53 protein-coding genes and 5 pseudogenes are annotated in these 57,671 nt (G+C 60.2%); 13 read left to right on the top strand and 45 right to left on the bottom strand.

The features are described 5' to 3' along the window. Positions 1-431 precede the first annotated feature (431 nt). The gene (locus IVB12_RS08315; RefSeq protein WP_247297566.1) at positions 432-629 is read left to right on the top strand and encodes an RMD1 family protein; all 198 of its coding nucleotides are present in this window, start codon (positions 432-434) and stop codon (positions 627-629) included. Between the two features lie 59 nt (positions 630-688). After that, a complete protein-coding gene (locus IVB12_RS38360) occupies positions 689-901 on the top strand; it encodes an RMD1 family protein (protein WP_247297565.1) in 213 nt (70 codons plus the stop codon). Positions 902-1,906: 1,005 nt separating this feature from the next. Here IVB12_RS38360 and IVB12_RS08305 read toward each other — a convergent pair. The 8 genes and pseudogenes from IVB12_RS08305 to nifH all read right to left on the bottom strand — a co-directional run bounded on the left by IVB12_RS08305 (position 1,907) and on the right by nifH (position 9,531). Continuing rightward, a complete protein-coding gene (locus IVB12_RS08305; RefSeq protein WP_247297563.1) occupies positions 1,907-2,434 on the bottom strand; it encodes a hypothetical protein in 528 nt (175 codons plus the stop codon). Between the two features lie 560 nt (positions 2,435-2,994). Then, positions 2,995-3,291 (bottom strand): ferredoxin family protein, encoded by a 297-nt coding sequence (locus IVB12_RS08300; RefSeq protein WP_247297561.1) that lies wholly within the window; start codon positions 3,289-3,291, stop codon positions 2,995-2,997. Positions 3,292-3,332: 41 nt separating this feature from the next. After that, positions 3,333-4,640, bottom strand: a complete 1,308-nt coding sequence (locus IVB12_RS08295) for an FAD-dependent monooxygenase (protein ID WP_247297559.1) — start codon at positions 4,638-4,640, stop codon at positions 3,333-3,335. Positions 4,641-4,651: 11 nt separating this feature from the next. Continuing rightward, positions 4,652-5,764, bottom strand: a complete 1,113-nt coding sequence (locus IVB12_RS08290) for an electron transfer flavoprotein subunit alpha/FixB family protein (protein WP_247297555.1) — start codon at positions 5,762-5,764, stop codon at positions 4,652-4,654. 1,148 nt (positions 5,765-6,912) lie between these two features. After that, positions 6,913-7,245: a nitrogenase stabilizing/protective protein NifW gene (gene nifW / locus IVB12_RS08285; RefSeq protein WP_247297554.1), complete on the bottom strand. Its 333-nt coding sequence runs from the start codon at positions 7,243-7,245 to the stop codon at positions 6,913-6,915. A 118-nt stretch (positions 7,246-7,363) separates the two neighbouring features. Next, positions 7,364-7,805 (bottom strand): annotated as a pseudogene (locus tag IVB12_RS08280) (homocitrate synthase); the annotation flags it as partial. 40 nt (positions 7,806-7,845) lie between these two features. Beyond that, positions 7,846-8,574, bottom strand: a complete 729-nt coding sequence (locus tag IVB12_RS08275; protein ID WP_247297553.1) for a nitrogen fixation protein NifQ — start codon at positions 8,572-8,574, stop codon at positions 7,846-7,848. Between the two features lie 66 nt (positions 8,575-8,640). After that, entirely contained in the window at positions 8,641-9,531 is an 891-nt protein-coding gene (gene nifH, locus IVB12_RS08270; protein ID WP_026233535.1) for a nitrogenase iron protein, read from the bottom strand. A 520-nt stretch (positions 9,532-10,051) separates the two neighbouring features. Here nifH and IVB12_RS08265 point away from each other — a divergent pair. Next, a complete protein-coding gene (locus IVB12_RS08265) occupies positions 10,052-10,606 on the top strand; it encodes a peroxiredoxin (protein ID WP_247297592.1) in 555 nt (184 codons plus the stop codon). A 761-nt stretch (positions 10,607-11,367) separates the two neighbouring features. Here IVB12_RS08265 and IVB12_RS08260 read toward each other — a convergent pair. The 12 genes from IVB12_RS08260 to IVB12_RS08205 all read right to left on the bottom strand — a co-directional run bounded on the left by IVB12_RS08260 (position 11,368) and on the right by IVB12_RS08205 (position 21,756). Then, positions 11,368-11,631, bottom strand: a complete 264-nt coding sequence (locus IVB12_RS08260) for a hypothetical protein (protein WP_247297552.1) — start codon at positions 11,629-11,631, stop codon at positions 11,368-11,370. 984 nt (positions 11,632-12,615) lie between these two features. Beyond that, positions 12,616-12,975, bottom strand: coding sequence for a hypothetical protein (locus IVB12_RS08255; RefSeq protein ID WP_247297550.1), 360 nt, complete (start codon positions 12,973-12,975; stop codon positions 12,616-12,618). An 11-nt stretch (positions 12,976-12,986) separates the two neighbouring features. Further along, positions 12,987-13,226, bottom strand: coding sequence for a nitrogen fixation protein NifZ (locus IVB12_RS08250; RefSeq protein WP_247279054.1), 240 nt, complete (start codon positions 13,224-13,226; stop codon positions 12,987-12,989). After that, positions 13,223-13,543 carry a nitrogen fixation protein NifZ gene (locus tag IVB12_RS08245; protein WP_247297548.1) on the bottom strand — a complete coding sequence of 107 codons (321 nt, stop codon included), beginning with the start codon at positions 13,541-13,543 and terminating at the stop codon, positions 13,223-13,225. Before IVB12_RS08245 ends, IVB12_RS08250 begins: the two co-directional genes overlap by 4 nt. After that, a complete protein-coding gene (locus tag IVB12_RS08240) occupies positions 13,524-13,916 on the bottom strand; it encodes a 4Fe4S-binding leucine-rich repeat protein (protein WP_247297546.1) in 393 nt (130 codons plus the stop codon). Before IVB12_RS08240 ends, IVB12_RS08245 begins: the two co-directional genes overlap by 20 nt. Positions 13,917-14,652: 736 nt before the next feature. Further along, positions 14,653-14,877, bottom strand: coding sequence for a 4Fe-4S binding protein (locus IVB12_RS08235; protein ID WP_247297545.1), 225 nt, complete (start codon positions 14,875-14,877; stop codon positions 14,653-14,655). A 15-nt stretch (positions 14,878-14,892) separates the two neighbouring features. Then, complete coding sequence (gene nifB, locus IVB12_RS08230) at positions 14,893-16,449, bottom strand: nitrogenase cofactor biosynthesis protein NifB (RefSeq protein WP_247297543.1); 1,557 nt, start codon at positions 16,447-16,449, stop codon at positions 14,893-14,895. Between the two features lie 631 nt (positions 16,450-17,080). Further along, positions 17,081-19,192 (bottom strand): prolyl oligopeptidase family serine peptidase, encoded by a 2,112-nt coding sequence (locus IVB12_RS08225; RefSeq protein ID WP_247297540.1) that lies wholly within the window; start codon positions 19,190-19,192, stop codon positions 17,081-17,083. 480 nt (positions 19,193-19,672) lie between these two features. Then, the gene (gene nifT / locus IVB12_RS08220; RefSeq protein WP_247279050.1) at positions 19,673-19,894 is read right to left on the bottom strand and encodes a putative nitrogen fixation protein NifT; all 222 of its coding nucleotides are present in this window, start codon (positions 19,892-19,894) and stop codon (positions 19,673-19,675) included. Further along, entirely contained in the window at positions 19,891-21,084 is a 1,194-nt protein-coding gene (gene nifS / locus IVB12_RS08215) for a cysteine desulfurase NifS (RefSeq protein WP_247297529.1), read from the bottom strand. Before nifS ends, nifT begins: the two co-directional genes overlap by 4 nt. Positions 21,085-21,102: 18 nt before the next feature. Further along, positions 21,103-21,396, bottom strand: a complete 294-nt coding sequence (locus IVB12_RS08210) for a NifU family protein (protein WP_247297528.1) — start codon at positions 21,394-21,396, stop codon at positions 21,103-21,105. Positions 21,397-21,435: 39 nt separating this feature from the next. After that, entirely contained in the window at positions 21,436-21,756 is a 321-nt protein-coding gene (locus tag IVB12_RS08205; RefSeq protein WP_247279072.1) for an iron-sulfur cluster assembly accessory protein, read from the bottom strand. Between the two features lie 327 nt (positions 21,757-22,083). Between IVB12_RS08205 and IVB12_RS08200 the strand changes: the two genes are divergently transcribed. Further along, on the top strand, positions 22,084-22,674 hold the full coding sequence (locus IVB12_RS08200) for a hypothetical protein (protein WP_247279047.1): 591 nt from the start codon (positions 22,084-22,086) through the stop codon (positions 22,672-22,674). A gap of 271 nt (positions 22,675-22,945) precedes the next feature. Here the strand turns inward: IVB12_RS08200 and IVB12_RS08195 are convergent, their stop codons facing one another. Then, positions 22,946-23,176, bottom strand: coding sequence for a hypothetical protein (locus IVB12_RS08195; protein WP_247297526.1), 231 nt, complete (start codon positions 23,174-23,176; stop codon positions 22,946-22,948). Between the two features lie 193 nt (positions 23,177-23,369). Here IVB12_RS08195 and IVB12_RS08190 point away from each other — a divergent pair. Continuing rightward, positions 23,370-24,128 (top strand): annotated as a pseudogene (locus IVB12_RS08190) (IS5 family transposase). 165 nt (positions 24,129-24,293) lie between these two features. Here IVB12_RS08190 and IVB12_RS08185 read toward each other — a convergent pair. The 19 genes and pseudogenes from IVB12_RS08185 to IVB12_RS08090 all read right to left on the bottom strand — a co-directional run. Beyond that, entirely contained in the window at positions 24,294-24,578 is a 285-nt protein-coding gene (locus IVB12_RS08185; RefSeq protein WP_247297524.1) for a hypothetical protein, read from the bottom strand. A gap of 417 nt (positions 24,579-24,995) precedes the next feature. Then, positions 24,996-26,045: a type 2 isopentenyl-diphosphate Delta-isomerase gene (fni, locus tag IVB12_RS08180; protein ID WP_247297522.1), complete on the bottom strand. Its 1,050-nt coding sequence runs from the start codon at positions 26,043-26,045 to the stop codon at positions 24,996-24,998. An 85-nt stretch (positions 26,046-26,130) separates the two neighbouring features. Further along, positions 26,131-27,033, bottom strand: a complete 903-nt coding sequence (locus IVB12_RS08175) for a hypothetical protein (RefSeq protein WP_247297521.1) — start codon at positions 27,031-27,033, stop codon at positions 26,131-26,133. After that, the gene (locus IVB12_RS08170) at positions 27,030-28,580 is read right to left on the bottom strand and encodes a hypothetical protein (protein ID WP_247297589.1); all 1,551 of its coding nucleotides are present in this window, start codon (positions 28,578-28,580) and stop codon (positions 27,030-27,032) included. Before IVB12_RS08170 ends, IVB12_RS08175 begins: the two co-directional genes overlap by 4 nt. A gap of 281 nt (positions 28,581-28,861) precedes the next feature. Then, positions 28,862-29,860: a polyprenyl synthetase family protein gene (locus IVB12_RS08165; RefSeq protein ID WP_247297587.1), complete on the bottom strand. Its 999-nt coding sequence runs from the start codon at positions 29,858-29,860 to the stop codon at positions 28,862-28,864. A gap of 148 nt (positions 29,861-30,008) precedes the next feature. After that, complete coding sequence (locus tag IVB12_RS08160) at positions 30,009-31,352, bottom strand: cytochrome P450 (protein WP_247297519.1); 1,344 nt, start codon at positions 31,350-31,352, stop codon at positions 30,009-30,011. Positions 31,353-31,606: 254 nt separating this feature from the next. Next, positions 31,607-32,149, bottom strand: a pseudogene (locus tag IVB12_RS08155) (SDR family NAD(P)-dependent oxidoreductase); the annotation flags it as partial. A 16-nt stretch (positions 32,150-32,165) separates the two neighbouring features. Then, entirely contained in the window at positions 32,166-32,474 is a 309-nt protein-coding gene (locus IVB12_RS08150) for a ferredoxin (protein WP_247297517.1), read from the bottom strand. 1 nt (position 32,475) lies between these two features. Then, entirely contained in the window at positions 32,476-33,765 is a 1,290-nt protein-coding gene (locus IVB12_RS08145; RefSeq protein WP_247297515.1) for a cytochrome P450, read from the bottom strand. A 94-nt stretch (positions 33,766-33,859) separates the two neighbouring features. Next, positions 33,860-34,027: pseudogene (locus tag IVB12_RS08140) on the bottom strand (cytochrome); the annotation flags it as partial. A 1,065-nt stretch (positions 34,028-35,092) separates the two neighbouring features. Next, a complete protein-coding gene (gene fdxB / locus IVB12_RS08130; RefSeq protein WP_247279041.1) occupies positions 35,093-35,377 on the bottom strand; it encodes a ferredoxin III, nif-specific in 285 nt (94 codons plus the stop codon). A gap of 13 nt (positions 35,378-35,390) precedes the next feature. Further along, a complete protein-coding gene (locus IVB12_RS08125) occupies positions 35,391-35,591 on the bottom strand; it encodes a CCE_0567 family metalloprotein (RefSeq protein ID WP_247297512.1) in 201 nt (66 codons plus the stop codon). A gap of 7 nt (positions 35,592-35,598) precedes the next feature. Further along, positions 35,599-36,069 (bottom strand): NifX-associated nitrogen fixation protein, encoded by a 471-nt coding sequence (locus tag IVB12_RS08120; RefSeq protein WP_247279039.1) that lies wholly within the window; start codon positions 36,067-36,069, stop codon positions 35,599-35,601. 10 nt (positions 36,070-36,079) lie between these two features. Continuing rightward, positions 36,080-36,475 (bottom strand): nitrogen fixation protein NifX, encoded by a 396-nt coding sequence (nifX, locus tag IVB12_RS08115; RefSeq protein ID WP_247279038.1) that lies wholly within the window; start codon positions 36,473-36,475, stop codon positions 36,080-36,082. Positions 36,476-36,497: 22 nt separating this feature from the next. Further along, complete coding sequence (nifN, locus tag IVB12_RS08110; RefSeq protein ID WP_247297510.1) at positions 36,498-37,880, bottom strand: nitrogenase iron-molybdenum cofactor biosynthesis protein NifN; 1,383 nt, start codon at positions 37,878-37,880, stop codon at positions 36,498-36,500. 9 nt (positions 37,881-37,889) lie between these two features. Beyond that, positions 37,890-39,539, bottom strand: coding sequence for a nitrogenase iron-molybdenum cofactor biosynthesis protein NifE (nifE, locus tag IVB12_RS08105; protein WP_247297585.1), 1,650 nt, complete (start codon positions 39,537-39,539; stop codon positions 37,890-37,892). Positions 39,540-39,658: 119 nt separating this feature from the next. Beyond that, positions 39,659-41,218 carry a nitrogenase molybdenum-iron protein subunit beta gene (gene nifK, locus IVB12_RS08100; RefSeq protein WP_247297583.1) on the bottom strand — a complete coding sequence of 520 codons (1,560 nt, stop codon included), beginning with the start codon at positions 41,216-41,218 and terminating at the stop codon, positions 39,659-39,661. Positions 41,219-41,298: 80 nt separating this feature from the next. Further along, positions 41,299-42,801, bottom strand: coding sequence for a nitrogenase molybdenum-iron protein alpha chain (gene nifD, locus IVB12_RS08095; protein WP_247297508.1), 1,503 nt, complete (start codon positions 42,799-42,801; stop codon positions 41,299-41,301). 1,396 nt (positions 42,802-44,197) lie between these two features. Next, positions 44,198-44,523, bottom strand: a pseudogene (locus tag IVB12_RS08090) (ISNCY family transposase); the annotation flags it as partial. A 62-nt stretch (positions 44,524-44,585) separates the two neighbouring features. On the opposite strand from IVB12_RS08090, the gene IVB12_RS08085 reads away from it, so the two are divergent. Together IVB12_RS08085 and IVB12_RS08080 are read left to right on the top strand one after the other, a co-directional pair. Next, the gene (locus IVB12_RS08085; protein WP_247297506.1) at positions 44,586-44,774 is read left to right on the top strand and encodes a hypothetical protein; all 189 of its coding nucleotides are present in this window, start codon (positions 44,586-44,588) and stop codon (positions 44,772-44,774) included. Next, positions 44,767-45,063, top strand: coding sequence for a hypothetical protein (locus tag IVB12_RS08080; RefSeq protein WP_247297504.1), 297 nt, complete (start codon positions 44,767-44,769; stop codon positions 45,061-45,063). Before IVB12_RS08085 ends, IVB12_RS08080 begins: the two co-directional genes overlap by 8 nt. A 281-nt stretch (positions 45,064-45,344) precedes the next feature. On the opposite strand, the gene IVB12_RS08075 is transcribed toward IVB12_RS08080, so the two are convergent. Continuing rightward, positions 45,345-45,638 (bottom strand): hypothetical protein, encoded by a 294-nt coding sequence (locus IVB12_RS08075; RefSeq protein ID WP_247297502.1) that lies wholly within the window; start codon positions 45,636-45,638, stop codon positions 45,345-45,347. A 2,008-nt stretch (positions 45,639-47,646) separates the two neighbouring features. Here IVB12_RS08075 and IVB12_RS08070 point away from each other — a divergent pair. Further along, entirely contained in the window at positions 47,647-48,714 is a 1,068-nt protein-coding gene (locus tag IVB12_RS08070) for a cytochrome-c peroxidase (RefSeq protein ID WP_247297500.1), read from the top strand. A 248-nt stretch (positions 48,715-48,962) separates the two neighbouring features. Here the strand turns inward: IVB12_RS08070 and IVB12_RS08065 are convergent, their stop codons facing one another. Continuing rightward, positions 48,963-49,148: a hypothetical protein gene (locus IVB12_RS08065; protein ID WP_247297498.1), complete on the bottom strand. Its 186-nt coding sequence runs from the start codon at positions 49,146-49,148 to the stop codon at positions 48,963-48,965. Positions 49,149-49,256: 108 nt separating this feature from the next. After that, positions 49,257-49,667, bottom strand: a complete 411-nt coding sequence (locus IVB12_RS08060) for an IS110 family transposase (protein ID WP_346658490.1) — start codon at positions 49,665-49,667, stop codon at positions 49,257-49,259. Positions 49,668-50,040: 373 nt separating this feature from the next. On the opposite strand from IVB12_RS08060, the gene IVB12_RS08055 reads away from it, so the two are divergent. Next, positions 50,041-50,799 (top strand): hypothetical protein, encoded by a 759-nt coding sequence (locus IVB12_RS08055; RefSeq protein ID WP_247297495.1) that lies wholly within the window; start codon positions 50,041-50,043, stop codon positions 50,797-50,799. 935 nt (positions 50,800-51,734) lie between these two features. Here the strand turns inward: IVB12_RS08055 and IVB12_RS08050 are convergent. Then, the gene (locus IVB12_RS08050; protein ID WP_247297492.1) at positions 51,735-52,085 is read right to left on the bottom strand and encodes a hypothetical protein; all 351 of its coding nucleotides are present in this window, start codon (positions 52,083-52,085) and stop codon (positions 51,735-51,737) included. A 17-nt stretch (positions 52,086-52,102) separates the two neighbouring features. Further along, a complete protein-coding gene (locus IVB12_RS08045) occupies positions 52,103-52,891 on the bottom strand; it encodes a hypothetical protein (RefSeq protein ID WP_247297490.1) in 789 nt (262 codons plus the stop codon). Positions 52,892-53,780: 889 nt separating this feature from the next. On the opposite strand from IVB12_RS08045, the gene IVB12_RS08040 reads away from it, so the two are divergent. The 4 genes from IVB12_RS08040 (at position 53,781) to IVB12_RS08025 (ending at position 56,407) form a co-directional block, all read left to right on the top strand. Then, positions 53,781-54,413: a hypothetical protein gene (locus tag IVB12_RS08040; protein WP_247297488.1), complete on the top strand. Its 633-nt coding sequence runs from the start codon at positions 53,781-53,783 to the stop codon at positions 54,411-54,413. Positions 54,414-54,463: 50 nt separating this feature from the next. Further along, complete coding sequence (locus IVB12_RS08035; RefSeq protein WP_247297487.1) at positions 54,464-54,883, top strand: hypothetical protein; 420 nt, start codon at positions 54,464-54,466, stop codon at positions 54,881-54,883. Between the two features lie 3 nt (positions 54,884-54,886). After that, on the top strand, positions 54,887-55,456 hold the full coding sequence (locus tag IVB12_RS08030; protein ID WP_247297485.1) for a hypothetical protein: 570 nt from the start codon (positions 54,887-54,889) through the stop codon (positions 55,454-55,456). Positions 55,457-55,672: 216 nt separating this feature from the next. Then, positions 55,673-56,407 (top strand): hypothetical protein, encoded by a 735-nt coding sequence (locus tag IVB12_RS08025; protein ID WP_247297482.1) that lies wholly within the window; start codon positions 55,673-55,675, stop codon positions 56,405-56,407. Positions 56,408-57,671: the final 1,264 nt, after the last annotated feature.

The raw sequence follows: 57,671 nt of genomic DNA, 5'->3' as shown, positions 1-57,671 counted from the left end.
AAATGTTTGGCGGCCCGGGTCGTCGAAATCCTCCAAGAGCTTGCTGGGTCGTTCGATTGACCTTGCGGCCAAGCATGCACGAACATGGAAATGGCGACGCACCCATCCAAACTTGGAGCCGGAATTTTCTAGATCGCAGCATCATCTCTCAGCGACGCGCCCGGCAAATTCCGCTGCACCATCTGCGACGAAGTTCTGGACGTGTTTGAAGGTCCCGGGAGACGCTATCGTGTCGCAGTCAAACCGGATGCTAAAGTGAACATGGATCAACTTACGCCCGGTAAGCCTGCCGTCTCCGAGCAGACGGCGGCTGCCTCGATGCTGAGCATTCGCGCAGTCATGCTGGGCGATCGCATCAGCCCGTCGGCTCTCGAAATCGGGAGCTAGTGTCCTCGACGCCGATCGCTTTCCGCATTCATGCGGGCCTTGTCGTGATCTTCCGCTATGGCGTTGTAGTGCTCATCGGATTGTCGCCCTCGGAAGGAACCGCTCTGATCGAAACCCTGATATCGCGGGTCATCGGTGAACTCAGCTCCTATGAGGAGGAGAGCGCGCAGGCGCAGCTCTGCAACGACCAGAGCGCCGAGGTCATCCTGCCGGGCGGGCGGATTTTGTCTCAGAGAATTTAGCGACGATCGGCTGCCGATCGCCGATAGCTAGCCAAGAGCACGGCGCTGGAGCGAGATAAGTGCCGTGTCGCCGCGGTGTTCGACCTGGTCGTACCCTTTGCACGCGAACTAGCCGAGCGCGGCCGGACGCCGCGGGCCGCAAGGGCATTGTCCAACTGATCGGCAATGCGCTCCTGGTCCAGCAGCACGTCGCGGGCCGCGTCGCCATTGCCGAAAAGCCCGACGCACTCTGGGAGAAGTCGGAACTCGAGCGGCTCTATTCGCGTCTGTAAGACGAATACGAACTGAAGGAGCGTCTTGAGATGCTTAAGCGCTAGCTGCCGGCCATATCCGGAACGGCTAACGCACTGACGGACATCATCGACACACGGCGCTCGCTGCGTCTTGAATGCGTTATAGTCGTGCTGATCGTGATGGAAGTTGCGATCGGATGCTTTCAGATTATTACAGCAGCTCACTGAGTGCGGCTGGCCGTAGCGCGTGAAGGCGCCTTCGTGGGGTTTGAGCGGGCCTACTGACCGACCTGACCAAGCGTTGACGTGGGACGCGCCGTTCGGCCGCACTCAGCTGCGGATTTCGGCTATGTCTTCGCCGTGCTCGTGGACGCGAGGTTCGGCGAAATCCCGGTGCGCTCGCGAACACAGCAAATAGCCGGGGCGAGTTCGTTTCCCCGAGGATCGAGCAAGGATAGGGGGTGTATGGCAGACGCGCGGCGAAGCGTTCATGTCGACGATCCAGCGCCACCCAAGAAGGCCCTTTTGCCCAATTTGCAGCGGGCCGCCACTCAGCTTCTCTGCTATTCTCGGCTTCGCGGCATACTTGCCAGGCCTTCCCCCGTTGCCCCCAGGGCGCAGCCAGCGACTACCGAAACAAGGACGGTCGATTTCACCAGGACGCCCCACTCCTTTCGCCGCTTTGCCACATCGCCGCGGCTCGGTCGACGTGTCCTGCCGTGATTTCCCTTGCGTGGCTCTTAGCGAACGGTTGCATGATCCGCCAGCGCGAAAACGCGCGCTGCAACTGGACATGAGAGCTCAGAACTGCGGATCTCGCCCTCGCTAACGCGAAGGTCGCCGAGCTTGACGCGGCCGGGGACTGCGACCGGGCGTGCATAGCGGCTCCGCGTCAGCGATAAATACTAAACGGATGACAAAGGAACTACGCCGCGAATTTCGATGCGGTTTTGAGCTCGCAAGCATGCGCCGAGATTTTCTGACGTCCCCATCCGCTCTGGACATTCCATCTTGCAGGACTGTCCCTCAAAGCCCCCTGGACACTCACGCACGCTCGGCAGCTCCTCTCAAATCCGCTTCCGAACCGATCCAGGCATGGCGATCCTTCGCTGGCTGGTTCAGGAGCCCGGCGAGCCTGAGGCCTTCAAGGACTCCTTCGAGCCGCTGTTCGCGAATGATTGCGGCTAGCAGCGAAACGGCCTCCTCCCGATCCACGGTGAAGCAGACGTCAGGCGCTCGCTCAACCAGGTCCAGCAAGGTCGGAAGGTCAGCGACGTGGTGGCGTAAGGTCGAAACCACATCATTCGCGAGATAGCTCGCCAAATCAGCATTCGGCAGCGGATCAAAGTCCAAGTCGACCTCGGCGGGCTTCTCGATCGCATGTCGTATCAACTCGCGCTGCCGTCTTGCATTCATGGAGAGCATGAACACCGCATCCGCGAGGTTCTCGCGCGGCAAGCTTCTCAGTTCGGCTATGCGGGCCTGGATGTCGCCGACCGAACTCTCATGGCGTGCTTCTGCTCGCCGCGCGTTAGCGGCTGCCCTGCTCGTTTGTAGTCGAACCATCGTCATGCTCTCCGGCCGATCATATATCCCGGCGATACAGGCGAATGAAAGTGCAAAATTGTGTGCTGCGTGCGCAGCCCGCCTGACGAACGCGCAGCCGGCGGTCGCGCGAAGGAGTCACAAAGCGCTAATTTCGTGATCCGCTCGTGCCTGTCTGTCTACAAGGCGCTCGATGGCACGTTCGTGGGGCCGGCGGCTATGGCGAAGCGAAGTCCTGATTCCAGCGTTCCGTTTGTAGGTGATAGGCAGCGTCGCGAGGCAGTGGCGGCAGGCGGATCGCCGCGAACTCCAAGAAGGACGAAACCGGCCAGATATTGGGGAAGAGAACCAGGATTGGTCGACAGATCCGAGGTGGACGAGCTAATGCCGCCAATGCGTTGCGCCCTGTTTCGGATCCGCTCGCTTTGCCTATCTCCGGGGCATATTATAGCGGAACCTGGCAAGGGCCCGCCCGGTAGATGGAAAGATCGGGACTCGATTGAATCAGATGAAATCTCAATTTCGCGCGTGATCTCGTTGTATCGCGAGAACGCCGCAGCCTGCCAATCAGCCGCTACCCCGAAGCTTTAACCAAATTTGAATAGCACACCGTAACCGCCACGTGGGTAGCTCCACTCGATATCGCCACTTTCTTCGCAGATCACCCGGCAGGTACCGCACTCGATACATCCGTCGACTGTCACCTCAACATGACCTTTATCGCTGAGCTCGTAGCACCGTGCAGGGCAGGCCTTCAGCATCGATAAGAGCCGCGAGGATGGTGTGGTGTGCGGTCGCACCTTGATATGGGCGCGGCCGGAATCAACGAGATAGCGGTTGTAGTACAGTTTGTCCTCGACACGTCGGGATGGCTCGCTCGGCATTGTTTCTGGCTCCGTCGTTCGTCGTTGTCTTTGGTTTGTGATCACCGCCAGGCCCGGGCTATGCGCAGGGCATCGCTGAACAGTCCACTCCACGACCGCGCCTTGATGAACGAGCTCAGCATCAGCTTCTCTTTCTCAAGCTTTGGTGTGCCGTCGACGCGCACGTAATCCTGCATCGCCTTGGAGAAGAGCTGCGGATATGTGAGAAAGAAGTTCTGCGAGTGGGTATGCATCAGTGCCGGCATATCCTTGTACTTCTTTAGGTCCTTGATCACGAACGAATCATTCAGCAGCTTTTTGTAAAGCGAAAGATTTTTGGCCGTCATCGGATCATTTCGCGATTTGATAAGGCAGATCGCTTCCGCGGCGATACGGCCCGACGTCATCGCCAGATTGGACCCCTCGCGATGGATGGCGTTGTTGAGCTGGGCGGCGTCTCCGACAACGACCCAGCCCTCACCACAAAGCTGCGGGATCGCCTTGTATCCACCTTCGGGGATCAAATGCGCGGAATATTCCTTTACTTCCGAACCCTCGATCAACGGCGCGACGGACGGGTGACGCTTGAACCCCTCGAGCAGGCCGTAAGGCGTCTCGCCGGTTCGCTGGAAGTCGGCAACAAGACAGCCTATACCGAGCGATATGCATTCCTTGTTGGAATAGATGAAGCCCATACCGGTCATGCCGCGGGAGATGCTTCCGGCGGCTTCGATGACGAGCCCCTCGTCGCCTTTTAGATTGAAGCGGGCATCGATTGTCTCGCGCGATAGGAAATGCATCTCCTTGACCGCGAGTGCGACCTTGTCCGGTTTCGGCCGCGTTCTTAAGCCCGCACCCGTTCCCAGCACTCCGTTCACCCCCTCGGCCAGCACGACGACATCTGCATGGATTTCACCCCCATCTCGATCTGTGCGCACCCCGACGACCCTCCCATCGGAATCCTGGAGGAGCTCGGTCACCGTGGTCTCGCACAGCACCGTGGCGCCGGCCTCGCGGACCTTCTGCGAGAACCATTTATCGAACTGGGCGCGGATGATGGTGTAGCGGTTCGGCTTTTCCTCGTTGAAGTCATCGGAGCGATAGTGAATCCCGGTGTGCGAACGCTCGTCCACGATCCAGAAGCGTTGCTCGACGAGATGCCGCTCAAGCGGTGCATCTTCTCGGAAATTCGGGATCAGCTTCTCCAGCATATCGGCATAGAGGATGGCGCCTTGCACGTTCTTCGACCCTGAATACTCGCCGCGCTCCAGCTGCAGCACTTTTAGGCCCCGTTCGGCCATGATCAGCGCTGCCGCATTCCCGCCCATGCCAGCACCGACGACGATCGCGTCGAATCTTTCCTCGATCATACAAGCTCCCCCTATCCAGCGATGCGGTCGTGCGAGTGCGGCGACAGCTGCGCGCGGAATGCAGAGGTCAATGCGGGCAACAGTCGAATGGCATCGGTGACGATGCCGATGTGGGCGAAGTCGAAGATCGGAGCGTTCTTGTCGGTGTTGATGGCAACGATGAGGTCGCCCCCCTCCACGCCAACGCGATGCTGGATCGCGCCGGAAATACCGGCCGCGATATAGAGCTTTGGCCGAATGGTTTTCCCGGTCTGGCCGATTTGTCGGTCCGAGGTGACCCAGCCCTTCTGGACCAGCGGCCGCGAGCAGCCATATTCGGCGCAAAGCACGTCCGCGAGCTGCTGTACCAGTTGGAAGTTCTCAGGCGACCCCAGACCGAGCCCTCCAGCGACGACCACGTCGGCATATGCAAGGTTGGACTTTTTAGAATCGCGGTCTGGCAGGAACGACAGCACCTTTGTGACGATATCTTCTTCTACAAGCCCGAGCGGATGCGAGATGACGCGCCAGACCACGCCGGTCACGCGCTCGGGCATCGGCATCACGCGCGGACGGACGGTTGCCATCTGTGGTCGGTAGTTCAGTGTGTAGATCGTGCACAATAGTGAGCCGCCAAACGTCGGCCGGGTCGCTGCAAGCGAGCCGTCGGCATCGACATCGAGTTCGGTGCAGTCGGCAGTTAGGCCGGTGAGCAGTGTGGTGGCCACTGAACCGGCGAGATCGCGGCCGAGTGTAGTTGCCCCTAGGAGTAGGATTTCCGGCTTGTACGTATTGACCAGCTCTGACAGGGCCTTGGTGTAGGATTCATTGCGATAATCGGCCAATAGATCATCCGCGACGATATAGGCGAGATCGGCGCCGTAGCAGAAGGATTCGGCGACCGCCTGCTGCGTTGACTCCCCGACTGGGCCGATGACAACCGCGGCGAGGTCAACGTTGAGCTTGTCGGCAAGCCGTCGGCCGGCACCCATCAGCTCCCAGGAGACGGGGTGTACTATCCCGCGTTCCTGCTCGATGAAGACCCAGACGTGCTTATACGCTTTGAATCGTTCGGGCAGCTCCCTCTTGGTCGCCGCGCGACCACCACCCGCGGCCGGAGCTGCGCTTTTGGGTGCGGTGCTCATCATCTGTACTCCCATCCGTGTTCAGTAGCGGCTCGCCAGCGAAGCGTGCTCCGCCTCCAGCTTTGACTTCGCGGGTGAAGATTGCTTCAGTTAACGTTCGGCCGCGTGCACGCCCTCATTTTGTCAACACCGCCTGGCAGCAGCGCGGGGCCGAGACACCCATTGCTGGACTTTTGTCGACGAGCCCGGAAGCACGCGCTTCGGGTTCTTTCCGGGTTCGGCATTCTGGGGCCACCATTTGGCAGCTAGTGAGGCGCGCAACCGCGCGGTCACGCGAGCCGATCGATTGCTCCCCCTCATCTTGGAGATGCAACCGAGCTGGAACAGATCGAGGACCTACGTGAGGCTCGGCTGGTGCCATTGTCGGCCGCGAGCTTGCCGGTGAAAACGCGATCCTTTACTCTGAATGCCCTCGCAATCTTGCCGATTGCAGCGACACGCCCGCAACTCTTGGCGAGGGCACGAGGGCCGGCGGTGAAGTCGCCCGTCAACGGCGCCGCGCGGCCGGCGCTGGAGAGCAAGGGGTCCCCGCGGGAAGTCTCGGCCATAGATCGGCCAACGGGAGTGATTTCGTCGACGAATCTTTGGCGCGGATCAAGCGCAGCTTTCAGCTCAGCCAAGCCGGAATATGCAACCATCGCTTTGGCGTCGTGACGCATCATGATGCCGACAGGCAGCGCGCGCGACACTGCGTGGCGTCCAAAACAAACTCGATGCGGACCAAGATGTGCATTCGCTTCTCCAGACTAGCTGAGCATATGTCAGCAATTGTCGTACCAATTGCGCAGACGATGAAAATTGACCGCCAATACAGAATCATACTGAAGGAAATCGGATTGGCAGCCTCTCACGAGGATCGGAAGATTCGAAACCGTGCTGACCCTTGTCCGGAATGCGACAGAAGACATTAATCCGAACCTTGCTGCGCTTTCCTCGCCAAATATGCGCTCCCCGCTGCCGGCGTACCATTGCAGGAGATAGCTGCACCATGAGACCAGCTTGAAACGACGGAAATATCCGGGCTGAGCCGTGATTACCTTAAGGAGCCGAGTGTCCAAGCTGCGGATCCGCGAGGCCGTAACTGCAACTTGGGTCGTTGGCAGGTTCTCTGAACCTTCACGCTCCAGAGCACGAGATATAAACTCAATTCACTCCAAAGAACCGAGCTGCACCAATGCTGGATGCTTGTTCGGTTGTGGTGCGGCCGCATCCTTCAGGACCTTGAACACGCGCTGTTCGATCGGGGAGGACGTGACGAAGTCGGCATAGGCGCGCTCAAGCGTGGCCTTGCAACGCGAGGCGATGTCAGGATCTGATGCACCGGTAAACTCCTCGCCGGCGAGATATTGACCCATGCGACGCAGGATATGAAGCCGCGCCACGTCGATGATTTTCGCATCGTACTCGACGCCGAGCAGTGCAAAAAACTCCTCTGCCGCCGAGGCCTTGTTCAATTGCGAAAGGATCCCGTCCGTCGTCATTTTCAACCTCCATTAGATCCGCGCCGAGAAACCATCCTGGCTCGAATGTTCCAACCTGATCGCGCGATGCGCATGGCTGACCACCCGATCGCCCTCGGTTGACGAGCGATCTCTCGTGAATGTCGCGCCAGATCGCCACCACCGTTTTCTGCGAAACCGGACCTTTGTGCTCGATGGCATGCTTGCTGACGCGCGCGAGAATGGTTTCGGTTTGCTCGGCGGTGACCGAAAGCTGCAACTCGGACAAGAGCGAAGTGATAGCGGCAAGGCCTGAATGCTTGCCCATCACAATGCGGTGGGAGCGGCCGAGTAACCCCGGGTCCAGCGCTTGGTAGGTGGGCCGGTCTTTTTGAGAGCCCACTGTGGATGCCGGGTTTATGGGTAACGACATGCTCGCCGACAACCGCCGTGTTGAGCGCAATCGTGCGGCACGCTGCGGCTACAACGGCGGCCGCGAGCTTTTCCAGTTCAGATACCAGCACGCCGGTATCACGGCCGTAGAGCTGCCTAACTGCGACGGCAGCTTCCTCCAGCGGCGCATTGCCGGCTCGCTCGCCCAGCACACCGGGACTCGAGCAGGAGGGGGCATCCATTATGAGCTCAGTCTTGCGAACTTGGGATGGGTTGGACTGAGTCATCGAGACGACGCAGATGATCCCGCCGGCGTCCGGCCATCCGGCTCTCCCCGCTCTCCTCGCCGAAGCAAAGATCAAAATCATTACATTCCGTGCAGACTGGCGTGGTACAGATCACCAGACCGTCATCTTCGCATAGCGTGCGATAGAAGAAGCGCTTCCAGCGCATGTTCTTGGTGTTGCGAGCCGCCAGCGGCCCGAAATGGCGCATCAGGAGGCGGGACAATTCGTGCCGCTCCCGCAGACCGAGATCTTCCCACAGGTGATTAGGCTCCATGGCGCGCCGCGCGATCATCGTCGCGAGCCAACCGCCGACCTCGCCATGAGTGGAACGTTGCGCAAGCAGGAGGTCGCGCACCATAATCGTCTCGTCAGGAGCCGGTAACGCGGACTGTTCGCGCCAGGTACAACTCCTGACTGGGGTGGATGGGAAGTATTGCACCAAGAGCGCATCGAGCTCCTGGGTAGTCAAGCCAGCCCGTTCGGGAAGTTGGCCGCCATCCATAGCGGATGCGGCGAGAACGCAAGCGAGCACATGGCGATCGAAATCGGCATCGTCGCTGATGTCGACTTCTGTTGGACGGCGCCCGGTCAGAAGCCCGTAGAGCTCACTTGCATCGCGCTGCTCGGCGATGTGAGCTGCTGATACAGGAGATGACGTCGTATCGGCCAATTTGCTTTGTGTGCCAATCATGAAGGTCCCCCAGCTTCTGAGTGGACGATGTCGGCCTTCCCCGGTCGAGAAGGCCGAAAACATCAACTATGCCGAAACAGCGGCGAGCTCGGCGGCGGTCTTGCCGACCAGGCTCTCGTCGACAGGCTTGATGATGCCGTGCTCCATGAGCATATCCTCGAGCTCGTCCATGCTGATTGGCGTCGGGATGGCGCCTTGTCCCGCATTATTGTGGATCTTGGTCGCGAGATTGCGATAGTGATCCGCCTGTTTGGACTCTGGCGCGTATTCCAGCACAGTCATGCGGCGCAGCTCCGCGTGCTGCACGACATTGTCTCGTGGCACGAAGTAGATCAGCCGGCTGCCGAGCTTCTTGGCAAGAGCATCTGCCAGCTCCAGCTCCTTGTCAGTCTGCCGCTCGTTGCAGATCAGGCCGCCGAGGCGCACGCCGCCGGAATTCGCATACTTCAGAATACCCTTGGAGATGTTGTTGGCGGCATACATCGCCATCATCTCTCCGGACATCACGATGTAGATTTCCTGTGCCTTGTTCTCGCGGATAGGCATCGCGAAGCCACCGCAGACAACGTCGCCGAGCACGTCGTAAGAGACATAGTCGATGTCCTCATAGGCGCCATTCTCCTCCAGAAAGTTGATCGAAGTGATCACGCCTCTTCCGGCGCACCCCACCCCCGGCTCTGGACCGCCGGACTCGACGCATCGAATGTCCTTGTAGCCGAGCTTGATGACGTCCTCGATTTCGAGGTCCTCAACGCTGCCGGCATTCGCCGCCAGACTCAGAATGGTGTCCTGCGCTTTGGCGTGCAGGATGAGGCGAGTCGAGTCCGCTTTCGGATCGCAGCCGACGATGAGAATCCTTTGGCCCAGCTCAGCAAGAGCCGCCAGCGTATTTTGCGACGTTGTCGATTTACCGATGCCACCCTTGCCATAAAATGCGATTTGTCTCAGCGAAGACATGTTGCTCTCCATCAACCGATTGCCAATTTTTCGCGCGGAACGCGCGAGGCTGTTTCTCTCTCAGAAACGTGGGCACACGGGTTTCGGGAAGGAGGCCACCGCTCGCCCTCGGCGTCGGCGTGCCCTCAGCCCTCACTCGTTGCTGCATCCAGTTAGCAACTGGCGTGCCATTCGTTCGCACGCGCGTTAAGCATCTGACTAGGCTCGGCTAATAGCGCAATGTCCGAGACTGGATGCTGTGGCGGACCCGACAGCGGCAGGAGCTCTGAGACAAACCCGACAAAGCCCGGCGCGTGGATTCCACTACGAGTGCCGGGCGAAAGAGCGCGGACAGGAAATGCTGGGCCGAGTCAATTCAGGAGACCACACGGTGCAGATGAGGTTCAAGGACACCGGCATCATAAAAGGCGAATGTTCCACGATCGGCATGATGGGTACTTGCCGTCAGATGGGTGGCATATCGCTTGCTTTGCCAATCGCGGAACGCTGTTTCCGTGTGACGCGATGTTGTGAGGACAATATGCCTGGAATTGGAAGTAAGTTGCCGCCGTTCGACATCACAGGCGTGAAGCCCGGCTTTCACCTGCAAGAGGAGAACGGGCTGAGCGCCTTCGAGGCGCTGACTGAGAGGAGTTTCCCCGGAAAATGGAAAGTCATCTTCTTTTACCCGAAGGATTTCACATTCGTCTGCCCAACCGAAATTGCTGAGTTTGCTCGCCTGTCCAAGCAGTTCGCCGATCGCAATGCAATCGTGCTTGGTGGCTCGACCGATAACGAGTTCTGCAAGCTCGCCTGGCGGCGTGAGCACAAGGATCTGCACCGTCTATCGATCTGGCAGTTTGCCGACACCAAGGGCGCACTGGTCGATGGCCTTGGAGTGCGATCGCGTGATGGCATCGCGCATCGCTACACCTTCATCGTCGATCCTGAGAACACGATCCAGCATGTCTATGCGACAAGCCTCAATGTCGGCCGCAGCCCGACTGACACGTTACGCGTCCTGGATGCGATACAGACTGATGAGCTCTGCCCTTGCAACCGCGAAATCGGCGGCGACACGCTTAAAATTGCCTGAGGCAACATATCGAAAGTGCAGCAAGGAGCAGCTCCCGCATTCGAAGGACGTCAGATTCAATCGTTTGTCGGATACCAGATGAGACGATCTTACCGCAAATGCGGCGGCCTGCTGCTAGCGAGTGCGGCCCGCAATTCAATTCTCATTACCGACATGGAGTCTGCCGCGGCCGCCGCGCTGTCCGCGCGCGGCACTCGCGGCGGCGAAATCGACGGTCTCGATGATAACGATGAACAATGTTCACCATTGCTTTGCTCACCTCACAACAAATCCCGCATACAAGAGGATGCCGGCGCGGTTCCGCATGAACATACAAAATGCTTGTACGCTTCTGCGCCTGCTGTCTGCACATCTCCTGCCGGACTACCTATGTTGTCGCCGTAGGCCGGATCGCGGCTATTCCCTTCTTTCTGCCGACGAGTCGGCCCCCGCGCTGGGAAAAATGGTGCCAAGCTCCCTCTTAGGGCAACCATTTTAGGTTCCAGTCGCCGCGCCTCGAGAGGCAGAGGGAGATGGCTCAGCGCCGAATGACGTCTACCGGCCGAGATGATGATCCGCCGGCACGCTCGCGGACCGTATTTTCCCAGCTCAGTAAATCTATATTCACGGTGTAAGCCGCTCAGCAAACCGGTCAGCTCGTTCATCGCGCGAACTGCCCCTCGGGCGCAGGGACCTGAAAAGATCAGGTGGCCCGGCGGTCGTAAGCCGCCTGGCCCGCCTCGATCATCACGCCGGTCAATTTCCGAACATTCACGCGTATCTCAGCGCTGGTGACCCAAGCCAATCCCCAAGGTACGTGCTTTCTGTCTTAGAGAGCCCTCGGATCGCTTCATAAGCTTTGAAACCCTAGCTACAGGGGTGCGGGCCTTTGAGTGCGCTTTGAGCAGCTTGACGTCATCCTTAGTATACTCTTTGCGCTTGGTGCTTTTTGCCACGTGTTCTCCGATTTCGCTTTGCACATTTGCCTGCAGCGTCTTGTTCTTGGCGAAGACGCAACTGCTTCCCATTACCATATCAATGGTCATCGAGAACTATTCAAGCGGATTTTTCTCTTCGAGATAAGAACTGGAACTACACGCGAATTTGTCCTCTGTCCTCTGGATCTTTATCCGCGTGACAAACCCGATTTTCGACGTGCACGTCAGCCCCTTCAACATGGAAGCAAGCCATAGAGAAGGGAAGCTCGATGCGTCTTCGAAAAACAATTCGAAAAGCGCTTCTTGCTTGAATGCGCCGACTTCACTCACCAATTTTGTAGTATGATATTTCCAGGCGCCAATACTATTGATGGAGTAGCGCGGATCGGCCGGGACAGTCGCACTGCCTCACTTTGCGCGCGCATCAACGGGCCTTCACGGCAAGTGCACGGCGTTACCGCGCGAAGAGCAAACGTCTTCTCCTATTTTCTCAAGTCCTGCGGACTTAAGGGCGAGTACTCACAAAGCCAAATCTTGCAATGCCTGACCGTTACTCCTCGTCAGCTGATCGAGCACGGTTCGCTCATCCCCATTTGATCTACCGCAGTATCCTTGGATTAATAAGCCACGTTGAGATACCCAGGCAATTCCGCCCTCAGCGAACACTTCTGCGAGACCATCGCCTGCCCCCGTCACATGGACCCGATGAACGAGCGAGCGACCTGATCGTGATATTTCCCGGGCCGGGCACTACGGCATGGCAAGCAACCCGCGGGCCTAGCCGTCCTGTGTGAGCTTGGCACCGGAAGGCGATTGCTTGATCATGACTTGCCAGAGCGCTTGGCCAGCACAATGCCGGCGGCGCGGTGTGGATCATTCGTGATCTTTACACAGTGATCTCCACTGTCGAGCAGATGCAGGTGGAACTCCAAGCCGGCGGAACGGACTCTGCGTCATGTCGGACGCCTCGCAAGAAGGCAAGATGTGGAACTTTCTGCCGGAGCGTCAGGCAGGGCTCAGAGGCTGTATCTATAGCGGCGAGCGTCTGCTCGATCTCCGTCAGGTCGCCTTCGAGCACCATCTCCACAATCCTTATTGCCAGAACAAACGTTCAGGGTCGGCGTTCAGAACCGCTGTCGCCAAGCCAAGCCGTTGATGGGTCGAATGCCACTCCCAGACGCCCTTGCGGTGATCTTTGCGGAGCAGCTGCCATGCCGACCCAGTCCTATCGTGGTGCAGCAGCGCGACGTCGACGAGGCCGCCCTCCGCATTGATATTGCCTGAGCAGCACGGGCTCTCGACCAGATAGCCGCCAGCAACCGCTGTCACCTTTGGCGAGACATATCGGTAGTGCTGGCGCTTCGTCAGCGCGCGCACGATCCGCCACCGATCGAGCTCGTTGGGATGCGCAGGCAATCCGGAATGATGTCGTCTGATGATTGCAGCGTTCATTGCGCGATATCCTAGACTGCAGAGATTTCTGCCTCGAGGCAGCCAACCACCAAGTGCTTGCCAAAGTCGACCATATAAATGGGTAGGTTCGCTTCCGTATGGCGACCGACCTGGACGATCTCACCAATGTACCCGACGCTGACCAGACACTCTTCCGCCGACGCGCCGGGAAAGGAACCGTCGTTGAGCAGATCGATTGCCGCCTTGACACGTTGGCCTGACCGGTATTTTGGCGATCTTGGTTCGATCATCGGGGTGCCGCTCCTGGCAAGAACGGCTCCTCGCCTTCGTGGCTTGGCGTGACTAGATCGAGCTCCTTGCATTTCATGCCGACGCGATTGCCGGAGCCGAGGAATTCGACTCCATAGATATAAAATTGTTGCAGGAACGTGCCGATGGAGATGACATAGCCAAGCTCGCCTTTCTTGACCAGAACCTCACCGATGTCCTTGCCCACATAGGTGCCGTCGTTACGGATGGTGCGGTTGGCCCGCACGTTGTCACCATAATCAAAGAAGGGGGCGTCCGTCAGCTCGACGATGTCACTGTCACGGGCGATGTTGCTCATGCTGCGTCCCTGTTCCATAGTTCAATTGTACCGCGCCTTGCAGGCGCCCGGCCTTACGGACCACCCTATCATGATGCTCGATCAACCCCCTCCATTCCCGCACGGCGGCGCTTGCGATCACGGATTGCATGAGCCTGTCGGGATCCCGGTGCAGCAACATCAACGCCCGCAACCTAAACTCCAGATGCTCGAGACTGTCGTGAGCCCATGAGTTGATGTTGAAGAAGCCATCGACGCGGCACGCGCGTCTGCCATCGAGGGAGGCGTGCTTGAGCCGGCGGCGAGGCGCGTGCTTCAGCGCGGGATGCGCACAGCCGACAGAGTCGACCTGATTACCCCGGCAACCGATGGCATGGTGGACGTCATCACTCACGGTCCCGCCCATACGCTCGAGCGTGCCCAACAACACCTTGGCGCCAGCCTTGTCCGCGGGGCAAAGCCCCAGCAGTCTCCCGACAGCTGCCGTTCTTCCCCAGTTGCCCGAGACGCATCTGCAAGTCGACAATATGCGTCGAGCGAGAACGGAAGACCCACACGAGGTGCTCTCATAGCAGCCGAATTCCGGCTTGGTGGCGCCCAGCGCACCAGTGGCAAGAAATTCGTTTCCGCATCACGTGATCCGGTGCGAACGCCTTGGCGTGCCGCAGGTGTACTTTCTGCACTTTCATCGAGGTGATAGGATAGCCCTGTCGCCCTGGGATGATGCTCGGCCGACTCGACACCGTGCGACCAAGACAGGACTCGGCGAGGACGCCCTCTTTCGGATGACCAACTGAAGAAGGCCTCGGGCATGAATGTCGCCTGATCAACAATGGCCGCAGGTGCCTGGATTGATGTCGCGGAAGACGCGTCCGCTCTTCGTGGGCCCATCGGCGAAATCGATCCTCCACGCTCAAGACGGCGGCCTTCGGGCCGACAGGAATAGCTCGACGCGCTCCCGCCGACGTGCTCGTCGCCAGAATATGACTTGGCAACTTGCGAGAAACGTTTGGGACCAGGGCGAGCCGTCCACCTGGTCAGAGAAGGCGAAAGCCGCGGCCGGCGCCTCGTCAAGGCGGAGCATCATCCGCCCGAGTTTCTGAATCTTTAGTTGACATCCATCGTAGCTCTCAAGCAGGCTCCTGGTGACGCGGCAGTGCCGTGTCTAGCACGCATGTATTGTCAACCGGGCAAACCGCCACGCATTGCGGCTCATCAAAGTAGGCGGCGCACTCGGTGCATTTCTCAGGATCGATCAGGAAAACGCCGGCTCGCTCGGAAATAGCAAAGTTCGGGCACTGCGTTTCGCACGCCGAACAGCCCGTGCATTGCGAGGCGATGATCTTGAACGGCATTGTCTGAACCCATCCTCAGGCGGCGGAAATCAGCGCATTGCGGCAGGCCGCCGGATCGACCCGCTCAACGTGCTTGATCTTCCCCTCATTGACTTTATCGAGATAGAATTTGAACCAGGCGATCGCCGAGCCATCAATGAACTCGTAGGCGTACTGATCGACCGGTTCGATTCCGGCCTTGATCAATTCGGCCTTAGGGCAGCCGCCGATCTTTGACACGAACACGGCATGACAATCGTTGATGGCGCCGATGGCGATTTCGAGCTTGCTGTCCTCGCCATGGCCGCCCTGGCAATAGGGATGAATAGGACGACGGCCAACGAATTTTGCGCCTGAAGTCGAGAGCTCGTAGATCTGGAACTCCTTGGCATGACCGAAGTGCTGGTTGATCAATCCCGAGCCCTTGGTTGCAACCGCCACCAGCACCTTGATTTGGCTGGACGCGCTGGCGAGCCCCGCAAGCTGCTCCTGCTTGGCCGCAAGCTTTGCAACGCGCGCCTTCTCGACTTTGGCCTGATACTCCTTTCGGGCCTGCTCATCATATTTGATGTCCATGGCCATAATCTTTTCCATGGTGAACTCCGCGCCGCGGTCCTCCCCAAGCAGTCCGACGGCGTCGGCGCGGCACTGGCGACAGTGACGCATCATGTTCATCTCGCTTTCGCAGCTATCCTGCAATGCTGTCACTTCCTGTGCGGTCGGGCCGCGTTGCCCGCTGAGACCGAACACGGTGCCATGCTCGGGCGACGATATCAGCGGCATCACGTTATGCAGGAAGGCGCCGCGCGACTTCACGGCCTTGTTAACCTCAACCAAATGCTGATCGTTAATCCCGGGAATCATCACCGAGTTGACTTTGCAAAGGATGCCGCGCGCGGTGAGCATCTCCAGGCCCTGGAGCTGCCGATTGCTGAGGATGCTTGCAGCTTCAATGCCTGTGTAGCGCTTGTGGCGGTAAAAGATCCAGGGATAGATCTTTGCGCCAATATCGGGATCGATCATGTTGATCGTGATCGTCACGTGATCGACCTTGAGTCTTGCGATCGTGTCGACATGATCAGCTAGCGCCAGACCGTTCGTCGAGAGGCACAGCTTGAGATCTGGCGCGAGTTTATTGACGAGCTCGAACGTCTTGAATGTCTTGTCCGGATTCGCCAGGGGGTCGCCAGGGCCAGCAACGCCGACCACGCTCATCTGAGGGATCGCGGAAGCGACCGCCAGCACCTTCTCGGCGGCCTGCTCCGGCGTCAACTTCTCGCTGACAATGCCGGGGCGCGATTCGTTGGCGCAATCGTATTTACGATTGCAGTAATTGCACTGGATATTGCAGGCGGGCGCGACCGCGACATGCATGCGGGCATAATGGTGGTGCGCCTCCTCGCTGTAGCAGGGATGGTCCTTCACCTTTTCCCAGACCTCATTTGGCACATTGCCGATGCCGGCCTGAGATCCGCAGCTCGCCTTGCCGCTTCCACCGACCGTACCGCAGCTCTTGTGCTTAGCCATGACTTGCATGGTCTCGCTGATCTCGCCGCCGCCGCAGGATACCTGGTGTTGCGCTGAAGTACTCATTTTTCCAATTCTCTTCGCAAGTCGAATCCTTCCAGGCAAGCATCCCCAGAATCGTTTCTGAAAAGCCAAGAGCAACTGGCGTGCCATACCTGCCACAAACGAATTTTTTGGTTCGCTTCAAGCAGTTAGATAACGCCTGCTCGAATGTCCGTTTTATCAACTCATGTTGGAAAGTTGACAAAAATTGCGATCACAAGAGCGCTGGCCGCGCTATGATGACGGCGGGTACGCTGCTTCATCTATGCCCTTGGGCCAAGAGCATGGCGGCTGGTGAGTTGATCTTGTCGCCGAAATGTGACGCGTATGCAAAGCACAATCCGCAAAAGACGTTTCCGGACGCTTTGAAGGACAACTTGAACCGGCGATCCTACGTAGATGCAGACAAGAAGCAGCCCCTGTTACCGACCTATGTCGTGAAGATCACGCGGGCCCCTGCCCTGACACTCCGGAAGGCATTGTCGGGGTGAAGAGAAACGCCGGGTGGCCAGGGTGCCGACGGCCACGAATTGGACCGTGCGTCCAAATGTTGGTTGGCATCTCGAATAGGTCGTGCGGGTTTGGACGCCGATCAGATTCGTAAGGCTGCAGCCGCCTCGGTCGACATCGCACGAACTGCCGTCCAACAACTACACTACGTCGCTGACGTCTCGGTATCCAGCCAGCCGATCCTGCTCTTCAGGAAACGCAGGCCCAGCACCAACAAGCTGGCGTGCTCCCTGTTGTCCTTGCCATTTCCGTGGCCGCCGGCGGCATGCTCGTAGAAATAAGCCTCATAGCCCATCGCCTGCAGCTTCGCTGCCATTTTGCGCGCATGTCCGGGATGGACGCGATCGTCCCGCCGCCTGGTGGCCATCAGGATCGGTGGATAGGACTGCCCGGGTCTTGCGGCATGATAGGCAGAATAGGTCTTCAGCCACTCCCACTCCTCAGCGTTGTCGGGATCGCCATATTCGGCGAGCCAGTTCGCCCCGGCGAGCAGTTTGGTGTAGCGGCGCATGTCGATCAGCGGGACGGTGCAGAACAGTGCGCCAAAGAGCCCGGGATATCGCGTGAGCATGTTGGTAATGAGGATGCCGCCGTTCGATCCACTCTCGGCCCCGATCCGCTTGGCCTGTGTCACGCCGCGCTTAACGAGATCGGCGGCAACGGCTGCGAAATCGTCATGCGACAATCTCTTGCCGGCCAGCCGGCCGGCGTCGTGCCAGCGCGTGCCGAACTCACCGCCGCCGCGCAAATTTGCCTGAACCGTGGTGCCGCCGCATTGAAGCCAAAGCTTACCGAGCGCGGAATTGTAATACGGTTTCACGGAGATCCCAAACCCGCCATATCCGCTCAGATGGACCGGCGCGTTGCCGGTCTGTCTGACCGGGCCGGTCTGTAGGTAGGGAATTCGCTCACCGTCGATCGAGATGGCCTCGTGCCGCGTGACCACGCAGTGCTCCGCGGCAAACGTCTTCGGCGCCTGCTTCAGCACGGCGGGACTGCCAACGCCCCGCTCCATCAGGATGAGGGACGGCGGGGTGAGCGGATCCTCGACGTGAGCCAGCAAGTCGCCATTGCTCTCGGACGGATTGCGATCGAGAGACCAGATGTCGACCACGCCAAGATCAGGAAGCCCGCCCAATTGCTCGCAGTTCCAGCCATGCTCGGATGGCGTGCAGCTCTCGAAGACTGGCCGGAGTTCGTCGAGAATACAAAGCACAACTTTGCCCGCACTCCAAAAGAAGCTCTGCAGCGCACGGCGCGGCCCCGGCTCGAAGAGAATCTCGAACTGGCGGCTGCCCGCCAGGAATGCCGGCAGCGGGATGACGAGCACCGTATCCGCGGCATAGGTCTGCCCTGCCACAGACCAGGATTCGCGCGGCTTCAGGGCAAGCCAGTTGCGATGCGACCGCATCCAGATGTTACTTGGCAAGTCGAGCCTCGTCTTGGCGCCCGTTTCATCGCCCAGCCAGACCACGCAGTTGGAGACGTCTGTCGCATCGAGGAACCAGATCCTGGGCGGCACGACAGTGTCGTCAACACTGCAACCGACGGACACATGAGCGGCCTTGGCCTCAAAGATCACTGCCGCTTCGTCAACATGCGTACCACGCCGCCACAGCCTCACCGTGCGCGCATAGCCGGTGGTCGCGGCCATGCCGTCGCCATGGGAGCTTAACAACACCAGCGTATCGGAATCGAGCCATACGCCGCTGCCTTTGGCTTCCGGCAAGATAAAGCCATCGTGGATGAAGAGCTTCGTGTCTGAATCGAATTCACGCAAAGTGACGGCATCGCTTCCGCCGCGCGATAGACTCAAGATCCATCGCGAGTGATTTCCAGGCGGTGCGGCCGTGGCATTCAGAAGCCAGTCTTTGCCTTCGCTGACGGCAAGTTGATCGAGGTCGAGCAGAATGTCCCATGACGGCTTCAGCGTGCGATACTCTTTCAGAGTGGTTCGCCGCCAGAGGCCGCGTGGATTAGTGGCGTCCCTCCACAGATTATAGAGATACCCGCCGCGCCGGCTGACATAAGGGATATTGTCAGGTCGGTCGTAAATCGCTGTCAGCGCATCTCCGTCTCGTTCGGCTGCGGGTCCGCCAAACACCTCCAGGGTTCTGCTATTCTGCCGCTCGACGAAGTTCAGCGCCCGCGCGCCTTCGATCTGTTCCAACCATAGATAGGGATCATCGTCAGGAGCGGAGGGCGTTGGCCTTCCAGTTCGCGCGCCATCGACGCTCCTTGTCTGACCATGCTTCATTTACAACCTTAGTCTTGACGCGTAGTTCGACTGATTCAAGGATTTGCATCGCGAACGTTGCATCAAGATTTGCAAGCTACGAGCTGGCCCGAGATTCAATCCTCTCGAAACTGAATCTTGCGGAGTTGCAGCAATTGGCCTGACGCTGTGAAGATGTGCGGAATGCAACGACCGGGCTGGCGATGTCAGCACAAAGGTCCCTCGCGAGGGCCTTCCCATCAACGCCATCTCGCTGGCCCAACGCCTCAGTGCTGGCCTAGGCCGAGATATTGCGTGTGGCACCGCGCGTCGGCGCCTTCTTGGTTCCCAAGAATGCTTCGAGCGCTTCCGGAGTCATCGGCACGCTCGGCTGGAACCTTCGGTCACGCCAAGCCAAAGCCAGAGAATGATGTGGCCTTCCTCGCAGGGGCCAAACCGCTCCGCCAAGAAGAGCTTCCGCATCCGCCGGTTTGGCGAGGTTCTGTGGAGTCGCAGCATTCATCATTCGGTTGCTTCGCCGCCGCGCTTCTTGGCGTTGATAGTGATTGGAAGGATGGTGTCACTCGCCATCGCGGGTAGGTCGAGCACCCAGCCATTCGCGATTCGAATCCAACCACCCCACAGCGTCTCGTGCTCACATTCGACAATCGACTCCTCAAGATCCTTCTTGGGCACGTAAATCGAAAGCCCCGTCTCGGGCGAACGGCGAATCATGACCTTCATAGGAGCTCCGCAAGTTGTGATCTCTCGCCCGCGCGCTCCTGACACGCACGCCACAAGGCTCTCTGTTTGGCATTGATGTCGGCCAGGACTTGCAGGACACGATCGATCTCATCCGCCGCCGTCTCGCGCGACAGCGAGAAGCGAACCGCACCGCGCAAAAAGGCCGGTGGTACTCTCATCGCGCGCAGGACATGGGACGGCTCCATCGAGCCGGACGCGCAGGCTGAACCGAGTGAGACGGCAATTCCGTTGCGGCTCAGGTGGTCGACGATGGCCTCTGCTTCGAGATGCTCGAATGCAATGTTAGACGTATTTGGCAAGCGGTTCTTGATATGACCAAGCACGATGCAACAGCCGAGAGCGAGAATGCCTTGCTCCAGCCGGTCGCGAAGGACGCCAATCTGCATCTGCTCTTGTATGAGGTGTGCCGCAGCGAGTTCCGCCGCCTTGCCGAGCCCAACAATGCCCGGAACGTTTTGGGTGCCACCGCGGCGATGCCGCTCCTGTGCGCCGCCGAAGATCAGCGGTCGGAACTTGATGTCCTTGCGCACATACAGTGCGCCGATCCCCTTCGGACCATGAAGCTTATGGCCGGAGAGCGACAGCATGTCGATGTCCGTAGTCTTCAGGTCAATCGGAATCCGCCCGACCGCCTGGACCGCGTCCGTGTGAAAGAGCGCGCCGACTGAGCGCGCCATCCTGGCGAGGGATTTCACCGGAAAGATCGTACCGGTCTCATTATTGGCCCACATGACCGAGGCGATTGACGTGCGCCTCGACAATGCGTTGCGATAAGCCTCGATGTTCAATCGGCCGCTTGCATCGACCGGAATGACATGGGTCTTGATTCCTCGTCGGCCCAGCTCCTCGGCAAGGGACAGCACGGCTGGATGCTCAACGGCCGTTGTGACGATCTCGTCGCGCCCCTCCTGCACCGCGAGCGCGGACAGGATCGCTGTGTTGTCGGATTCAGTCGCGCCCGACGTGAAGACGATCTCGTGATCGAATGCCGCGCCAACGAGGGCCTGCAGCTTCTGGCGCGCTTGCTTCAATGCCGGCGCAACCTCAATGCCGAATGCATGCGCGGACGACGCATTGCCGAATTGCCCAGAGAAGAACGGCAGCATTGCCGCGACCACCAAAGGATGGGCACGGGTCGTCGCGTTGTTATCCAGGTAGATCGGCCGCACGGACTGTCCGCTCTGCACTTAAGGCCCCACTTTGGCAGCTCCGGGGAGCGGGATCAGGCGGACGAACTCGCCGAGCCGCTCGATCAGGCGCGCTTGAATGGCCGCGAGCGTCGTTCCCGCAAGCTTGCATAACATGCAGGCGCCGGTGAGCCTGACCATGATCTTGTTGCCTTCGATTTCGACGAGCTCACAATCCCCACGATCACGCCTGAGCCTTGGCCGACTCTCATCGAGCACGGCGCGGACAATCCGCTGGCGATCGGAAGGCTCTGCAGTCGAAGATTGCTTCGTTCGTTCAGCCTTCAGGCCCATGTTCGATGCTCCTTCCATTGCGAATGGTCCGAAGGCGGCTCAGCTGAACGATTTGCCGCAGGAGCAGCTCGATTTGGCATTTGGGTTATCGAAGCGGAACCCTGATCCTTCGAGCGACACCACGAAGTCGATCGTGGTGCCGTTGAGATGCGCCCGGCTCGCCTTGTCGACGAAGACTTTGATCCCGTCTTGCTCGAACACGGGCTCATCGGAGACCGGCTCATGAGCAAGACCCATTTTGTATGTGAACCCTTGGCAACCGCCGCCTTCGACCATGACCCGCAAACCGCTTGCCGGCTGGGCTGTCGAGGAGATTGCGGCCTTCAGTGCGTTGATGGCGCTATCCGTTAGGTTGATCATTTCTGGCTCGCTCTCAGTTTCTGTCGCGAGGCACAATTCGCAAATCCCATGCCAGTCGAGATGCAGCTGAAATCAATTGGTTTTGCAGGCGGCGACCATACGATTTGCGACCTGTCGGCTTTGCGACAGGCGGTTTTCCGGCGTCCCGACCTCATCCGGCCGAGACCTCGTGATGGTGCCGGCACGTATTCATGCACATTGCGCCAAGCCGCCGCTTACGCTGTGCGTCGCTGCAGACATAGGCGCACGGCAAACAACTTGCATAGGGTTAGCGGACACGCCGCGTTCGGCGATGAATGTACACGACAGATTGATGAGGAGCCTTCCATGACGTCGATCGACAACACCGCTCTTGGCCAGTTGGACAAGGAGGGGCGGTTGCTGAATGCGGTGCTTAAGACCGAGACAACGAAGTCGGGGCGATTTGGATTTCGGGGCGACATCGCGCTGAAGTTCCAAGCCCAGCTCGCCGACGAAAAACGACCGCCGGACTATTCCATCGAACAAGTTCTTGCAATCGCGCAGGAAGGCGAACCGACCATCCCAGTCCTTGCCGGATATCTGCATTCCTTCGCCTATCTACCTCAGGCCGCAAAGGTTCTGGATGGCAGGCTGAGCCCCAAAGGCAGCTATTTCATGTTCTGCAACAACATTGATCTGCTCGCGAAGTACCGCACTAAGATAGGCGACATCACCTTCCGCATTCTGCCTTGCGACGAATCAACTGTATGGAAGGAGATGATGGACCTCGCCGGCGTCGACAAGAATGACATCAAGAAGCTCGGTACGGCCGGTAGGCTCGACTACTTGCTCGACGCGGCCAAGGACATCGGTGGATCATACACGGAAATTTCATACGAGGACGGCCTGGCCAAAATGGAGCCGGTGAAGAACAGAAGCGAAAACCGTCCCGTCTGAGGCATCGCCTCAGACCCTCTCTCTCACCAGCTCGACGAGTATGCCGCAGAGAGAGTCACTGCACCCGCTTCGCCGGGACTGGCTCTGACAAACCCTGGTGATGGACTTATCGGCCTACCTTTCGGGAGAGAACACACCGCCACTCTGCTAAGCGTGTGTTGGTCAAGAGCACTGTCGTCAATTGCACCGAGGAGCGGCTGGCCGCGACGGTCCGGCTGACTGCATCCATGGGGATCCGGACATTCCAGTGCTCATCGGTTCATGATCGCGGTCACATTTCAGAGGGCGGATCGACGATGTATGGATCGGCTTTCGCGCTGTGCGCCAGGCCTTTGCCAGCCTGCGTGGCGCAGAGATGTCGCGCGTCGATGCTCGCCAGCCGACAGTTGTCGACGAGCTGCGCCCATGGACGATGGAAACCGACCCGGGGATTGGGTAACGCGCAGGTTGCATCGCTCGAGAGAACCCAGCGAGCCAGCGTCGAGCGGTTTGCCTCGTACATGCAGTTCCGCAGAGCCTCAAAATGCGACGGCGGGGTGCCGATCGATCGAGCCAAGCCAAGCGATAGCTGAGCAGACTTGGCCGCCGTCCTCAATGTTGTGAGAACGAAGCGAAGCTATGCAGAATGCCGCAACCGAAGCTGTCCCAGGACCTGTACCTAAATAGCGCCAGGTGATTCCCTCTCCTGTGAGTTTTTGATTCGGGGGCGAGAGAATGCGCGCGGGTTTGTTTTGGCTGAATGATCGGCAATGGGGACGTATCGAGCCTCATCTGCCGACGGGACTGACGGGGCCGGATCGGGACGACGACCCGGGATCATTCACACGCTGCAGTCGGGTGCGCGATGGGGCGACTGCCCGCGTGAATACGGCCCTTACACGGCCGTCTACAATCGCTTCAACCGCGGGGCCAACCGCGGGCGATGGTGCGCAATCTTCGAAGCGCTGGCCAAGCCCGGCGAAGACGGCGTCGTGCTGTCGCTCGACTCGACCTCGATTAAAGCTCACCGGTGTGCCTCCGGCGGAAAAGGGGGGAGCACAATCAAGCAATCGGCCGCGCGCGCGGAGGCCGCACGACAAAAATCCATGCGCTGAGCGATCCGCTCTGCCGGCCGGTCGTCCGGCATCTGACCCGAGGCCAGAATGCCGATATCGCGGCCGATGTTCTGGCGCTCGGGCGGCCCACGAGCGCGCTCCTCGCTGACAAAGGGTATGACGGCGTCGACCTTCGGGGCGAAATTGTTCGTCGCGGCGCCAAGCCCGTCATCCCTAACAAATCCAACCGCGTTGTCATCCATCGCTTCAACAAACGCGCCTACAAAGGCCGAAAGTCATCGAGCGCTGTTTTTGCAGGCTAAAGACTTCCGCCGCATCGCCACCCGATACGACAAGCTGGCCGGGAATTTCTTGGCCACTGTTCATCTCGCCGCTCTCGTCGCATATTGGCTCAATTGAGTCTGGCACCTTCGGCGCCTGCCGGTAGGGCAGCATGCTTCCTAGCCGCGCCGTCAGTTCCATCAGCTCCGGTGTCGCTCGATCGGGACAAATTTCCTTCGGCGGCGGAAAGCACCGACCATCCCTGGACGGCATTCCCGGCACAGCATCCGGGGATTGCGAACCTCAACGGTGCCGCAGACGGTTCGGATCGGGCGTGTCGTGTAGTCCTTGACGCGGTCGGAACGTATGGCACTCCGGGCAAACCCGGCGAAGAAGGGCATACGTCTCCGCCTCATGATTCACGACCGCGTTCTGCAGCGCTGCCATGATCCTCTTGCTATCGCCGATCGACAAGCCGATGTCGCCGTCGAATAGGCTCTCCCAGCTCTTGTCTATGCGGACCTCCTTCCGGCATGTTTCACCAAATTCGTTCCGGCCCTCGATCGTAAGCGTCCATTCCACCGCCATCGCTTTGTCTCAAAACGATGCTGATGGACTGCTCGAGCCTAACAACCCGTGTTTGACCCCAGAGAAGTTACCGGTCTCCTCACGACCGACCGCGCATGACTGGGCGTCAATGTGGATCGCTACTCCTTCATTGCAATGGACTTGCACCATCTACTCCTTGCCGGTCTCCCGGCGCACCTTGTTCCGATCCCTTCAGGGGCTCAGCTCGTTCGGCTTGGCCGATCACCCCGATCAAAGCATCGACATAAGCGTCAAATGCGGCTTCACTCTGAGCTGTCCAGTCGGGCATCGCCGGGCGCTTCCCTGATCACGAAGCAACACCCTAACAAATCCGCGCCAGCGCGAATCCACCCGCATCCGCGACTTTCTGGCTCAGTAAGATTAGGCGCCCGCCGCCACGTGCGGGCGACGCCGGCATCAACCGGCGGGCAGATGCGCCGAGGGCAACAAGCGCGCCTGACGCAACGCCGCGAGATCAGCCGAGCCGGTGCAGAAGCAGGCGACGGCCAACTGGCGGATGACGATCTCGAAATGCGCGACAACCGCCTCGGTGGATACCGTAGCCGCGCGCAGCACGCCGGCCGCCTGCCCGGCGATGTCCGCGCCCAGGCGAATGGCCTTGGCTACGTCGACGCCATCGCGGATTCCGCCCGACGCGATCAGCTTCACCGTTGGCAGCGCCCGACGTACCGCCTGCACGCTGGCCGGGGTCGGAATCCCCCAATCGGCGAACGCCATCGCCACTGCACGGTCGGCGGCATCGCGGGCGCGCTCGCCCTCCACCGCGGCCCAACTGGTGCCGCCGGCGCCGGCAACATCGATCACCGCCACGCCCGCCTCGACGAGCGCACAGGCCACCGAGGCGGACAGGCCCGAGCCCACTTCCTTAGCCACGATCGGCACGCCCACGCTGCGCGCGGCGCGAGCGATCTGCGCCAGGACGCCGCGCCAGTCGCGGTCGCCCTCCGGCTGTACCGCTTCCTGCAGCGGATTGAGATGGACGATGAGTCCATCGGCCTCCAGCGCATCCACCGCCCGGCGCGCCAGGTCCAGGCCGTCGGTCTCGCGCAGTTGCGCAGCGCCGATATTGCCCAGCAAGGGAATGTCTGGGGCCAGGCGGCGCAGCGCGCGTGTCAGCCCCTGGGAGTTGCGGGATTGCAGGCTCACGCGCTGCGAACCGACGCACATGGCGATCCCCAAGACTTGCGCTGCCTCGCTCAGATGCCGGTTGATGGCCTCGGCGCGTGACGTGCCGCCAGTCATAGAGCTGATCAGCAGCGGCGCGCGCATGGTCTTGCCCAGCAGCGAGGCGCGCAGGTCGATCTGCGTCAGGTCCAACTCGGGCAATGCGCAGTGTTCGAAACGGATGTACTCCCAGCCGGCGGCGATCGTGGCCGGCGCCGTTCGCCGATCCAGCACGATGTCCAGATGGTCGTCCTTGCGCCGGCTCAGGGCGGTGTCGCTCATGCTCGCTCCATCCGTCACATCGGGCGACGGCGTTGCGTCGGATCGGACCGACGGCAGCGCGCGCACGCCGCCGCCTCCCGCGCGTTCAGGCTGGCGCACGCTGGCCTGCCCCCGCAGCGTCGCTGCGGTAGCGGCTGGTCGAGGTCTGGTAGTACTGCACGCGGATGGCCGCCATGGCCTCGATCAACGGTCCCCACGGCGCGGGAAAGCGTTCTGAAGCCATCACCCGGTGCAGCATGCGCGTATGGCCGGCCAGCTCGTCGTTTAGGAACTCCACCACAGGCATAGCCGGATAGCGCTGCAGCAGCAGGATCGCCGCGTTATCGGCCTCGCCGGCCGACCTGTCCTTGTCGCGTCCATGCAGATCGTTCTGCAGGCGCCCTATCGCGGAGATGAGCCGCAGGACCTGGCGAAACGCCGGACGCGCGCGCAAGGTCGCCATGTTCAGCCCCCACAGCAACGACAGGCAACAGAACACGTTCGTGTAGGCGATCGAATCGATGCCGTTGTGCAGGTACTCGGCGTAGGACCAGCGTTCCGACCCTGCCGCCTGCGCGTGTCCGGCGCGCAGCGCCGCGCAGTAGCACCGGGTATCGTCGAGAAGCTGAGCATAGTCGCGACGATCGTAGGCGAGCGCGGCCAGCGAAGCACGCAGCACAGCGCAGCCCTCGAATCCGGGGAGCGCGCACGGCACGCCCTGCCCCAGCGCCTGCTCCACCGCAGCGAGCTGCTCCGGCGCGATCAGGCCAAGGTCGTTGCAATCGTCGAGCCAGAACAGCAGCGCCAGTTCGCGATAGAACGCCACGATCAGCGTTTCGTCCTGCGGATCGCGGCCGGTGCGGGCGCTGGTGTCGCGCAGGCTCGGGTGGATGCGCTGCAGGATGTACTGGCCGCCCCTGACCGCTTCCACGGCATGCTCGTCGGCGAACCCGGTCAGGGAACGCCCCCACTCCAGCACCTGCTGCAGCGCGCGTTCGGTCTGAATCATGGCGCCGCTCCTGCTCCCTCGGCCGGGACGCGCCGCCCCCAACGAAGCGCCAGCCACAACCCGGCGAGTTCGGCCACGCGCACGACCCGGGTGGGGCAATACAGTTCCTTGCCGATCCACAGCGACGTCTGCGGCGATGCATGCGCCGCATGGCGGGCGAGCATCCACTCCAGTGCACGCGCCACCGCCTGCGCGATGCGCCGGCGCCCTGTCGGCTCTTCGCTCCCGTCCATCACGTACAACGCGAACAGCGCATAGGCGGTTTCCTCGAATGTGGACGCGCGACCGGCGCCCCAGCCGCCGTCGTCGCGCTGCGCCTGCAGCAGCGCCGCCAGCGCGCGCTCGTCGCGCCACTGGGGCTTGCCTTGCGCCAGCGCAGCGATCGCATGCGCGGTGGGATACAGCCACGAAACGTGCCATTTTTCGTTGTCCCATAGACCGTGCGTGTTGCGATTGGCCTCGACGTAGGCGCTGGTGCCGGCGGCGGGCTTTCCCAACAGTCGCAACGCATGCAGGGCATGGATGTTGGTCGACACCGAGGCATTGCGCTCGCCGGGGAAGGTGACGAACAGCTCGCCGATTTCGAAATGGCGCAACGGATCGACCGCCGGGTCGCGGCCTGCAAGGCGGAGGACGCACAACGCAACGGCGGTGTCGTCCGCATCGGCCGCGAAGTGCAAGGCCGGGCCCAGACCGCGCATGCCCAGGCGGGCGTCGAGCTGCGCGACGATCACACGCACCGCCTCGGCGAGCGCGGGATGCGCGAACAGCCCCGCCAGATGCAGGGTGTAGAGCGACCAGCATGGCTCGAACACATTGATCGGCCAGACGTTGGGAACGACACCTTCGATGCCGCTGCGCGTCGCCCGCGATGCCGCCTGCAGATACGCGTCGGCGCGCGCGACCTGCGGCGTGCTCCCCTGTGTCACGGCGTGCGCACGACACGCGGCGGTGGCCGCCGGACTGATGCCGATGCTGCCGTCGTCATCCGGGCATGCGGTGGTCGGCGACGTCCCCCAGGCTTCCCAGGAGTGCAGCAACGGATGACCGCTCGGCAACGTCGTCATCGCCCCCAGTTTGACCAGGCACGCTTGCCGCAACGGCAACAGCGCCGGGTGGCGCGGAAACGCCACGCCGCCCAGCAAGGATGCGGCCTCGCCGCACAACTGCGGCAGGATCAGCTCCGCGCCGATCGGCGCGTCTTCCGGCACCGTCTGCGCGTAGGGATCGGGCTCGCGCTCGAGGAACCGGGTTGCAGCCTGGACTGCGTCGGCAGCGCCGGGAAGAGGATCGGCACGCTGCAATGCCAGCAACGCCGCCCAAGTGGGCGCATGACGGAACAGCGGGAAGTCCGCGCTTCCCCATCCTCCATCGGCCTGTTGCTGCGCGATGAGCCACGCGTATGCGTCCTGCCGACCGGTGACGTTGCCGCGGAACTGTAGAGCTCGCGCCGTGTCATAGACGGACGGGCCGACGCTGCCGCCGTCGCTCATCTCGCTCAGCAGGTGGCGCAATTCGGAAAGGATCTGTTCAGACAGCGCGTTCACTCGGGATGTTCCTTCTGCAGACGGTTCGGGCAGACGCCGCGCACGTCGCCGCAGGCCCGTCGCGGCCCGGCGCATGGGCAGCGCCGGACGGTCGCCCTGCTCCGGCGCGGCGACGCGCCGATGCTGGCGCCGGTCCGCCGCATAGGCTTGCGCGCAGCGCGCCGCGGCCGTGCTGGGCAACGGCTGCGATCGGCGCCGCGGATTCGGACACAATGCAGCATGCACCGCTGCCGCCGGGCGATCGCAGCGGCACAGGGGCGACTCCATGCGGACGGGCGCGCTCATGCGCATGGCGCGTGCTTGAACAGATACGCGTTGGCCCGCTGCAGCATCTGCGCCAACCGTTCCGCACGAGGGCCCAGCGGGGCGATGGCCTCCCCGGCGTCGCGCAACAAATCCAGCGCGAACTGGCGCGCTGCCTGCAGCCCCATGATCGACGCGCAGGTCGGCTTCTGCGCCGCCGCGTCCTTGCCGGGGGTCTTGCCCAGCGTCGCGGTATCAGCTGTCGCGTCGAGAATGTCGTCGACCACCTGCAACGCCAGGCCGAAACAGGCGGTGTAGCGATCGAGCGCACAGTACAGCGCAGCGTGCGCGGCATCCTCCGCGATGGCGCATAGGGCGCCCATGCGAACGGACGCGCGCACTAGCGCTCCGCTCTTCATCCGGTGCATCGCCACGATCCTGTCCAGCTCGACGTGCTTTCCGACCAGCGACAGATCCATGGCCTGCCCGCCTGCGGCACCCTCGGCGGACACCGCCTGCGCCAGTTCGCGCACGAGCGCGATACGGTTGTCGCCCGGCGCATCCAGGCTCGCCAGGGTCAGGAAGGCGTGCGCCTGCAGCGCATCGCCGACCAGGATCGCAGTGGCTTCGCCGAACTTGACGTGCACGGTCGGGAGGCCGCGGCGAAGCACGTCGTCGTCCATCGCGGGCAGGTCGTCGTGGACCAGGGTACAGGCATGCATCATCTCGAGGGCGGCGCCGACGTTCTCGAGCATGTGCGCCGGCGTGTCAGCCAGTGCGCCGGCAGCCAGACAGAGCAAGGCGCGGGTGCGCTTGCCGCCATTCAAGGTGGCGTAGCGCATCGCCGCCATCAGCTCGGTCTCACCATTGTCTTCGGCGCAGAGAAGACGCGCCAGCGTCTGTTCGACCCGCTTTGCGCCGTCCTGCATCCAGATCTCCGGCAGCAGCCTGCCGGACGCGCCGCGCACCTGCGCGCCCAATCCGCCGAGCGCGGAAACGCCAGTTCGGTCGTCCTGTAGCGTAGAACCGGTCTGCATGTTGTTCATGTCCTTGTACCTGACACGGCCACGGCGAGCGCCGAGCCGCCGCGGTGTTGCCGGCGTCGCACCGAGCGCACGCGCCGAGTGCAGCAATGCCGCGCGTCGCCGGCGCCGCTGCCTCGCCACACGGGGATGCGATGCCAGCTCATGAGAATTCGATGCGGATTGTCATGGACGGATGTGCGGTCGGGTAATAGCGCCGGCCTTTTTCGACGCCGCTCAGCAACCGCGGCCGCACCCCGGCCTTGTGCATGGTCAGCGCCAAGGCGATGCAGAACTGCACCAGTTCCAGCCATACCAAGTGGTAGCCGATGCAGACGTGTGGGCCGGTACCGAACTGCAGCATGTCCACCGGCTGGATCGGCTCCGTGCGTTGCAGCCACCGCGCCAGGCGGAACTGATCAGGCGCCTCGTGCAGCAGCGCCGAGGTCGAGAAATGGAGCAGCGGGATGCACAGATGGGTGCCCGCGGGAATGCGCCGTTGGCCGAGTTGCAATTCCTGCAGCGCGCGACGCGGCAGCAGCGTGGCCGTCGGATGCACGCGCAGCGTCTCGCGGAACAGCGCCTCGGCGACCGGACACTGCGCCAGGTCCGCGTGCCGGGTCGGCACCGCGCCCACGCGTTGCGCCTCCTCGACCAGGGCGTCCCACAGCACAGGCTGCCGCGCCAGCTCGATCACCATCCAGGCCATCGTTGAGGCAGTGGTGTCGTGACCCGCAAGCAGCAGCAAGCGGATATTGGCGACCAGGACGTCATCGGAGAGCGCATCTTCGCTGCGATCGAAAGCGCTCACCATCTCGTTGATCAACCCCGTGCGCGCGGGATGCGCGCGCACGTCGCGGACGAACTGGCGCAACTGCGCGTCGATCCAGTCGCGGGCGGCGCGGCCGCGCCGCAAGGGCAGTCCGGGCAGGTCGACCGGCGGCGCGACGATCAACTGCACCACTTGCCGGTACTTGCGATGCCATCCCGGCAGGTCCTGCGCGGGGATTCCCATGAGGCTGAAGATGAGCTTGAGCATCAGGTCGCCGGTTTCGCGCAGGATGGTTACGTCGCCGCGATCGCGCCACGCCTGCACCCGTGCCCGGATGACGGGCACGAACAGGTCGCCGATGCCGGCCTGGGTCAGCCCCTTGGGCAGGAACGCCGCCTTGATCGCATCGCGCGCCTGCCGGTGCGCGCCGCCGTCCTGGGTAACCAACGTTCCGCCAAGCAATTCGGGCGCGATCTCTTCGATCAGCGCCGAGGACACGTCCTTGTGCCGGAGCAGTGCGAACGCATCCGGATCCACGCAGGTCATCAGGTGTCCGGCAGGGCCGAAATCCAGCCAGAAGTGGCTGCCCAGCGTCCGTTCCGCGCGCCGCAGCAGGCGCGGCAGGTCGCAGACGATGGCGGGAAGATGCCCGACCAGGGGGAACGCGCCGGGCACGACCGGGATGTCGTGCCGCAGCCGGTGCCGACGGTCCAGCGGGTTGAGCAGCATGTCCATCAGCAGCGCGGCGCCGCGGCCGCTTCGGCGGTGTGCCGGCAGGCCGCGCGGCGCGGCTGTTGCCATCGTCGGCGTACGTCGGCACATGCGCCAGCATGCCGCCGTCGATGCACACGACCTGGCCGGTGATGAACGCAGCATCGTCGTAGAGCAGGAATGCCATCAGCGCGGCCACGTCCCTCGGGCCAGCCGACGCGCGGCAGGAGTTGGTGCCGGCGCAGATGCCGTTGCATGCACTCGTGCAGCTTGGCGAGGAGACGCTCCGTCATGACGAGACCCGGCGCAATCGCGTTGCAGCGGATCTGCGCATGACCGTACTGGGTAGCGAGCGAGGCCGACAGCATTTTCATCGCCGCCTTCGACGCGGCGTAGGACGTCTGCGCGGTGTCACCGCTGAGCCCTTGGCACGACGACATGTTGACGATCGCGCCACCGCCGCGGGCGATATGGCCTGCCGGCAGCAGAGCAGCATGCCGCGCAGATTGGTCGCCATGGTCTGATCCCAGGCCGCCAGGTCCAGGTCGAGGATCGCACGGTGGCGCGGGGTCAGATGCATGTCACTCCACCAGCAGGTCGACCCCAGCGAAGTGCCGCTCCGCCGTCTCGAGCAGCGCTGAAACCGCCTGCGCATCGGCGATGTCCATGGCCAGGGCCAGCGCGTGGCCCGCTTCGGCCGCGATCTGCGCGGTGCAGGCGATCGCCGCCGAGCCATCAATGTCGGCCACCACCACTCTGGTGCTCTCGCGTGCGATGGCGAGGGCGCATGCCTTGCCAATGCCGGCGCCGGCGCCGGTCACTACGGCCACCTTGCCTTCAAACCGTGCCACCGTGTCCTCCTGGATTGCGTTGGTCTTTCGCGGCATGTCGCTCGGCCTCCGCAGGAGAAGGCGCAGGGTCGACGCTGGCGCACTCGTCATCACCATCGTCGCTTTCGATGACCCGAATGGCGGCGACCGGGCACTGGCTGGCCGCGAGTCGCATGGCGGCGTGTAGCGCCTGCGGGACCGTCGCCACGCACACTTCGGCCACGCCGTCGGGTTCGCGTTGGCGAAAGGTGCCCGGCAGCGTCAGCACGCACTGCCCGCTGGTTGCGCACATATCCTGGTCGACCAAGATGCGCATCTCAGCCCCCCTGCGCATGCAGCCGCACCGGCAGCGCGCGGAACGTCCTAAGGAACTCGGAGGTCTCCCGCGTCGGCGGCTCGGCCAATGCCAGCGTGGGGAAGCGCGCCTGGATCCGCGGCAGGCTCTCGGCCAACTGCACCCTGGCCAGTTGCGCACCGAGGCAAAAGCGGATGCCGTGGCCGAAGCTCAGCATGATCTTCCCGTCGGTCGACATGCCAGGACTGGTGCCGTAGAACCGCGCGGGATCAAAGCGGTCGGGATCGGCGAAGGCGTCCGGGTCGCGATTGCCGGCCGCGATCAGCACGCGCACGTCCGCGTTCTTCGGGATCACCACGCCGCCCAATTCGATGTCGCGCTGGGCGATACGCAGAGTGGCGCTGAACATGACGGGCGAGTCGCGGCGCAGGACTTCTTCGACGAATGCCTTCACCCCCACGGCGTCTCCCTGAAGCCAGTGCCGCTGTTCGGGATACGCCAGCATCGCCAGGACCGCATGGTCGATGGTCGCAGCAGTGGTTGCGAAGCCGCCCAGCAGCATGCCCCAAAGCATGCTGATCAACTCCGCATCCGACAGCGTGTCGGCATCGTCGTCGTGTGCGCCGACCAGCATCGACACGATGTCGTGGCGTGGATCGGTGCGCTTGCGCTGTATGAGGTCGCCGAAGTAGGCCTGCACCCTGGCGCTGGCCGCGTCCGCCGTGGCGAGCTGGGGGTCGCTGGCGTGCGGGCCCAGGCCTTTCAGAATGGGGCCGATGACGGCGGCGAGCCCGAACATGTCGTCCTGGGGCATGCCGAACAGTTCGGCCAAGACCAGCATGGGCAAGGCCAGCGCGAATTCCCGATGCAGGTCCACCGCCTCCCCGCGCTCCAGCGCGGGCGCCATGCCATCCAGGCGCGCTGCGACGATGCGCGCGATGCTCGGCCGCAGGTTGTCGATCTGGCGCATGGTGAAATCGGGCGAGATCAGCCGGCGCAGACGCGTATGCGTCGGCTGGTCCTTCATCGCTAGTGTAGACGCCAGCAGATTGAGTGATAGGCTGGTCGCCGCACGCGGGAAGTGGCGCGCCAGTTCGCCCGGCGCCGGTGCCCGAAACGCATCGCCCGTGGCCGTGAGCGCCCAGTAGATGTCGGCGTGGCGGCTCAACAGAAAGAGGCCCGACGCCGCGCGATGCACGGGATCGTGCTCGCGCAACCAGTGCATAAACGGATACGGGTCGTGGATGCGCGCTGGCGACGCCAGTTCGGCGAAGGCGTCCCGGCATGCTGCCGTGGTTTCTTGCACGTCCATCTTGGTTACCTGTTGGCTGGCTGATCTGATCGGCGCGCGCCAGGCGCGCCGGCAAATTGCGGAGAACATCGCGATTCCCGGCGGCGTCCGAGCATCACCAGAGCACCGGGAACCCCTCGAACCCGCCAGTGATGATCTCCTTGCGCAACTTCGCTCCTTCGGGCGCCACGGCCAGGCGCAGCGCGGGAAAGCGCTGGAAGATCGAACCGAACACCACCTTGAGTTCAAGCCTGGCCAGCGCCACGACGATGCAGTAGTGCGGGCGGCGAGCCTGTTTGTTAGGGGGCGATTTCGCCGAGGCCCCCTTCCCATAGAATGCTATCTGATGCGGATTTGCCATTTTGCTTTTCTTTCTTCGCTCCATCGATCGCGATGTCATCCACGAAATGAAGGTCGGTCGGCGGCTCCCAGCTCGCAACGAAGGGTTTCAAAACTCGTGCCAATTTGGCCGACCCAGCAGAAGAAAAGATTGTGATTGCTTTTCAGCGGATTAGCCTGCGGCCAGACAAGAGCTCGGCGAAATAGGCCGGTGTCGCGGACCAACAAAGGCGACAGAACAGTGTCGGATAGTCATCAGACGTCAGACCGGCGACACCTTCTTTATCAGTTCTCCTGAATGACGATTCCAGTTGCTTAGTATATCCGGCCTCTCGCCGCTGTTGCAGCCAAGCCATGATGAGATCCACGCACGCCGTTCCCAATAAATGGTTGGGGCACGAAGCCCGCTTTTTTGCACAGGGTTTACGGTATGCTGATCCACTGTTTCGTCATCACTATTCGCGAGCCTTGCGATCGAGCTAGAAGCGTCAGGTAAACGCGGGATCTCTGCGTTCGTTGCCAGAACAGCATCTGTTCGAAGCGCTAACAAAGACAGTGCTCCAGATCGACTTCACGTCGGTCGTCATGAACGGGATGCTAGAATTCTAGCTCTTCGCGGGAGCGCTCCACGTCGATCTCGCAACATTGGTAAGCCGCGCCGTAGTGGCTTTCTATTCTGGCAGGCCGCTGGTCTCCTTGGTCAGTCGCTGCCGCTGTCCTGGGCGCTGGTGTTTGGCGCGCTCATCAGCCTGACCGATGCGGTGGCGGTCATGGGTACGCTCAAAATGTAAAGGCACCTGAAAGGTCGAGATGCAGGGCGAGGCACTCTTCAACGACGGTGTCGGCGTTGTCGTTTTCACGATCCTGCCGGCCTTCGCCGCCGGGGCCCATGCGAGGTCGCGGCCGATTCGGAAACTGCCGGCTTCACGCCAGAACAGGTAGGATCTGGGCGTTCCCTACCAGCTACTATCTGACAACTGGCTCGTCGATCTCGTCGGAGAAAGCTAAGTCAACCAGGTGGTGTGTGGGTCTGACAGTTTGTTGGGCACACCCGGGCGCAGGCGCTGCAGCCGATGCAAGCGCCTTCGTCCTTCAGCACCATGACCTTCTTTTCGAGCTCATCGTCGTCCTCGTCGAGATCGATGATCTCGCCACCCTCACTTAGCCCCTTCAGCGTCATGACCTCACGGCCGCAGATCTTGTAGCAGCGGCCGCAGCCGATGCACTTCTTGGGATCAATAGCAACCAGGTAGTCCGGCCTCCAATTGCGACCGTCGCGGGTCCTGAATGACATGGCTAACCGTCCGTTATGTTTTGTCCAGCGCCTGGAGATATTGGCGTTTGCTTTCGAGCTCGCTGAAGGCAGCGTGGGCCTTCTGGGCCACGCTCAGGATCGACGACCAGTTGACCGGCAGCTCCTCGGAGAGGTCGTGGAGGTCCATCTTGGCCTGAGCCGCCTTGGCCGACAGCTTCTTTATTTCCGCTTTCAGAATTTCGATGTCGCTCACACTTGCCTCAACAACTCGCCACTTCCGGGAACTTACGGATCATCTGAACGCCACTGTTGACGAATTTGTCGCCTTGATTGGCGAGATCAGAGAGATGGTCGAAACCAAAGCGATGCACGTCGCGCAGGTGCTTGCTCACGACAACGAGCCGGCCGCCGATCAGCACGATCCGACCGAACCCTTCGTGATGCATCTTCAGCATTGGCGAGATCATCACACCGGTCGCCTTCTCGATCGAGAGCGCAACGGCGTCGAAGAACAGCTCCAGCCGCCATGTCGTGTCCGGGTCGGGATTGCCGACGATCGGCAGCGCACGGCGCTTGCGCTTGTCGAGAACGTAGGGTTCGAGCAGCTCGAGATCCGTTTTGCCCTCCCAGGCGCAGTGGGTGTCCTGGGCGCGCCAGATCTTGATGAGCTCTTTCAGAAATGGCCCCTCCGCCGCGGCGGCGGCTGGAGTGACTTCAGACGGATCGGCCATCTTTGTTCCTTCAGGCTTCGAAATCCAGCGTACGTTCACGGCTTTTGGTGAGCAGCTTCCGCAGCCAGGGCGGCGGCGACCCCTTCAGCACGGTTTCGAGTTTGACGCAAAGATCGTGGATGGGCTCTGGCTGCAGCACCTTCATGGGATGGATGTTCCTGGCGACGACTCGCGCAGCACCCGAGCCGCCAATCGCCGCAACATAGAGGATTGCGCACTCCCTGATCGCCTCGATCTTCGGCGCGAGCTTATCCTCATTGCCGTCTTCGGTGAGGTCCCCGTCGAACTGGATCGCCTCAATAAACCGATGCCCGTCCGGGTCCACCTCGTAGATCGCGATGTTCTTGGCCCAGCCGAAGTGGGCATCGACGTGCTTCAAGTCCTGAGTGGCGAATGCAACTTTCATCCGGGTTGTTTTCTCTACCTGCTCAATGCAACTGGGGCGGATTGGCCTGCGGCCCGCCGCAGGTTGATCGCCAGGTGTCGGACGTCGGCCCATGGTTGGCTTCGCGGTCGGTGATGATCAGATTGGCGATGTCAAAGATCAGATCGCGCGTGCCGCGATAGCCAGCGATCGTGAGGTGCGCAGCGCCAACGCGATCGAACATCGGAAAGCCGACCCGGAAGAACGGGACATTGAGTCGCGAAGCGGCCTGGCGGCCATGTGAATGCGACATCAAGAGGTCGCAGTCACGCGACCTGGCAAGCTCTTCAAGATCCTCCAGATCGCCGATCAGGACGTCCTCGGTCCTGACCCGCTGGAGCACCGGTGAGTTCGTCGTCGTCACCGCAGCACTTACCTGTGCGCCCATTTCGTGGAGCAAGCTGGAGAGATCGAATAACAAGTCCGGCTCGGCGCCGATCGCGAGCTTGCGGCCGCCGATATGGAAATGTGCATCCAGCATGGCGTCTGCCAGCTGTCCACGCTGCCGGCGATATTTCCAGGGCACCGACCGGCCGCTGATCTGGCTCAGGAAGGCGATGAATTCGTCATTTGGGACAAGGCCACAGAGCCGCTCGAACAGGCGGAACGGCGTGCCTGTCCGCACCTGCATGGCCTCGGCCGCACGGCGCATTTGTGCGCCGATCGCGATCGTCCAGGCCACCTGCCCCATGGTCGCAATCTCGTCCACTCCAATGCCCCCGATCGTGGTAGGCGTGAATTCGTCGGGGATGTGACCGTCCAGCGAACCGGCAACGTCCGGCAGGAACGAGGGCTTGAGCCCAAAATCCTCAAAAATCGTGCGAAGCTCGTCGAGATCGCCGGGCGTGAGGTGACAACCAGGTAGTACGTTGACGCGGGAGATATCGCGCGGTCTCGCTGTGTCGACCGGAGCCACAAGCACCTCGATCATCCGCGCCACTGTCTTGCCCCAGCCATCCTGAAAGGCATCCTTGAAATCCGGGGTCGAGACGTAGACAAGGGGGAGCTTTTCGAGCTTCGGATGCTTCTGTCGGATCAACCGGATGAAGGCTTCGACGTCATCGCCGTTGGTCTCGGTGACGCCAGTCGAATTGATGCCAATGATCTCGGGCTCGACCCGATTGTAGATGTTGAGGATCGCCTGTTCGAGATTCTCGTGGCCACCGAGCACGGTGGCAACCTCGCTCATGGCGGTCGTCTGCATCGGCACGGCTTCATTGAAATGGCGCACGAACAGCGTCAGCCCGAAGGAGGTGCAACCTTGCGGGCCGTGCAAAAGCGGCATCGCGCCGCGCAGGCCCAGGAAGGCAAATGAGCCGCCGATCGGCTGGCTCATTTTGAGCGGATTGACCGAACAGGCTTTCTTCGAGGTCGTGACGATCGCCATGTCGTTCCCCTACTCCGCCGCCTGCAGTGCCGGGGGCTGCAGATCGGAACAAATGTCCTTACAAGCAACGCACCGTGCGGTGGAATTGGTGCACGGCCACGTCCTGGCGGGCTTGGCGAGATTCGGGCCATGCGCCTCAATCGCGCTCTCACCACCGCCGGCCTCACCTTCATTGGAGGAACTTATCGTATTGACGCCGTTCTTGCTCGCGTCCCGAACTGGATCAGCGGCTTGCGCATACATCTGCGCAACTGTCCTTGCCTGACGCTTCCGGTCGAACTCATCCCATGGCGCGGGTTGGCGGAGCTGATCCCATATCGGATTGTAGAGCGCTTTCTCGATCTCCTCCATGAGATTGACAATCCCGATATACCCCATGTAGGCGTGGCAGCGCTCCTGGTTGATATCGAGCCACGGCATCGCCGCCTTTAGTGCGACGAATTGCGACTTGCCGCCGGAGAGCATGATGTCGGCTTTTGCGTCCTTCAGCATCTTGTAGATCTCGCGAGGCGACATGTCCTCGATCATGTGGGCGTCCTGGCCCATTAATTCCTTGATACGTTCCTTGTCCTTCTTGGTCGATTTCTTCACGGACGTGCCGACGATCTCGAGCCCGGCCTCTTGCAAAGCGGCCACCATCGACCAGGATTTCACGCCACCGGTGATGAGAACAACCCTCTTGGCGGCAAAGCGTGGTTTGAAACGTTCAATCGCAGCCCAGGCTTTGGTCTCTTCGCGTGCGATCAGGGCTTGCGTGCGCTCCATCAGCTCAGCCGGCGCGCCGCGTTCGATCAGCATGCGCGCGATCTGGCGCAGTGAATCGCTGGAATCCTCAATACCGTAGAACGAGCCTTCAAAAAACGGGATGCCGTAGCGCTGCCTCATCTTGCGTGCGACGTTTATCATTGCCTTTGAGCAGACCATCATCGCGGCTTTGGCTCGGTGCGAATAAGCGACCTCGCGATACTTGCCGTCCCCCGAGATGCACGACAGGACCCGGATTCCGAGCTCATCGAGCAGCGGCTTGATCTGCCAGAGTTCGCCGGACAGGTTGTATTCGCCGATGATGTTGATGTCATACGCAGTGGTGTAATCGGGCTCTCCGGTACCGATGACGTGCTCCAGCAGTGCTTCGCCCGCGAGCTTGTTGCCAAGGTTCTTCGACCCCACAAATCCCGGTGCATTGATGGGAATGATCGGTTTGCCAAATTTGGCGGAGGCCGCCTTGCAGACCATATCGATGTCGTCACCGATCATTGCGGGCACGCATGTCTGGTAGACGAAGATGGCCTGCGGGTCGTATTTCTCTGTGATCTCCTTGACTGCCCTGTACAACCGCTTCTCGCCGCCGAACACGATGTCGGTCTCGCTCATATCTGTGGTGAAGCTTCTGCGCCACAGATCGGAGCCGGAGGAGGCGGAACCGCGATTGTCCCAGGAATTGCCCTCACAGGCGATTGGACCATGCACAAGATGGGCAACATCGGTGAAGGGCTGCAGTGCGACTTTGGCGCCATCGAAGGCACACCCACCGGCGACGCCGCCCGGCTTCAGCTGCTTGGTGCATCCATTCTTGCGCTCGACGTTCGACTTGCTCGCGTTCCTGGCGCAGCCCGGTTCGTTAAAGACGTCCTGTATGGTCGTGGGAAGCGAAGTCATGGCGTCTCTTTCGGGGATGTCAAGACATTCGCACAGACCAAGAGGATGGTCCGGCGGATAACCCGGGATCCCCGCCACAGCGCCGCTGTTCCTGCGGACAATGAGGCGGGGCGCTCGCCTCAACGTATGATGTCGAAGCTGTAGTCTGTCTTGCCAACTGAGCTGGTTTTTCGATCGATCTCATCAAAGATCTTGTCGAGAATCTTGACCAGCACATTCATGCTACCCTGATAGCCCCACACTGGATAACGATGGTGATGATGGCGATCGAAGATGGGAAACCCGATGCGGATTAGCGGCGTTCCAGTGTCACGCTCGAGATACTTGCCATAGGTGTTACCGATCAGGAAATCGACTGGTTCTGTGAACAGGAGCGAACGCATGTGCCAGAGATCCTTGCCCGGGAAGGCGCGGCAGTTTTTACCGAACGGCGAGCTCGCGAACAGCGCCTGCATCTTCTGCTCCCAGGCCTTACTTCCGTTGGTCGAGAGCACGTGCGTCGGCTCAGCGCCAAGCTCCAGCAAGAATGCGGCCAGGCCATAGCAGAGGTCGGGATCGCCGTAGATCGCGAACTTCTTGCCGTGAACATGCGCGCTAGAGTCAGCCATTGCGTCTACCAGACGCCCGCGCTCCCGCTCCAGCGCATTGGGAATTGCCTTGTTGGTGATACGCGACAGCGTCATCAGGAAATCGTCCGTGGCGCTGACACCCAGCGGGTGATTGAAGGCGACGACCTCCTGGTCGTGCACCTTGATGAAGGGCAACGTCTTCTCCGTACAATATTGCTGCATGGAAATGGTTGCCTTCGCATGGACTGCGTTCGCGGCATCCTTTAGTGTGGTGCCGCCATCATACATGCGGAACTCGCCGTCGGTGGGGGTATCGAACACATCGCTGTTATCCGCGAGGATCGTGTAGCCGATCCCCATCAGCTCGAAGATGCGCTTGATCTCACGGATGTTTCCGACAGTGTAGCCATCGAAGCCACCGATGAAGTTGATCCAGTTGTTCGCTTTGCGCTGGAGTTTAGGCGCCGTGCCGGCTTTGCCATCCCAGAAATGCTCGAGGATGCCCTTGAGCGTGTTGTCGTAGCCAGTAATGTGGCTACCGACGAATGCAGGAGTGTGAGCGAATGGTACGTCGTAGTCCGCGGGGACTGAACCTTTTTCCTTTGATGTTTTGATGAAGGCGTTGAGGTCGTCGCCAATGACTTCCGCCATGCAGGTCGTGGCGACCGCGATCATCTTCGGCTTGTACATGTTGTAGCTGTTGGCAAGCCCGTCGGTCAGGTTGTTGAGCCCCCCGAACACAGCCGCGTCTTCCGTCATGGACGAGGAGACGCACGAGGTCGGCTCCTTGAAGTGCCGCGACAAATGGCTGCGATAATACGCGACGCAACCCTGGGAGCCGTGGACGAACGGCAGTGTGCGCTCGAACCCGAGCGCGGCGAACACCGCACCTAGCGGCTGGCAGGCCTTCGCCGGATTAACAGTTAGCGCCTCGCGGGCGAAGTTCTTCTCGCGGTATTCGGGCGTCTTGGACCATTCTCTGATACGGTCGACTTCGGCGGGATCGTGCGGATTCTCAAATAGCGCCTTCTTATTGGCCAGCATCTGCTGGTATTCGTCTCCCCGGAAAAGCTCAGAGTGGTCGAGGATGTGTTCGGCGTTCTGTGTCATCATGGCACTCTTCAGGTTCTTGTGTTCGTTCTCCTGCCCTTCCCTCCTCTGCGGAAGAAAGGGCCCGAGCGTCGGCTTTCCTATTCCGCCGCCATGAGGCTCGGCCGCGGAGCGTCCTTCCAAGGTGCGCTGGTCTTCCCCCAGATCGGGGAGTTGATTGCCATATCCATGTCTCGGGCGAAGATCGCGAAGCCGTCATAACCGTGGTAAGGACCCGAGTAGTCCCAGGAATGCATTTGGCGGAACGGCACGCCCATTTTTTGGAAGACGTATTTTTCCTTGATACCGGAGCCGACGAGATCGGGCCGGATCTTTTCTACGAAGCGCTCGAATTCGTAGCCGGTGACATCGTCGTAGATCAGCGTGCCGTCCTTGACGTAGTGCTGGGCGGTGCGCTGATAGTCGTCGTTGTGACCGAACTCATAGCCTGTGCCGACAACATCCATGCCGAGGTCCTCATACGCGCCGATGACGTGGCGAGGACGTAGGCCGCCTACGAACAGCATTACGGTCTTGCCATCGAGCCGCGGCCGGTATTTCGCGGTCACCGCATCGACCAGCGGCTGATATTTCGCGATGACGCGCTCGGCGCCCTCCTTGATCTTATCATCGAAGAAGCTTGCAATTTTGCGCAGCGACTCCGCGATTTTGGAAGGCCCGAAGAAGTTGTACTCGCACCAGGGAATCCCAAATTTTTCCTCCATGTGCCGTGAGATGTAGTTCATCGAGCGATAGCAATGCAATATGTTGAGCTTCGCTTTCGGCGTCGCCTCCAATTCAGCGAGAGATCCATCCCCGGACCACTGGGCGATGACGCGCAGGCCCATTTCTTCGAGCAGGATCCGTGACGACCAGGCGTCGCCGCCGATGTTGTAGTCACCGATGATGGCGACGTCATATGGGGTCGGCTCAAATTTAGAGCTGGCTTCTGGGGCGCTCTTGTCGAAGATCCAATCTCGAACGGCGTCGTTCGCGATGTGATGGCCGAGCGATTGTGACACTCCACGAAAACCCTCGCACCGCACAGGCACGATGGTTTTGCCGCCATATTGCTTTGACTTTTCTCTGGAGACTGCCTCGATATCGTCACCGATCAAACCAATTGGACATTCGGACTGAATGGTAATGCCCCTGTTGAGAGGAAACAGCTCCTGCAGCTCGTCGATGAGTTTTGTGACCTTTTTATCTCCGCCGAACACGATATCCTTTTCCTGGAAATCGGAAGTGAACTGCAGTGTCACGAACGTGTCGATGCCGGTCGTGCCGACGTAGTAGTTGCGCCGCGAGCCCCATGAGTACTGACCACAGCCGACCGGACCGTGACTGATGTGGATCATGTCCTTGATCGGCCCCCAGACCACGCCCTTGGAGCCCGCGTAGGCGCAGCCGCGGATGGTCATTACGCCCGGAATGGACTTGATATTGGATTTGACGCCACAATCCGACTTTCCCGCCTCGTGAACACTCAGATGCTTGGCGCGCCTTTTGGCGGTCTTCTCTGGGTAGACCTTCAACACCTCATCAATTAGCTGCTTGTTGCGCGCCTTGATCTCTGCGACGCTTTCGGTAGTTGCTCGGCTCACACGAATTTCCTTTCCATTGTCGTCTCAAATGAAGAAGCGACGCTTTTCCGGTAGATCGACGGATTTCCGATCCGGCGTTGAGGTGTAAAGCGTGCAAATCTCCATGGCCGGTCCTACCGAACGCAACTTCGCGGGCTTCCGGATCCAGCGGCCGATCTGGATGTTGCAGCTCATCTCGGCTAAGCGCTTGCGAGCACAATGCGTGACGCTGTTGATTTGTCGACGGAATCGCTGACCAAGACGCGTCTCGGTGATGTCATGCCTGCCCTCCAGCGATTGGTCATATCGGCTTCTTTACTCGCTCGCGTGCCATCAGGGGGGCGGCCTGCCCCTCTGCATGTCGATGCAAAGGGCTAACAGCCGCCTGTTGCGCGAGGGTCTGCAACGAGTGTGCCAGCGGTGGTTGAATACAAAAACTCACGTCTGTAGAGCTAGATAGCTGCTAGGATGCGGATTGTTATAAAACTGACCCTGCGTGGCACCGACAGGCTTACCCGCTAAAGCCCTGTCTGAAACAAAACAATCACTTGCGCTCTCCGCCAGCGAGATGGCTAAATTCTTCCCCGCGCGCCGACGTCACTCCGGTGCGGCAGCTTTGCTTGGCGCACCCATCGAGCGATCGCAAACACCATCGGTTCGAGATGGACTTCAGCGCACGTAGATGCGCGCATGGTGTTTGCGAACGTAAGAAAGTGGTGATTGAGCTGCACCATCTCTTCCGGAAGACTAAGAGAACTCAGTTGTCAGCAGAACGCTTTCTTTCACTTACGCGCGATCTTTCGCTTCGCTCGTCATTCCAGTTGATCTCGTGGAGACGCGCTCTAATGTGGCGACACCGATCTCGTGGAGAGCATGTGGGGCTGATCGATTCTCAACCCGCGATAGCCTTAAAGGCGCAAGCTCGTGGCCCTTCGTCGTTCGGGGTAAAGGGGTCGGCGTTCTACAATGGCCCCGTTCTTGTCATTCGGCAGTCCAGTTGCAGCTCGCTTCAGCATCTCGGTCAGACACGCCACGACGCAATTCGGCACTTTGATTGGGCGCGCGTCGACTTTTTCTATCGCCGCTTGCGGAAGCGTGACACGATGAGCCGAAGCCGGCACCGAGTGCAGCGACAACGAGGGCGGTCTGCTGATGAGCGCGAGGCCCTCCAGACGGACACCGCTAGAGCGGCTCGATCAGTGCGGGCTACCCTCAATTTCGCGTTGAGGGTTCATCGCATATTCTCCGTTCGGCAAATAGTGCCCGTGGATAGCCCACTTTTGTCTACTTCCCGGCGCGAAATTGATGTTTTCCAGCCTTTGGCCAAGGCATGGACCAAAACAAACCCGGCCGGGTGGACGGCGGGGGTCTGAAGCGAGCAATGATGGGGGCGAGGTGTACGGAGCGGCTCGCCTGCTCATCGTCCAGCCGATGTTGACGAGGTTGAGATCACGACGAGGGCGACCCAGCGCTGCATTCCGGCGTCATCCTTCTGTCAGCATCGATTGAGACCGTTTCGCCGCTTAACCACGCTGATGCGTCCCTCACATCGCGTGCGCCATTTTTGGCCATCGCGGAACCAGCGCTTCTTCTGTTCGCGCTTGCGGCTCAGGGCTTTTGCTCGATCGATTGGGAATGCATACCCCTTGACCCCATTGCTCTCGCAGCGGCCTCGTTCCTGGCAGAGTAGAACCCGGCGTCAGTCGCCATCAGCCGCGGCACGCGCCTCAGCTTGACCTGGTGGTTGCGATCGTGCCGAGCCGACCACGACTGCGGCTCTTCGGGCACCGCTTCGCTAGTGCTTCGTGCACCGCGGCCACGATCTGCTCGTTCGCCAGCATCTGATCGGCGTGCTGCATCCACTCTTCGCGAAGATCACTCACTTGCTAGGCGATCAGCCCATCGCCAAAGCTGAGTTGCGCCCGCCGCATCTCAATCATCTCGCCGCCCCGCGCGCCTTCGATGCGGCTCTGGACGTAGCAGCTCATGATTGAGTTGGCAGATGCCCTCGATCGCCTGCTTCAGCTTCTGATATTTGTCGAGCCAGCGACGAACCTCGGCGACCCGTTCGTGACGTACGCTGAACTGCTGCGTGCGGCCGCCGGCGTATGTCACGGTGAGCACGAACACCCGGTGCCCTTCGCCGCGCGCGCATTTAGAACAGCCTTTGGTATGTCGGACGGTGCGCTCCAGCTACGAACCGCGCAGCAACTCGCCGGTGGCCGGCAGCTTGCCAACGAGCTTGTCGCGCGCTTTAACGGTTCGCTCACGAATGATTCATAGGAATGAATCAATGGCAGCCTAACAAGTCAAGCGCTGATCCCGTTCGACCTTGCAGTTTTCCGCCGACCGGCCGACTCTGAATTCAGGCTGCGTCGACCTAATGTGCGCTGGGAAGTAGTCTAGCGCCTTTAAGTGCCTTCGGAGTTTGGGCTCAACCTTTGTTGCGGTGTGCTCGTCTTTGAGGACGGCACACAGGCCGGAGCGGCATTCATCGTGTGGAGTTAAGAGGCGACAGCGGCTCGTCCGCCCGAGCGCTCGCGGAAATCAGCGTGAGACACGAGTCACTTCCAAAAAAGAGATTCTGGCCAATCCGTGAACTCCAATTCGAAGCTACGTAGGCCAGTAAGTTTGGTGGTGAATTTAAGGGTCTTCCCTGAAAGGGCTGCCAATGAGCCAGATGCGAACTTGAATACTGTCGTGCCGGAAGTTGCGACCGCAATGCCTTCCTCGCCTTCCATGCTAGAGAAGCCCGTCGCTTCGGAGAGTTGCCCAATTGCAACTCCCTCCAGCGCGCGGTGCAATTCCAGGGACGCTAGGTACGTTCCTTTATCAGCAGCCCACTCGCTGACCGACACTGCTGTAATCCCCGCGTCCCTCGAGAGACCATCCGCGATCCGGCAGCCATATTGAACCGTGAGAATGACCCGCTCGTTCCGAACTCCGGCCGGATCCCTATCGGCGGCAGTGATCGTGCACGCGTACCGCCTTGTGTCCGCAACCGCGCCCGTGCTTAGCCCGAGCAACTCGAGAGCGGAACATAATACAAAAGCGATAACGGGTCTTCTCATTCGGCCACACCTAGTCTGGAGTATCGTTCGCCTGCTCTGTACAATCTGACGCTACGGCCGATTCAAGCTTCTTCGATCGCTCTGTCGGATGAAAGCTACTCATGGTGAGCGCGGTTTCGCGGACAACGGCGCAATCGGTGTCCCCCAGCCGTGGTCCTGGATGGGCGGCCCGAACGGTTTCATTATCGACGCTCACGGTGCGCCGCGGGCCAGCACATCGGTGAACCAAGGCCGAGGACCGGCGCATTTCAGTTCAGCGGCGGCCATGATGAGCGCGGCGGTCCGCGGCGACGGAGCCTACGTTTCTGACGCGCATGCGTTCTATGAGCCGACGCCATTTTGCGCGCCAATGACCCGCGGCAGGTCCCGAATTTTGCTTGACAGTGTCAATGCAAAAGGAAACGTGGTCGCTAGGAGCCGTTCAAAGGCAGATTGCCGCTCAAGCAGGCGATCTTCGAGAACCTTACGCTCGAGATCACTTAGCTCGCTTTTAAGCTTTCTTCGACAGCGCCAAATGTCATTCCGCACGTTTCGGATCTCATTCAATCGATCGTCAATTGAAGCCATCACGGACACCATATTTAACTTGAACCAGCCATGGACAATTGGTCAATCACGTCGTTCCCTCGGTAAGATGCCGATGAGATCTCACGACGTGGCCATCTGCGGACATGATGTAAAGATCTCCTACCAACATGTCCTCTTGTACCGAAGTCTTTTCAACGCAAGAGCACGAAGTGACAATTGCTTCTGCAGAAGTTCAGCGATTTTTGCGATCAGCGCGCAGGATTTCAAAAGCTGCCACTCGGCCGTGAGTGGGTCGAAATGGTTCTTATCCCAACCCACAGGCGGCCCGATCAGGTGTCAGGCCGGACTTAAGCTGGTGTCGAATGGGAGTATCCGAGTAAATCGGACGGTCGTACCGTCATACTCTGGGTAACAGTTTTGACACCGGCGACTGCCATGCCAGCGAACCCAGACAAGCCATGTCAGGCTTCGGGGCTCGTCTGTTACAAACGAGTGGGATTTCGGCGGCGGCGCGCAAAGAGCCGGCCCGGATATGAGGTCGGAGAGCCTTCAGTTGGCAGGGCGAGGCGAAATCGTGAGCGATGCGCACCGCCGGGCGCCTCGGCTCAGTGTCTCGCCGTAGGCCAGCGTAGATCTTTGTACCGCCGTCGCACGTGTGGCCGGCAAGCCTGGCGATTGGATCTCATCACAAAGCTTTCTGTGCGATGATGTCTAGCCGGGACTGGCGCTTGTCGCATCTGTGACACTGGATGTATTCATCAAAACAAGACATCCGACGTTGTTCGGTAGCCCGGATTCGTTTGGTAACTAAATCAGCAGCTTGCATGTCAGATGCAACTGGCATGGGGGTTGCTATTGTCCAGCGGCACCGTGAGCGCTGAGCGCGACCAGCGGTGCAACACGGATAGATCAACTTCGCTGGAGCGTATTGGCCACCCAATCGCTCAATGGAGAACCGATGCGGCCACCGGACAGATTATCCTTTTTCGGCACGCTTGTTGTTGTCAGATCGGCCGTCATTCCGAAGGTTGAGGCGCTAGTCTGATCTACCAAGGGTCGTGATCTAAGCTCAAAGCGAACTCGCGAATCAAATAACGGCTTAAAGCCTCTTGGGCGAGCGCCGGCAGCGAGCACCTCGAAATCGAACATTTGATGCAGCCTCGCTTCACAGGATCCGGTGCATGCTGCGCCGGCCCGTTGAGGGAACAGAGTGTGGCATCGCTTTCGACTGTTTCCTTGATTCAATCAGAACTGATGAGGCGGGTGTATGAACAAATCGATCCGGGAGCTTCGGCTTGTCGCTGAAGCATCTGTTTTGGCGATTGGGCTGCTGATGTCGTCAGGAGCTAGCGCGGACGATGATCTGATGAGAACTGCCAGGCAGATCTTCCATCCGATCCCCTCAGTCATTCCTGCGGTAAAGGACAATCCAGTCACGCATGAAAAGGTCGAGCTTGGCAAGATTCTGTTCTTCGATCCGCGGCTATCGGCAAGCGAGATCATTAGCTGCAATACGTGCCACAATCTCGGCAGCGGCGGAGTCGATGCCGGTCCGACCTCAGTCGGTCACGGCTGGAAGGTCGGCCTACGTCGGGCCCCAACCGTCTACAACGCGGTGTTCAATGCGGCGCAATTCTGGGACGGACGCGCCGCGGACCTCAAGGCGCAAGCAACTGGCCCTGTGCAGGCGAGCGCCGAAATGAATGCGACTCCGGATCATGTGCTCGACACTTTGAACTCAATGGCCAGCTATGTCGTCTTGTTCAAAAATGCTTTCCCGAACGAGGCGAGCCCGGTCAGCTTTGAAAACTTTGCGAAGGCAATCGAGGCTTTTGAAGCCACCCTCATCACACCTGCGGCCCCGTTCGATCAGTATTTGGAGGGCAATACACATGCTCTCGATGATCAGCAGAAGTCAGGGTTGGCGCTGTTTATGGAGAAGGGATGCTCCTCTTGCCACAATGGAATCAATGTCGGTGGACAGGCCTACTTCCAGTTCGGCGTGATGAAGAAGCCGGACGCAACCCTGCTTCCGAAAGCCGATAAGGGCCGATTCGCGGTCACCAAGGCGGTCGGCGACGAATATGTCTTCCGCGCGGCGCCGTTGCGGAACGTTGCTTTGCGAGCCCCTTACTTCCATTCGGGCCAGGTTTGGAGCCTAAAGCAAGCTGTTGGCCTGATGAGTGAAATCCAGCTCGGCGCCAAGCTTAGCGACGGGGAAGAAAACGACATTGTGGCGTTTCTGAATTCGCTTACCGGGCGGCTACCTAAGATCGAGTATCCAATACTACCCACCCGTACAAACACGACGCCAAAGCCTTCAATAGACAGATAGGATTAACAGAGCCGGCCTCATGTCTTGCCGAATACTAACAGATGATTGGCACTTCGAACGACTTGGACGGCTGCGATCGTATGTCCGGCCTTTAGCGCGGATCATATCTCCGCGGGCCCTGATGAAGTCCGACAACCAAGGGGTCACATCAAGGATCCGAGCTTTAGAGCTCACACGACTGGTCGGGTTTTCCTGGTTTTCGGTGGCGACCGTTGTCTTTCATCATGCCTTTCTTGCACTTACCAAGCTTAGAACTCTTTGATTTGGATGCGGCTGGCTGCAATTACCGAGGCAACAAGCTTGCCAACGCCGGGAATTTCTCCGAGCGAACGGCTCGTCTCGCTTCGCGCGTGGGCCTTGGCGATCTCCCTCTCCAAATCATCGAGCGCGCTTCCGAGTGCATCAATTTGCTGACCGAGAACCCTTGCAGCCATGACAGCGGCGTCCGGAAGAGTCGTGTCGGCTTCTGCGAGGTCTAAAAGCTCGTCGACGCGGCCGGTGCCCTTGGCGACGACAAGACCGAATTCGGCTAGGTGGCCGCGTTAAGCGTTCACGTTCATCGTTCGCTGTTTGACGAGCAGCTCGCGCGTCTTGTGCAGCATCAGTGTCGCTTGCTGATCAGCGCTCTTGATCGGCACAAAACGCATTGCAGGTCGCGAGACCGCTTCACAGATGGCCTCCGCATCGACGGCATCGTTCTTACCCCGCTTGACATATGGTTTTGTGTAGGCGGGCGGCATCAGAGACACATCATGTCCCATCGCCTTTAGTTCGCGCGCCCAATAGTGCGCTGAGCCGCAAGCCTCCATGCCAACGCGGCACGGCTCGATCTTCGAGAAAAACTCGCGCATTGTTCGGCGCGTCAGCTTGCGCTTTACGGCCGGCGCAGCCTCGCTAGATAGCGCGTGAATCTGAAAATAGTTCTTGGCGAGATCAACGCCTACAGGTTTGATCAGGTCATTAGGAAATATACGGGGTGCTATGTCCCCCTCTTAGATCGCTCCAATGGCCATGGCGTCAGCGAAGTGCAAAAAAATCACACTGCGGGCCAACATTATGAGATGTGTTCTTTTCACACTCCCTTACACTTGTGACCCTTAGGTTGCATTCGAGCCTACGCCTGACTACACGCCTTCGGGCATTTGGGGGTGCGACATGAGAATAATTGGGGCTGGCGCCTGCGTGTTTGCACTAGCTGGCTGCACGGCATTTCCGCAGTCAGCTGACCACGCAAAAGTCGAGATAGGCGCAATCGTCGACTCGATCGAATGTGAATTGGCTGCCGTCGCGATGAGCAGGGACCCTGAGGTCCGTAGCCGAGACATCATGAAATGGATCGCTGCGACGGACGTTGATCTGACGTTGGTGAGGTCGATCAGCGCCGACGGCAGTGTCAACGTTGCCGGTCCTTGGGGTCTCGCCACTGTTTCCGGGACACCGAGCGGCAGCATCAGCGATGCGGACACGCGGACCAATTCCATCAAATTCGCAAATTCGTTCCAGAAAGCCGTGGAGCATTTTGGCAACACCTGCTCAGGGCCAGATCCGTCTGAAACGCATATGGGCCTGGCATACTGGTTCGAAGGAAGCGTCAAGGCGATCGACAAAGATTCCTTAGTGAGCCTCAGCTTCACGAAGCAATTCAAGATCGTTGCCACCGCGGGCGCCCGGTTTGGCTACACTTTGATACCTGTTACAAATCCGGTCTCGGCCGGTGCAGGACTCGGCGGATCGTCCGACTACACAAATCGCTTCACCGTTGCCCTTACCCCACCACCGCCACCTGCTCCTCCGCCTAAACCACTGCTGGTCTACGTGACGAATTTTCCCAAAACAGCACCGCCGCCGCCCCCGCCGTCACCTGACGTGGGGCGCAGTGACGAAGGTCGTTTTAAACCTCAAGCGGTTCCTTCCTCGCCCGACGCGGCTGAAACCGCGCCGCGGGTTGTTCGCCGACGGGGGCCGCCCCGAAGCGTGTCTCAACCCGCGCTCACGCCAAGGGAGCGGGTTTTACAGGACCCCGCGCTTAATCAGATGCTGCAGCGGCAATCGCCGGTGATCTTGTCGCCCGGCTCGATTCGTTAGATGGTTTTGACGCCGCCGATGGTAAGACTGCGTGTCTGCCATCCGTGGAACAGCGATCAGCGGCGGCGTCAAACCACTCGATTAGAAACTATGGTCGAGCCGACTTGACAAAGGCCTTGCTGACTTGAAGATTGACCGACCTCAGACTGACTGCTTCGCTCTCAACTCACCGTCCGTTGGAATCAGCCAGTCTTCTCCTCCGGCTTTCATTCCATGGCCGGCATAGAAATCAACCGCCATCACTGAGCCTTCCGCAGAACGGCCAATCGACTAGCGCCTTGCGCATGTCGGCAGCGGTCCCATTACTCAGCTGAGTGACCTTGAAGTCTAGGCGTTCCAAAGCACGAGCGATGTCGGTCGCATCTCGTGTCGGGTTCGGGACGGTTGGCACTCGCAGGTGCGCGCCATCGCCGATGACCAGCGCGACCCGCTCGGCGGCAAAGTGCGGGCACTCCGGCCAGAAGTGCGACGTACGTTATGAAAATGAAGCCCATCGCACCACTGCCCCCAGGCCAGCACCTCAGGTAATCGCCTTTCTAAAGCGCGGCACCGATGATCCGAAACGGCGCCAACAGGGCAGATTAGATGCGGAAGCCCAGCCGGACGCCCGTAGCCTGTGATACCTGCCAACCTGCCCGCTAGGGTTGAAAGCGATGGTCGAGGCGGCCGCCGGGGAGTCCGGTCTACCTCCTACAGCCGACAGGCTGAGAGCCGATGAGCTGTTCGACTCCGGCCCAGGAGCGAGCAACAAAGGCTAGCTGCTTTTGGAATTTCGCGTCGGAACGTAACCTGCCTTGCTTTCCCGCCATAGTTGTCTTTGAATGCTGAAGCTATCCTATTGAATGATGGGAGCACGCGCATCTCAACGCCCTGATCAATGCCGACAGTCTTAAAGCGATGGCGCCAGCCGTGGCTTGGATCAACGTTCTTGTCTTTCACCACCTCACGCACGAACTCATTGACCTTATACGCGTAGTCTTCACCGCATTGCGCACGCCTAGCTCGCCGGCCTTGGGGTCAATGAACAGATAGCCGCCTTTCGACCTCTCAAAGAACGTTAAGAAGCCCTCCTCGATGATTTGGTGATGGAGCACGACATCACGCGCTTCATCCGTCTTCACCGGCCCCGCTTCGGGCGTCATGTGCAGCACCCAGAGTTTGCCTTCGCGCCGCAAATCCTCCTTGCGAATCTGGATCATCTCGCCCACGCGGCCGCCCGTGAAGGCGCACAGCCACGGCACCCACCGCTTGGCCGCCGCCAGCTTCGGGGCTTCCCGGCCGGGCACGAACTCGCGGACGTGCTTCAGGATGGCGATGGCCTCCGAATCATAGAATCCTTTGGACCGGAGCTTGCGCGATTTCCCGACCTTGATGGTGATCCCTTCGGCCGGATTGCTGGGCAGCCGGCGATTGACCACCGCCCAACCGAACACCGTCTTATCCCCGCAAGGTCGCTATCGTTCACTGTTTTCGGGCTCACGCCGCTCTGCACGCGATAATCCTTGAAGCGAACGATGTCCTCCGGTGTCACCCGGCTCGCGGTGTCATGCTTCAGGAATGTCACGAGACGTGCCATCGAGTTGCGATAGCTCTCAAAGGTGCTCTGCTTGCGGCCGGCTCGCTTGGCTTCCTTCCACCAATCCTCGACCAGCCCGGTGAGGGAATGCCTGGAGGCTCCGCGCTTTAGCTTCTCTTTCGGCGCACCTTCAGGCGCCTGCCAGTCCGGGAAGCGGGCTGCCTGGGGGTCGGCCGCATAATCCCCTCCCGCATTGCGCTGACGGTTCATAAAGGCGTCTCGCAACGCCATCCAAAAAGCGACAAGCAACATGGCGCGCGATTCGCTGTCCGCGCGGCGAATGCCCTTGGTCAGCAAGAGGCGGTCCACGATAGCCCCAAGCGGCTTCTCCAAGTGCTTGGGATCGCCATCCTTGCCGACCTTCTCCCACATTGCGACGACGGCCGCCCATTGCGCTTCCTGCTCGTCCTGGCTGTCGGTGTCTGGCGCCCAGCCAACTCCGGGCGTGTGCACCATGGCGACACTCCGGCCACGGCTCTCGCTGTCCGCCCAAACGCGATAGAGTTCGCCCGCCAAGGCCGTCGCCTGTCGGTGGCTCAGATGCACGGGGGCGTCATTGCGGAGAGCTTGCCAGACACCCTCCAGATAGGCCGCCGCAATGGCGTTACGTGTCTTGGCCTCACTGGGATCGGCAGTGCGGAGGGAGAAACGAAAGGCTTGGGTGCTCTCGCTGGGCGTCACGAAAACGAAGCTATCGCCCAGCGGGATTGCGAGTTCGACACCGACTACTTTACGGTGGACATCAGCAGGGATGCGCTAAGCGAACCACTTGTTTTGAGACCCGTCCCGGCGCATCGGCCGAACAACCTTGAACAGCAATGTTACACCCCATTGTTACACAGTCGGGGCCAATGCAACACTCTGGAAGGGCTTATCTATCTGTATTTGTTTGCGATCCAGAATTGTATGGTGCCCAGGAAAGGATTGGGGATCAATCCGACAAACTACAGCAAAAACAGTCACTTACCTCTGCGTCAAGTCCGACGCTTGTACCACTGGACTGTGCTGGTGTCGACCCTGCTCTGATCGCATGCCAACCATCAGCCTTCAGCGACGGATCGCTCGGTTACTCGCGCGAGCGGGCGAGCGGTCGGGAATTCCCGGATTGGCAGCAATAGCTCTGAAATCACGTCAATCGCTCTGGCGCGGCGGCGCGGCTGGTCCGCTAGATGATCGACCACTTCGTTCCAAAATCGCGGGCAAGCGACACAGCAAAGGAGCACCTCAAAATGCCTCTACCAAGGCGCGAGATTTGTGGCATCCTACCCGAAACATGGCTCTCGCGGGCCGTGCTCGCGATGGCATTTTTTGATAACATTCTCCATAGGTTACACCGATAGACCCAAGCAGCGCGCGCTTGGAACGATTTTGGTGCTGTGGAGGTTGTCGAGGTTTCGAGGGGCAGATGGCTGAGAGGAGCGAAGGAGATTCCGTGCCTCCGGGCTATCAATACTTCGCGAGGGTCAGATCAGGACGACCTGAAATTGGCGCGTATTTGCCGAACTACGAGGGCGACCTGACGGTCTATTGGCAAGGCAAGGTCTCTCGCGCCAATATTCGAACAATTGTCGAGGAAGCGGAGGTTGCGCTCAAACCGTTCGCCGCGGGCGCCAATCTGAGGGGCGAGCTCGACATCTACGGTATTAAGACGAAACAACCGTCGACAGAATTCGAGCGCCACGTAGGTCCGGTCGCAAATGGCCTCTACGCCTATCTTGATCCATACACACAAAATCAGCCTTCAGCTCAGGCGCTTCCGGATTTCGAAGCGTGCCGCGCGGAGCTGACGGTCTCTCAGGGACTGGTTGTGATCTGGGCAAACGTATCCGGCGAGAAATCCGGAAAACTTGAGAACGGCGGTGAAAATATCGGCTTAAGCGTGCCGCAACAGCTATTCAAAGGTGCTGCGCGTAACATTATAAAACGCGCCATCACCAGCACCAAGACACTCAATGAAAGGATCGTTCTTCAACTTCTTAACGACATTGCTTCGGCCGTGCAGAAACGAGAGCTGAAAAACCTTGCGGCCAGCGATTAAGCCGAACGTAAAAGCAAAAGTCTTTGAAAAAGCATTTAGGGAGGCAGGGCGTGAAGTCGGTCAGAGTAGCCGGTATGTTTACCGTGGCGTTGGACGTCTGGGATCAAAATGCAAATACGCTCACTGATGTAAGTTCGCAGACGACTGGTACCCGAAACGTCGTCCTTGTGAAAAATATCTGCACCCATCCAAAGGACGTACAGATCAAGGTCTCGCTCCCCAACGGCTTGCAGTCGCTTGAATTCGTTGTGGCCGGATCCAGCCAGGATCGCTGGGAAGATGACGCGAGTCAGATCGCGAATAAGGGCACTAACACCCTTGCCTGCGAGTTGAAGAGAAATGGCGGACCCGTTTCTCACAATGAGCCGATCCAGCTCGACGAACTGTTGAGCCGGCATGGCCCTCATCAGAAATTCGTGGCTGTGAATTCCACCAATATTCCATTTCGCACAACCATCAATGCGATCTAGCCGATGATGTCGCACGAAGCATCCGCTGCGTTCGCGATCATTCCGCCAGCGTTCGCTATCCTTGTTGAGGCGCTCAACCCGATATCCGAGAAAAGCATTTTTCGCAGTGCCGAACGGGATCTCGCGGGGTACAGCACCGGGAATCCAACCCAGCACAATGATCTCCTCACCTACGCGACCAAAATGGCCAACGGCGCTGTAGAGGTAAGCGGCTTGGCGCCGACGCTAGTCGCGGCTGTCACAAGCGGCTTTGGAGCGCTCTACGAGGTTCCAAGCCCGTGGTTGATCATGGGTTACATTCTCATACTCATGGCGCTGGCGCTGCTCATTCTGAGCTATCTGTCGGGAAACACATTCGGCGAAATCGACGACACCTGCCCCCCGCTTAAGATGTTCTTTTTCAATATTCCGCTTCCGTGGACCGGCAGCAAAGTCGTGTCCAGCTTTATCTATGCCGTCAACGTGTTGCTGATTGCGTTCGTTTTGCTTGTGTATTGGCTGGTCAAACACGAGCCGCAACCTCCACACGCGGGGTCTCATATCTCGTTTGTGGCCCGGGTCCTCCACATCTGAGGGCCGTCGGCAGCTGTTACAATTCTTCCTCTTTCTTTCGCGCTGCGCGTGATTCAGGCCCTGTTATCTTCAGAGCAATGGAAACGCGATTGAAGAGGCTCCGCTGCCAGTGCAACATGGAGGGCGGCATGAACACCAACCGTGTCATTCTCGTGGTCGGCGCATCCGGCAAGTTCGCCGGTCACGTCGTCCCCGCCGTCGCGCAGCGGGGCGTGCGTGTCCGCGGTCGCCGCCGCGACCGAGCGGGCGTTTGCCAACACCGGGCACTCGCTCGACCTCATCAACAAGGCATTCGAGTGCCTCGACCTGATCGGCTGGCAACACGCGGCGGCTCTGCTGCCGACGGTCGTCGGTCAAATGGTCGCAGCCCGCAGCGCCGAGGAATCGACTGCCTGGCGCCAGCCCGTTGACCTTGTTGCGTTGTGTGAGAAATCAACCGGCGAACTCGCGGACTGTTCGCTGCCGGACGCGGTTCGCGCGATTGGTCGGGCCACGCCGCACTTGCTCAAGAGCTGCTCGGTGACGATCCGCGCCGGTGCCGCTCCTGCTGACCTTGGCCAATCCCTCGCGTACGCGGCCGCGCTCAGGGTGGCGCGCTTCGGCAATGCCAACGAGCACGCCGACTGGGAGACGGCGCACCACGTCTTCCTACGCCAACGCAGTCCACCAGATGCTGACGCGGATCGGGACTGCCTGACTGCCAGCATCGACGCTCACATCACGGCCGTCCGCGGCGTATTGCACGGCGCGATCGCTATTTCAATGTGCCGCCGGCGCGCATCCCGGGCGGCAGCGGCGAGCAGCTGGATGATCTGCCAGCGGATCCAGAGACGATCGGCGCCGCATTATTCGACGCGTTCGACCGGCAGCGACAGGTCGATCTCGCGGCAAGCCTGGTGGCACGGCACCTCACGCTCGGTCATGCGCCGCAGCCGCTTATCGTCACGCTAGCGCATGCGTTGCTCCGCGAAGATGCAGGCTTCCATGCATATCACATGCTGGAGGCGGGAGCCCGGCAATTGGCGCGTGCGACTGCACGGACGCGGGCCGGCGCATCCTCATCGCGGTTGCCCGCTATCAGGCGGCCCATTCACCGACCGAACGCGCGTCAGGTAGAGCAGTACGAAGCAATCGCACGACGCTGGCTGGCGACACCTCAATAGATTTTCGTTATCCAACGAGCATCTCGCCCAGGCCAGAATCTTTCCGGTCGACGGTCGCGCTAAAATTCAGTTGTAACTCGATGCAATTTTGGGGGAGGACGATGGCGACCACATCTTCGCGCAAACCTTCTAAAGCAGCGCTGGGCCGTTGGTATGTCTGCTCTGGCCAGCAGGCAATTCCACTTGCTGAACGGGCAAAGACTACTGAAAACTTTTGAACTCGTGTTCTTATGAAGCATCCACCGTCGGCGGAAAAGCCGACGCCATGTTTGGCGGCGACTCCCCGACTAGGCTAGCGTCACTTTAGAGGCGTCGGCATGCTGACGCTCATCCGATCCAGCGTTCGCCGGCCAGCTCAGCTCGCCTCGGCTCTGAGTCAGAGCGCTTCTTCGAACGCTAATCCACGCATCGCAGATCTTTCCATTGCTGCTCTGCAACATTAGGAGCGAGATGTCGACGGTCTAGACGGTTCGAGCATATACTTCTCGGCATTCATTGGCCGGCAATCACATCGCCACACGACCGGCTCCGCGCGCCAAACTGCAGCAGCAAGCTCATCCCCTATTTTCATTTTTGCGAGCAGCCCAGAAGGGATCTTAGCCTCCATAACCACAATTGTGGGTTGATTTGAGAAATGATAAGTTGAGCAATCACTCCGCAAAGATGGCATCAAAGTCGGCAGTCAGAACCGATGTAGTCATCGGCTGTTAAGCGAGAGAACCAAATCGTCGTTGATTATCGCTGCATACACGCCCAGGCCGATCTCTTTACGAAGAAGGTCGACCGATACGAGAACAAATTTTGAACAGCGGAAGAGGTTCAAATGGCATCTCAAGGTATCAAATTTCTCGAATTTGCATTCTCTCAAACTGCGGTTGCCACACCGATCTCGCCGAATTCGGCCATCATCGAATATGTCGTCGGCAACGAAAACAGGCTCGAGGTGGCCTGCGAGACACAGTCTGGACTGTTGAGTACATACGCCTTTGATTTGAGAGAGGGAGAACGGGTCCTGGTATATAACGATGTCATTCACATTCCAGCTCGGTGCA

It is taken from the genome of Bradyrhizobium sp. 179 (assembly GCF_023073535.1).
In the GTDB taxonomy this organism is placed as follows: Bacteria; Pseudomonadota; Alphaproteobacteria; order Rhizobiales; family Xanthobacteraceae; genus Bradyrhizobium.
This window is presented reverse-complemented; position numbering and strand designations above follow the sequence as displayed.

Bases quoted from the DNA above. Each gene is read 5' to 3' on its own strand.
- IVB12_RS08305 (WP_247297563.1), bottom strand. From the start codon at position 2,434: ATGACGATGGTTCGACTACAAACGAGCAGGGCAGCCGCTAACGCGCGG.
- IVB12_RS08300 (WP_247297561.1), bottom strand. From the start codon at position 3,291: ATGCCGAGCGAGCCATCCCGACGTGTCGAGGACAAACTGTACTACAAC.
- IVB12_RS08295 (WP_247297559.1), bottom strand. From the start codon at position 4,640: ATGATCGAGGAAAGATTCGACGCGATCGTCGTCGGTGCTGGCATGGGC.
- IVB12_RS08290 (WP_247297555.1), bottom strand. From the start codon at position 5,764: ATGAGCACCGCACCCAAAAGCGCAGCTCCGGCCGCGGGTGGTGGTCGC.
- nifW (WP_247297554.1), bottom strand. From the start codon at position 7,245: ATGACGACGGACGGGATCCTTTCGCAATTGAACAAGGCCTCGGCGGCA.
- IVB12_RS08275 (WP_247297553.1), bottom strand. From the start codon at position 8,574: ATGATTGGCACACAAAGCAAATTGGCCGATACGACGTCATCTCCTGTA.
- nifH (WP_026233535.1), bottom strand. From the start codon at position 9,531: ATGTCTTCGCTGAGACAAATCGCATTTTATGGCAAGGGTGGCATCGGT.
- IVB12_RS08265 (WP_247297592.1), top strand. From the start codon at position 10,052: ATGCCTGGAATTGGAAGTAAGTTGCCGCCGTTCGACATCACAGGCGTG.
- IVB12_RS08260 (WP_247297552.1), bottom strand. From the start codon at position 11,631: ATGACCATTGATATGGTAATGGGAAGCAGTTGCGTCTTCGCCAAGAAC.
- IVB12_RS08255 (WP_247297550.1), bottom strand. From the start codon at position 12,975: ATGAACGCTGCAATCATCAGACGACATCATTCCGGATTGCCTGCGCAT.
- IVB12_RS08250 (WP_247279054.1), bottom strand. From the start codon at position 13,226: ATGATCGAACCAAGATCGCCAAAATACCGGTCAGGCCAACGTGTCAAG.
- IVB12_RS08245 (WP_247297548.1), bottom strand. From the start codon at position 13,543: ATGAGCAACATCGCCCGTGACAGTGACATCGTCGAGCTGACGGACGCC.
- IVB12_RS08235 (WP_247297545.1), bottom strand. From the start codon at position 14,877: ATGCCGTTCAAGATCATCGCCTCGCAATGCACGGGCTGTTCGGCGTGC.
- nifB (WP_247297543.1), bottom strand. From the start codon at position 16,449: ATGAGTACTTCAGCGCAACACCAGGTATCCTGCGGCGGCGGCGAGATC.
- IVB12_RS08225 (WP_247297540.1), bottom strand. From the start codon at position 19,192: ATGAAGCATGGTCAGACAAGGAGCGTCGATGGCGCGCGAACTGGAAGG.
- nifT (WP_247279050.1), bottom strand. From the start codon at position 19,894: ATGAAGGTCATGATTCGCCGTTCGCCCGAGACGGGGCTTTCGATTTAC.
- IVB12_RS08210 (WP_247297528.1), bottom strand. From the start codon at position 21,396: ATGGGCCTGAAGGCTGAACGAACGAAGCAATCTTCGACTGCAGAGCCT.
- IVB12_RS08205 (WP_247279072.1), bottom strand. From the start codon at position 21,756: ATGATCAACCTAACGGATAGCGCCATCAACGCACTGAAGGCCGCAATC.
- IVB12_RS08200 (WP_247279047.1), top strand. From the start codon at position 22,084: ATGACGTCGATCGACAACACCGCTCTTGGCCAGTTGGACAAGGAGGGG.
- IVB12_RS08195 (WP_247297526.1), bottom strand. From the start codon at position 23,176: ATGTACGAGGCAAACCGCTCGACGCTGGCTCGCTGGGTTCTCTCGAGC.
- IVB12_RS08185 (WP_247297524.1), bottom strand. From the start codon at position 24,578: ATGGCGGTGGAATGGACGCTTACGATCGAGGGCCGGAACGAATTTGGT.
- fni (WP_247297522.1), bottom strand. From the start codon at position 26,045: ATGAGCGACACCGCCCTGAGCCGGCGCAAGGACGACCATCTGGACATC.
- IVB12_RS08175 (WP_247297521.1), bottom strand. From the start codon at position 27,033: ATGATTCAGACCGAACGCGCGCTGCAGCAGGTGCTGGAGTGGGGGCGT.
- IVB12_RS08165 (WP_247297587.1), bottom strand. From the start codon at position 29,860: ATGCAGACCGGTTCTACGCTACAGGACGACCGAACTGGCGTTTCCGCG.
- IVB12_RS08160 (WP_247297519.1), bottom strand. From the start codon at position 31,352: ATGGACATGCTGCTCAACCCGCTGGACCGTCGGCACCGGCTGCGGCAC.
- IVB12_RS08150 (WP_247297517.1), bottom strand. From the start codon at position 32,474: ATGCGCATCTTGGTCGACCAGGATATGTGCGCAACCAGCGGGCAGTGC.
- IVB12_RS08145 (WP_247297515.1), bottom strand. From the start codon at position 33,765: ATGGACGTGCAAGAAACCACGGCAGCATGCCGGGACGCCTTCGCCGAA.
- fdxB (WP_247279041.1), bottom strand. From the start codon at position 35,377: ATGTCATTCAGGACCCGCGACGGTCGCAATTGGAGGCCGGACTACCTG.
- IVB12_RS08120 (WP_247279039.1), bottom strand. From the start codon at position 36,069: ATGGCCGATCCGTCTGAAGTCACTCCAGCCGCCGCCGCGGCGGAGGGG.
- nifX (WP_247279038.1), bottom strand. From the start codon at position 36,475: ATGAAAGTTGCATTCGCCACTCAGGACTTGAAGCACGTCGATGCCCAC.
- nifN (WP_247297510.1), bottom strand. From the start codon at position 37,880: ATGGCGATCGTCACGACCTCGAAGAAAGCCTGTTCGGTCAATCCGCTC.
- nifE (WP_247297585.1), bottom strand. From the start codon at position 39,539: ATGACTTCGCTTCCCACGACCATACAGGACGTCTTTAACGAACCGGGC.
- nifK (WP_247297583.1), bottom strand. From the start codon at position 41,218: ATGACACAGAACGCCGAACACATCCTCGACCACTCTGAGCTTTTCCGG.
- IVB12_RS08080 (WP_247297504.1), top strand. From the start codon at position 44,767: ATGATTGAGTTGGCAGATGCCCTCGATCGCCTGCTTCAGCTTCTGATA.
- IVB12_RS08070 (WP_247297500.1), top strand. From the start codon at position 47,647: ATGAACAAATCGATCCGGGAGCTTCGGCTTGTCGCTGAAGCATCTGTT.
- IVB12_RS08065 (WP_247297498.1), bottom strand. From the start codon at position 49,148: ATGGCTGCAAGGGTTCTCGGTCAGCAAATTGATGCACTCGGAAGCGCG.
- IVB12_RS08055 (WP_247297495.1), top strand. From the start codon at position 50,041: ATGAAATGGATCGCTGCGACGGACGTTGATCTGACGTTGGTGAGGTCG.
- IVB12_RS08040 (WP_247297488.1), top strand. From the start codon at position 53,781: ATGGCTGAGAGGAGCGAAGGAGATTCCGTGCCTCCGGGCTATCAATAC.
- IVB12_RS08030 (WP_247297485.1), top strand. From the start codon at position 54,887: ATGATGTCGCACGAAGCATCCGCTGCGTTCGCGATCATTCCGCCAGCG.